The organism is Klebsiella sp. w6, from assembly GCF_033100215.1.
Taxonomy (GTDB): domain Bacteria; phylum Pseudomonadota; class Gammaproteobacteria; order Enterobacterales; family Enterobacteriaceae; genus Klebsiella; species Klebsiella variicola.
In genome coordinates this window covers 2171395-2226699 of the sequence record NZ_CP136907.1, presented here as the reverse complement: position 1 = coordinate 2226699, position 55305 = coordinate 2171395, and the positions used below count along the sequence as shown (strand labels likewise).

Genomic DNA, 55305 nt, shown 5'->3' with positions numbered 1-55305 from the left:
GGTATATTTTCTGGAACGTCTCCATCGTGCTGATGGTCGCGATCAGCTCCAGGCTGGTGTAATCGCTGAGCAGATCGCCGGTAAAATAAAAGGCTAACGGCGCGACACTGTGCTTCGGCATAAAATAGCGCACCTGCAGGCCCATTTTGCTGAAATAGCGCTCCGTCAGCGACACGCCATCCTGAGCATATTCAATGCCGAGGACCGGATGTTCATTACCGGTACGCCGGTAAACATCTTTGCTGGAGACGCTCAGGCAAATCACCGGCGCCTTGCTGAAGCTGGCCTTATAGGCGCTGGATTGCACGAAATCCTTAAAGATATTGCCATGCAGCTCGCCAAAGTTATCGGGCACGCTAAAGCTACCCCGGTTTTTATTATGTTCCAGCAGCAGAACGCTAAAATCATAATCCCGCACATAGGAGGAGAAGTTATTACCGGCGATACCGGCATGGCGCTCTCCGCTCTTTTTATCGACAATATGCGTTTGCAGGATCTCTATCACCGGGAAGCTGGCACCATCCTGAGCAATATTCATCTCGACAGAAATAATATCCAGTTCCACCGCATAGCGATCGTTATGAGGATTATCCCAGTGCGCCAGGGTATTAAACCGGTTATTCATCATGATTAACGTATTGCGCAGATTTTCCTGACGGTTCTCCCCTCTGGCTAAATTGGCAAAGTTGGTGGTAATACGCGTATTTTCCGCGGGGTTATAGTTTTCATCAAAACGACTGCGCTTAATCGTATAGGTAAATTCGTTAGTCATGGCGATTGTCCATTCTGGTGTTGGGTATGAAGCTGAATGAGCAGATTGCCATTCCACAAGCAACGCGGGGTCAGGCCTGGCGCGCTTCAACCGATAAATGTTGTTGATTCGTTAATGAGTCTATTTTTGCCAGAGTCGGCGGTGGAGGGAAAGCGACTTAAATTCATTGCAACATGAGCCATCCTCATGTTGCTCCGCTGAGCGCTGGTTGCAAGGTGTGGAACCGGTCGTGGTGATGGCGCTATGGTCAGGCGCGGGCAACTCAGGCAACGTCTGGCGAATAATCATTTGTCCAGTGAATATATGCCAGGGTACAATCTTTAACCACTATAATACGTGCTTTGACGTCGCCGCCGTGCCGTACCCGTTTGCTGGAGCTTTTGTCGTAAAGAATGATTGTTGATATCAGTATTATGTCGATGTGCATGGCCGTGCTGCTGATTATGAGCGTACTGCTGAACTAAAATGCTTCCCCAATGACACAAGCTCTCATCTGACCTTCACATTCGCGAAGAAAAAAGGAGATTCAGAGGATTCGCGTCGCATGGGATTGTCCCGCCTGCCGCCGCCCTCTACTCTTTTGATACTTGCTAATCGAGGAATACCAGATGAAAAAAGCTTTGACTGCCCTGTTCGCCATCGCCGCGGTTGCCGCCGCCAGCGCCTTTGCGGCCGATAAAACCGACGTCCCGGCGCCCGCCGTTGATAACGGGGCCCGCCCCCCGCTGGAGATGGGCCGTGGCCCCCTGCCGCCGTTCCCGCCGCAGCTTCCGCCGCACAGACCGGTGCTGTTTTCGGCCACAGTAGCGACCGATACGCCGGCAGAAACCATTAACAAACTGACCGCGCTGATCCCGGCCAGCCCGGCGAAGCACTACGAAGTTCACGTTGAGGTGGTGCCCGTTACCGGCGATGCCGACGGGCAATAGCCCTTGCGCGGGTCGCCTGACCTGGGCACTACAATAAAAAAAGCTGCCGCTTATCGCGGCAGCTTTGTTAACGAGAATGAAACAGAATGGCTGAGAATTAACTGCGCACTTTCCGGTAGATAAACAGCACGACCAGCGCGCCGATTACCGCAACCACAAAGCTGCCGAAATTAAACCCGTCGACCTTGCCAAAACCAAACAGGGTACTGATCCAGCCGCCGACCACGGCGCCGATGATCCCCAGAATAACGGTGACAATAAACCCGCCGCCGTCTTTCCCCGGCATAATCCACTTGGCTAAAATACCGGCAATAAGTCCAAAAATGATCCAGGAAAGAATACCCATGGTTAACCGTCCTCTTGTTACCTTTAAGCATTTAGTATTGAAAAGAGTAGCATATATAACGCGAGTGGATCGGCAATAATATATTTATTAGATAATTCCTTGCCGCTGCAGGGTGGTCCGTGCGACAAAATCTCTGGTCCTGACAAACCCGTTACCGTTTATTACCCTGAAAAAAGGGAGGCTATTCGCCTCCCGGTCACGGCTTATATTACTGCGGTGGTTAGCCGCGATGAACAGCATAATCGCGACTGTTCGTCGAAGATTTCGATTTGCCAGACCTGATGACGAGTGCCGACGTGCAGCGCTTTACAGACCCCCCGCACCCGGCCTCCGCGCGCCGAACGAATGTGGTTGGCGTTAACCTCCAGCCCCACCACCTTCTGTTCGCCTTCGCTGCACAGATAACCCGCTACCGACCCCAGGGTCTCCGCCAGCACCACCGAGGCCCCGCCGTGCAGCAGGCCAAACGGCTGCTGCGTACGGCTATCCACCGGCATCGTGGCCTCCAGCGTATCGTCGGTAAAGGTCTCAAAGCGAATATCGAGCAGCCCTACCATGTTTCCCTCACCGAGCCGGTTGAGCTGCTCCAGCGTGGCCTGACGTTTCCAAATCATCCTATTATCTCCAGTAACGCCTGCAGCGGATGGCGAACGCCGCTGCCTTCAATGCGCTTCACCTGACTGCGGCAGGAGTAGCCCGTCACCAGACAGCGGTTACGCGGCAGCCGCTGCATCGCCTGCTGCCAGGAGAGCGCGTAAATGGCCAGCGAGTTGGCATGGTTTTTCACTTCATGGCCATAGGTCCCTGCCATCCCGCAACACCCAACGCTGACGTTTTCCAGTTTCGCGCCAAAGTGGGCAAAAATCTCTGCCCACTGTTTTGTCGCCGCCGGTAGCGCGGTCACTTCCGTACAGTGACCGAACAGGTACCAGGGCTCGCCTCCCTGTTCGGGACGGGCGGCGGTCGTCAACGCCTTCGGCAACCACTCATGGACTAACAGCACCTGGAAATCGCCGCGCTTATCGCCAAGGGTTTGCTTATACTCATCGCGGTAGCAGAGCACCAGCGCCGGATCGACGCCGACCAGCGGCATGCCAAGCTGCGCCACGCGATTGAGGAAGTCAGCCGTCTTCTGCGCGGTGCGAGCAAAGCGGGTGAGGAACCCTTTGATATGCTGCGCTTTGCCGTTCGGCGAGAATGGCAGCAGCACCGGCTGATAGCCTAGCGCTTCGACGAGGCGAATAAAGTCAGCCACCACCTGGGCGTCGTAGTAGCTGGTGAACGGATCCTGCACCACCAGCACCATCTTCGCTTTCTGCTCAGCGCTCAGCGCTTCGAGCTGCTCCAGCGTCATGTTGGCAGAGCGGTGGCCGGCCATCTGCTGCTTCAGCGACGGCGCCGAAAGCAGCGGCAGATCGACCATCCCGATGTGCTTCTCCGACAGCTTTTTCAGCCACGGCTGGTTAATAAAAAAGTTAAAGGTCTTCGGCGCCTGCGCCATCAGCGGCGCATAGGATTCGACCGAGGCCACCAGATGGTCGCGTACCGGGCGCAGGTAGCGGCTGTGATACAGCTGCAGGAAGCGCGAACGGAACTCGGGCACATCGATTTTGATCGGGCACTGGGTCGAACAGGCTTTGCAGGCCAGACAGCCGGACATCGCCTCTTTGACCTCGTGCGAGAAGTCATATTCCCCTTTACGCGCATGCCAGCTGTTCCGCGTGCGCGCCACCAGCGAACGCAGGCTGACGCCCTGCTCCGGCAGCGCCTTCTCCAGCTGGTTGGGATCGACGCCGCGGTCGGCCAGCAGGCGCAGCCATTCACGCACCAGCGTCGCGCGCCCTTTCGGCGAGTGGATGCGCTGGTTGCTGACTTTCATCGACGGACACATCGGACTCTTGACGTCAAAGTTGAAGCACAACCCGTTGCCATTACACTCCATCGCCCCGCGCCAGCTGCTGCGCACCGCGATGGGGATCTGCCGATCCCAGGTGCCGCGCTTCACCGCATCGACTTTCATCATCGGCGCGTCGACCCCTTCCGGAGGACAGATTTTCCCTGGGTTCAGGCGGTTATCGGGATCGAAGACTGCTTTGATCTTCCTAAGTTCGCCGTACAGCGCCTCGCCAAAGAAGGCCGGGCTGTACTCCGCGCGGAAGCCTTTGCCGTGTTCGCCCCACAGCAGGCCGCCATACTTCGCCGTCAGCGCCACCACGTCATCGGAGATCTGCTTCATCAGCACCTCCTGCTGCGGATCGCACATATCCAGCGCCGGGCGCACGTGCAGCACCCCGGCATCAACGTGGCCAAACATGCCGTAGCTCAGGCCGTGGCTGTCGAGCAGCGCGCGGAACTCGACGATGTAATCCGCCAGATGCTCAGGCGGTACGCAAGTGTCTTCAGCGAAAGGAATAGGCTTGGCGGCGCCTTTGGCATTGCCCAACAGGCCGACGGCCTTCTTGCGCATGGCGTAGATCCGCTCTACGCCATCGAGATCGTGACAGACCTGCCAGCCGATGACGCCCGCCTCGCTGCCGGCCATCAGCTCATCCAGCCGCTGGCACAGGGTAGTGACCTGCTGGTCAATCAGCGTAGCGTCATCCCCGGCGAATTCGACGATATTGAGCCCGAGCATCTCTTTATCCGGCACGTCGGTGATCAGTTCGCTTACCGAGTGCCAGACGATATCCTCGCGCGCCAGATTCAGTACCTTGGAGTCGACAGTCTCCACCGACAGCGCTTTCGCCTGCACCATAAATGGCGCATTACGCAACGCGGAGTCAAAGGAGTCATATTTAACGTTGACCAGACGGCGCACCTTCGGCAGGCGGGTGATATCCAGCCGCGCTTCGGTAATAAACGCCAGCGTGCCTTCCGAACCGGTTAAAATACGGGTCAGATCGAACTCGCTCATCTCATCGTTAAAGACATGGCGCAGATCGTACCCGGTGAGGAAGCGGTTAAGTTTAGGAAACTTATCAATGATCAGTTCACGCTGCGTCTTGCAGCGCTGGTAGACCGTGTTATAGATCCGGCCAATCGTCGATGGGGTGTTGCCCAGCGTCTCCGCCAGCGCTACTGGCACCGCCTGGGTGTCGAGGATATCGCCGCCCATCAGCACCGCTCGCAGACCGAGCACGTGATCCGACGTTTTACCGTACACCAGCGATCCCTGTCCGGACGCGTCGGTGTTTATCATCCCGCCCAGCGTGGCGCGGTTGCTGGTGGAAAGCTCAGGTGCAAAGAAGTAACCATAGGGTTTAAGAAACTGGTTCAGCTGATCTTTGATGACCCCGGCTTCAACGCGCACCCAGCCCTCTTCGGGGTTAATCTCGATGATGCGATTCATATAGCGGGACATATCGACAATAATCCCGCCGTTCAGCGCCTGGCCGTTGGTGCCGGTGCCGCCGCCGCGCGGCGTGAAGACCAGCGATGTAAAGCGCGGTTCGGCGGCGACGCGCGCCAGCAAGGCCACGTCCGCCGTAGAACGCGGGAAAAGGACCGCATCCGGCAGCAGCTGATAGACGCTGTTGTCAGTGGCCATCGTCAGCCTGTCGGCATAGCTGGTGGCGGTATCGCCGGTAAAACCCTGTTGCTCCAGTACCTGCAAAAAATTCAGCACCAGCTGAACTACCCCTGGTGCCTGAGAAATTTGTGGGATCATCACACTTGACCCTGCCTGACTATGTTGTGTTTGAAAATATTGTGTTGGTGCTAACTAAACGTTTGCGTAGCGCATTCAACTTTTTATCACATTTTTTTCATATGCGCCCACGTGTTTTCTGTGCAAAATCAGCCCGGCAATATTATTGATATTATTATCAGTACATGGATTTACGCGGCGCCAGCTTTTGGCGCGACTGGAAAGGTAAAATTTCTCTATGATAAACCCCCATCAGCCTCGGGACATTCCGCAAATACTGCTGTCGGTGCTGTTCCTGGCCCTGATTATCATATCCTGCCTGTGGGTTGTGCAGCCGTTTATTCTGTCCTTCGCCTGGGCCGGTACGGTGGTGATCGCCACCTGGCCGGTGCTGCTGCGTCTGCAGCGCGTGCTGTTTGGCAAACGACTGCTGGCGGTGCTGGCGATGACCCTGCTGCTGTTTTTGTTATTCGTTATTCCTATTGCTCTGCTGGTCAACAGCCTGGTGGATAACAGCGTCCCGCTGATCAAACTTATCAGCAGTGGAAATGTGACGCTGCCGGATTTCGCCTGGCTGAACAGCGTGCCGCTGGTCGGCGATAAGCTGTATTCCGCCTGGCATGGCCTGCTGGATATGGGCGGCTCGGCGATTATGGCCAAGGTTCGCCCCTATATTGGCACTACCACCAGCTGGTTTGTCGGGCAAGCGGCGCACATCGGCAAGCTGCTGGTCTACTGCGGTCTGATGCTGTTGTTCAGCGCGCTGCTCTACTGGCGCGGCGAGCAGGTGGCCTATGGTTTCCGCTACTTCGCTACACGCCTCGCAGCCAAACGCGGCGATGCGGCGGTGCTGCTGGCCGGCCAGGCCGTGCGCGCCGTGGCGCTGGGCGTGGTGGTGACGGCCCTTACTCAGGCGGTGCTGGGCGGGATCGGCCTTGCCATCTCTGGCGTGCCCTACGCCGCTCTGCTGACCGTGGTGATGATCTTTACCTGTCTGGTCCAGCTCGGCCCTTTGCTGGTTCTGGTGCCGTCGATTATCTGGCTTTACTGGAGCGGGGACACCACCTGGGGCACCGTGCTGCTGGTGTGGAGCTGCGTGGTTGGCACCATGGACAACGTCATTCGTCCGGTGCTTATCCGTATGGGCGCCGACCTGCCGATGATCCTCATCCTTACCGGCGTCATTGGCGGACTGATCGCCTTCGGCATGATCGGTCTGTTTATCGGTCCAGTGCTGCTGGCCGTCTCCTGGCGTCTGTATGACGCCTGGGTACACGAAGTGCCGCCGCCGCCGAAAGACCCCGATGTCGTCCTCGAAGAGCTTAGCGAGCTGGAGGCTGGGCGCAAGTAATGCCCTGGCAGGCGGGGAGACCCGCCTGTTTCCTTGCCCGCCTATTGTTAAGCAAAATTTATTGATCGCCGGCAAAGCGCTGGCCCTGAGCGCCATTCCCCTCGCTTTCCTCCCCCGGTCCTTCACAACAATTTAACTATTGAGAGGAATCTGATCGACGGCAAAGGCCCCGCTGCCTACTATTAGCTCACGGTTATAAATCAACACCTTGATTTATAAGCATGGAAATCCCCTGAGTGAAACAACGAATTGCTGTGTGTAGTCTTTGCCCATCTCCCACGATGGGCTTTTTTTTGTCCTGCGCATCGCCACAGCGGACAGCCTGCAACAGGCAAAAAAAATCCCCGGCATCGCTGCCGGGGATCGGTGCTGTCAGGGCGAACTTATTTTTTCAGTTCCGCCAGACCTAACCAGGTTTGCACCACGGTATCCGGGTTGAGGGACAGACTGTCGATCCCTTCTTCCATCAGCCAGGCGGCAAAATCTTCATGGTCAGACGGCCCCTGGCCGCAGATGCCGACGTATTTGCCCTGTTTTTTCGCTGCGCGGATCGCCATCGACAGCAGGGCTTTCACCGCGTCGTTGCGCTCATCAAACAGCTCAGAGACCACGCCGGAGTCGCGATCCAGACCGAGCGCCAGCTGGGTCATGTCGTTCGAACCGATGGAGAAGCCGTCGAAGTACTCGAGGAACTGCTCGGCCAGCAAGGCGTTCGATGGGATCTCACACATCATAATGATCTTCAGCCCGTTCTCGCCGCGCTTCAGCCCCTGACGCTCCAGCTCTTCGACCACCGCTTTCGCCTGGGCGACGGTACGCACAAACGGCACCATCACTTCAACGTTGGTCAGCCCCATGTCGTTACGCACGCGCTTCATCGCTTCACACTCCAGCGCGAAGCAGTCGCGGAAGCTTTCGGAAACGTAGCGTCCGGCGCCACGGAAGCCGAGCATCGGGTTCTCTTCTTCCGGCTCATAACGCTCGCCGCCCACCAGGTTGGCATATTCGTTCGACTTGAAGTCCGACAAACGCACGATGACGCGTTTCGGGTAGAAGGCGGCGCCAAGGGTAGCGATCCCTTCGGTCAGACGGCCGACGTAGAACTCTCTCGGCGAATCGTAGCCTTTCATCAGCTCGCGGATTTCGTTCTGCAGGCCCGGCTCCTGGTCGTCAAACTCCAGCAGCGCGCGCGGGTGAACGCCAATCATGCGGTTGATGATAAATTCCAGCCGCGCCAGACCCACGCCTTCGTTCGGCAGGCAGGCAAAGTCAAACGCACGATCCGGGTTGCCGACGTTCATCATCACCTTCAGCGGCAGATCCGGCATCTCGCCAACGCTGGAGCTCTTGACGCTGAAGTCCAGCAGCTCGGCGTAAACGTAGCCGGTGTCGCCTTCGGCGCAGGAGACGGTCACGTTCTGGTTTTCCTGAATGCGATCGGTGGCATCGCCGCAGCCGACCACCGCCGGGATCCCCAGCTCACGGGCGATAATCGCCGCGTGGCAGGTACGTCCGCCGCGGTTGGTGACGATCGCCGAGGCTTTCTTCATGATCGGTTCCCAGTCCGGGTCGGTCATGTCGGTGACCAGCACGTCGCCAGGTTCGATGCGGTTCATCTCGCTGATATCGTGGATCACCTTCACCGGGCCGGCGCCAATGCGGTGGCCGATGGCGCGCCCTTCGGCGATGATCTGCCCCTGAGCGTGGAGGGTATAACGCTCCATCACCTGGCCGCGGGAACGCACGGTTTCCGGACGCGCCTGGACGATAAACAGCTTACCGGTGTGGCCATCTTTCGCCCACTCGATATCCATCGGACGGCCGTAGTGCTTCTCGATCTGCACCGCCTGCTTCGCCAGCTCCTGCACCTCCTCGTTAGTTAACGAGAAAACATCGCGCTGCGCCTGCGGCACATCTTCGATACGCACCTGCTTGCCGTGCTCCTGAGTCGGCGCGTATACCATGCGGATCTTTTTCGACCCCATGGTGCGGCGCACGATGGCCGGGCGGCCAGCGGCCAGCGTCGGCTTGTGGACGTAGAATTCATCCGGGTTCACCGCGCCCTGCACCACCATCTCGCCGAGGCCCCACGCCGAGGTGATAAACACCACCTGGTCAAAACCGGACTCGGTATCGATAGAGAACATGACGCCGGAGGAGGCCAGATCGGAGCGGACCATCCTCTGCACCCCGGCGGAAAGCGCCACGCCGCGGTGATCGTAACCCTGATGCACGCGATAGGAGATCGCGCGATCGTTAAACAGTGAGGCAAACACGTGCTTCACGGCAACGAGCACGGCGTCAAAGCCCTGCACGTTGAGGAATGTCTCTTGCTGCCCGGCGAAGGAGGCGTCCGGCATATCTTCCGCAGTAGCGGAAGAGCGCACGGCAAATGACGCCTCGGCGTCATCGGCGGACAGCAGGTCATAAGCATCGCGAATCGCGTTTTCCAGTTCGCTCTGGAAAGGGGTGTCGATGATCCACTGACGGATCTGCGCGCCCGCTTTCGCTAATGCGGAAACGTCGTCAATGTCGGTTTCATCCAGCAGTGCATAAATGCGCTGGTTAACACCGCTTTGGTCCAGGAACTGATCAAAAGCATCAGCGGTGGTGGCAAACCCGTTAGGCACGGAAACACCCATACCGGACAGGTTTGTAATCATTTCACCAAGGGAGGCATTTTTGCCCCCAACTCTGTCTACATCATTCATGCCGAGTTGGTTATACCAAAGCACCAGCGGTGACGAGCCATTGTTGGACATCGAGACAATCCTTTTGTGATTTAATACCAGTGAAAAAAATTTCACGATCGACTGCAGGATTATCCTGACATATTTATGGGGCTGAAAAAAACGGTGAATCGTTCAAGCAAATTATTTTTTCAATTTTCGGACTGTTCCCGCGATATAGTTAACTTAATGATTTTTAGGAATTATGCCGAAAAACGCTGGAAATAACGGCAAAAAGAAGAAAATGAACCACCCTTTTCATAAAAAACAAAAATAGCGTTTCAATTTTAACAAGAGACAAATCAAACAGGGATATGCTTAAATTTAATATCCGTATTCAGGCAATTAAACTCATTATACCGGATGGTCAAAATGGAAAGTGCTGTAGATCGCCACGTATTTTATATTTCTGACGGTACCGCCATTACGGCAGAAGTACTGGGGCATGCCGTGATGTCGCAATTCCCGGTTGCCATCAGCAGCGTGACTCTGCCGTTTGTCGAAAACATCAGCCGCGCGCGGGCGGTAAAGGAGCAGATCGACGCCATCTATCAGCAAACGGGTATTCGCCCGCTGGTGTTCTATTCCATCGTCATCCCGGAAATCCGCGACATTATTCTGCAAAGTGAAGGTTTTTGTCAGGACATCGTGCAGGCGCTGGTGGCCCCGCTGCAGCAGGAGCTCAACCTCGACCCGACGCCAGTGGCCCACCGTACTCACGGCCTGAACCCCGGGAACCTGATCAAATACGATGCGCGTATCGCCGCCATCGATTACACCCTCGCCCACGACGATGGCATCTCCCTGCGTAACCTCGATCAGGCCCAGGTGATCCTCCTCGGTGTGTCGCGCTGCGGCAAGACGCCCACCAGTCTGTACCTCGCCATGCAGTACGGCATTCGCGCCGCCAATTATCCGTTTATCGCCGACGATATGGACAATCTGGTGCTGCCGGCGTCGCTGAAGCCCCTGCAACATAAGATGTTCGGCCTGACCATCAACCCCGAACGGCTGGCGGCCATCCGCGAAGAGCGTCGGGAAAACAGCCGCTACGCCTCTCTGCGTCAGTGTCGGATGGAGGTGACCGAAGTGGAGGCCCTGTATCGCAAAAATAAAATCCCGTGCCTGAACAGTACCAATTATTCTGTTGAGGAAATTGCGACAAAAATCATGGACATCATGGGGCTGAATCGCAGAATGTACTAACACACTAGTACATTATTAAAAATTTGTTTATGCTATCACCCGTGGCCTATACAGGATCATGCCCTGCTCTTGCAATAAGCAGGGATTGGTTTATCGTGATGCGCATCACTTCCCGGCATTTTCGCCGCGGAAGAAACAGATTTTTGAGACCCCAATGAATAAAACAGACGAATTGCGTACCGCGCGCATTGAAAGCCTGGTAACGCCCGCGGAACTGGCCCAGCGCCATCCCGTCACGGCCGACGTGGCCGCCCACGTTTCGGCCTCCCGCCGCCGAATTGAAAAAATCCTCAACGGCGAAGACCGCCGCCTGCTGGTGATTATCGGCCCCTGCTCCATTCACGATACCGATGCGGCGCTGGAGTATGCCCGCCGCCTGCAGGGCATGCGCGAGCGCTACCAGCCGCAGCTGGAGATCGTGATGCGCACCTACTTTGAAAAACCGCGTACCGTGGTGGGCTGGAAAGGCTTAATCTCCGATCCGGACCTCAACGGCAGCTACCGGGTCAACCACGGAATCGAGCTGGCGCGGCGCCTGCTGCTGCAGGTAAATGAGCTGGGGGTACCGACGGCCACCGAGTTTCTCGATATGGTGACCGGTCAGTTTATCGCCGATCTCATCAGCTGGGGTGCCATCGGGGCGCGCACCACAGAAAGCCAGATCCACCGTGAGATGGCCTCAGCGCTCTCCTGCCCGGTTGGATTTAAAAACGGCACCGATGGCAATACGCGCATCGCGGTGGACGCCATCCGCGCCTCCCGCGCCAGCCATATGTTCCTCTCCCCGGACAAGCAGGGGCAGATGACGATTTACCAGACCAGCGGCAACCCGTACGGGCATATCATTATGCGCGGCGGCAAACAGCCAAACTATCATGCCGAGGATATCGCTGCCGCCGGCGAGGCGCTGCGTGAATTCGATCTGCCGGAACAGCTGGTCGTTGATTTCAGCCATGGCAACTGCCAGAAGCAGCACCGCCGTCAGCTGGAGGTGTGCGCCGATATCTGTCAGCAAATTCGCGCGGGCTCCACCGCCATCGCCGGGATTATGGCAGAGAGCTTCCTGCAGGAAGGCACCCAGAAAGTGGTCCCCGGCCAGCCGCTGACCTGGGGCCAGTCGATCACCGACCCCTGCCTGAGCTGGGATGACAGCGAAAGGTTATTGAGCGAGCTGGCCGCCGCCGCCGCTACCCGTCTGTAACCGCTCCGCCCGTCGCGCCTGCGGCGGGCAATTTCCTTCGGTGACTCCCCTACCAAATCCGGTAACACGATAAATAACGCTTGCCGTCAAAAACAACATTATTGATAATGATTATCATTGTTGCTTTGATTTTTATTTTGAGAGCTATGACGCGTATGGATAACACTGCCACAGCTGAAAAACCAAAAGACAATGCCCCCTATCCCGTGGCGACGGACAGGCAGATTAGCAGTCGGGTGCTGTTAGGTAGCGAAGGACGGGTAGTCATCGAACATGGCGGCCAGCGCTATCTGCTGCGCCAGACCAACGCCGGGAAGTTAATTCTGACCAAGTAAGCGCCCCGCTGAGCGCGGGGCGAGGCGAGTTAGCTCGAGCAGCTGACTTCCAGACGTTTCCCCCAGTCCGGTGGGCGGCGGACGTAGTCGTCCTCGCGATCGGTAAAGGGGTCTGCCAGCGCGGCATGCAGGCGCTCCAGCTCGCCCATATCGCCCGCCTCGGCCTGCTCTATCGCCCGCTGCGCCAGCCAGTTGCGTAACACCAGCGCCGGATTTACGCCCTGCATCCGCTGCTGGCGCTGCGCGTCATCCACCTGTTCATCACGCAGGCGCGCACGATACCCGGCAAACCAGATGTCGAAAGCCGCCCGATCGATAAACTCGTCGCGCAGCGGCGAGGCGGCGCTGAGCTGTTCGCTGTGGCTCAGCAGGCGGAACGTTCGGGTATAGTCGCTCTTCTCACGGATCATCAGGGCAAACAGCCCGTCCAGCAGGTCGTTATCCCCTTTCTGCTGGCTGAACAGGCCGAGTTTATCGCGCATCCGCTGGCCATAAGCGGTCAGCAAGGCGTGCTGATACTCATCCAGCGCCGCGTTTAACGCTTCAGCGCTGATAAACGGCGACAGCGATTGGGCGAGACGCTGCAGATTCCACAGCCCCACCGCCGGCTGGTTTTCAAAACTGTAGCGCCCCTGGTAATCGGAGTGGTTGCAGATGAAGTCCGGTTGAAAATCGTCAAGGAAGCCATACGGGCCGTAGTCGATGGTCAGACCGAGAATCGACATGTTGTCGGTATTCATCACCCCATGGGCAAAGCCCACGGTTTGCCAGCTGGCGATGGTCTGCGCGGTGCGCGTGACAACGTCACGGAACCATAACAGATACTTGTCTGCCTCATCCTGCAGCTGCGGCCAGTGGTGGCGAATAACATAGTCGGCCAATTGCTGGACCTTCTGCGGCTCACGGCGATAGTAAAAATGTTCGAAATGGCCGAAGCGGACATGACTCTCGGCCACCCGCATCAGCATCGCGCCAGGCTCCACGCGCTCGCGGTAGATCGGGGTATCGCTGGTCACCATCGCCAGGGCGCGCGTCGTCGGGATCCCCAGGGCGTGCATCGCCTCCGACGCCAGACTTTCCCGGATCGTCGAGCGCAGTACAGCGCGCCCGTCCCCCATCCGCGAATAGGGGGTCAGGCCGGCGCCTTTCAGATGCCAGTCGTAACGGCGACCATCCGCAAGCTGCTGCTCACCGAGCAGGATCCCGCGTCCGTCGCCCAGCTGGCCGGCCCAGGCGCCAAACTGATGGCCGCTGTATACTTGCGCCAGCGGCGACATGCCCGGAAGCAGCGCTTCGCCGCCCCAGACACCGGCTCCATTTTCAGGCGCGAACAGGGCGTCGGGCACCCCCAACTGTTGCGCCAGCGGGGCGTTACGCCAGATGAGTCGGGCGTTATCCAGCGGCGTCGGTAACAGGGAAGTGTAAAAATCCGGCAGTTCATCCCGCCAGTGGGTGGTAAAAGAAAGGGTCATGGTTCCTCCTTCCTTCAGTGTAGTGCCTCAAACAGCGGATTAACACGGGCGGAGTGCAGGGTTATCGGCATAAAAAAGGGAAGCGCTCGCTTCCCTCTTGCTTCTGAATGACGTCAGATACGCCGCGCCTGCCAGAACTTTTTGTTCCAGTAGACGTTATCCAGCGAGGAACGGGTGACGCCCTGGCTGGTGGAGGCATGGATAAACTGGTTGTCGGTATCGTAGATGCCAACGTGCAAACCGCTCTCCCCTGAGCCGGTTTTGAAGAACACCAGATCGCCGGGCAGCAGATCGCGCTTATCGATGCGGGTGCCGATTTCCGCCTGCTCGCGGGTTTCACGCGGCAGCTGGAGGGCAAATTTATCGCGAAACGTGCGCACCACGAAGCCGGAGCAGTCGACGCCGCGCGGCGTCATGCCGCCGTAGCGATACGGTGCGCCACGCCAGCTACGCAACTGCTCGTTCAGATTCGCCACCACCGTGATGGAGTCAGCCAGCCGTGGATTCGGCGGCGGTGCCCGATGGCTGCTGCAGCCGGCTAAAATTAACGCCGCCGCCAACATGAACCAGAAGCGCATTTCAGATGATCCCTCTGTCCCTAGTCTCTTTATCGCAATAATTTAGCTTGTTTATCAATATAGTGACAAGATAACTGCGTGCTACTGTGACGCGATGAGCATAATATGACCGGCCACCTCCACGCGCTGGAACGGGATCGCATAGGCAGCGGTTAAATTTTCCTCATTCAGCACCTCGGCGGTCTCTCCGCAGGCGATGGCTTCCCCCTGGCAGAGCAGCCAGCTTTGTCCGGCATGGCGCAGGGTATGGTTGAGATCGTGGCTGCTCATCACCACCGCAATCCCCGCCGCGCTCAGCTCACGTAACAGCCGATCCAGCGCCGCCTGCTGGGCCACATCCAGACTGTTCATCGGCTCATCCAGCAGCAGCAGTTGACCCGCGGGATGACTCAAGGGATCGATCTGCAGGATCACTGCCGCCAGCCGCACGCGCTGCCACTCACCGCCCGAAAGCTGATTAACCTGACGGTCCAGCTTATTGTCCAGACCAAGCCTGGCCGCGATATCGCTCAGACGGGCGCTATCGCCCTGCTGCTGCATATGCAGCGCCAGGTAGTGCCACACCGGCATGGCGAACGGCGGGGTCTGGTGTTGACATAGATATCCGCGACGGCGCGCCAGCTCCGTCGCCGGCCACTCGTCAAGCCGCCGTCCGTTAAAATGAACCGTGCCGGGGCCGTCGGACAGCCCCGCCATGCGGGTCAGCAGTGTGCTCTTCCCTGCGCCGTTCGGCCCCACCAGGTGGACGATCTCCCCGGCGCGAAAGGCCGCAGAAAACGGGGCCAGACGCCCCGCCGCTTCTACATCCTGTAGCTGCATCAGAAACGCCATTATTTCGCCAGCGCTCCTTTAATCGCCGCCACCAGCTGCGGATCGTCCGGCGTCATATCCGGAGAGAAGCGCTCAATGACGTTGCCCTGGCGATCGACGAGGAATTTTTCGAAATTCCACAGAATGTCGTCCACATACAGCGGCGCCCGGCCTTTGCTGGCCATCCGCTCATAAAAACCGCTGCCTTCCGGGGCCACCGCTTTCGGCGCGGCGGCAATCAGTTTTTGATACAGCGGCGCGCGATGTTCACCGTTGACGTCAATTTTGCTGAACAGCGGGAAGGTGACGCCGTAGGTGGTGCTGCAGAAGGTCTTAATCTCTTCTTCACTGCCCGGCTCCTGGCCGAGGAACTGGTTGCAGGGGAACCCCAGCACGCTAAAGCCCTCGCCGGCAAATTGCTTTTGCAGATCCTCGAGTTGCTCATACTGCGGCGTCAGGCCGCATTTCGAGGCCACATTGACGATCAACAGCACCTTGCCGGCAAAGGATGCCAGGGTGGTTTTCTCGCCATCAATGGTCGTCACTTCGGTATTCAGAATGTCATGTTGCATAGCCTGTCCTCAATGGATAAACCGGTTTCCGGTGAAGGTGATCCCTATCTACTGTAGCGGATTCAGCGGCCGCCATTCTACTGCCAATCCCCCCGAGTTGTCGCATGATGTAACAGCGCTTCGCTGGCCGTCGGCAACATGAAATCCTCTCAATTGGGCAGTCGACCATTTCCGTGTACAGTGTCCCGGTAATGTAATATGGTTTCGTTACTTGTTAATTTAAGAGAGTTTTATTGATGAAGAAGTTGTTTAGCCTGGCGTTAATCGCCACCTCTGTCGCCCTGCTGAGCGCCTGCTCTCCGGATGAAGATAATAAAGTGAAAGTCGCTATCAATACCGGGCCGGACGAAGCCATCTGGAAAGTGGTGGAGCAGGTGGCGAAGGATAAATATCATCTCGACGTCGAAGTGGTCTCCTTCAATGATTATGTGCTGCCCAACGAAGCACTGAACAACAAAGATGTGGATGCCAACGCCTTCCAGACCCTGCCGTACCTTGAGGCGCAGTCGAAAGAGCGCGGCTATAAATTTGCGGTGGTCGGTAAAACCTTTGTCTTCCCTATCGCCGCCTATTCTCACCGGATTAAAAACATCAGCGAACTGCCCGAAGGGGCGACGGTGACCATTTCTAATGAAACCACCACCCTGGGCCGCAGCCTGCTGCTGCTCCAGGCGCAGGGGTTACTCAAGCTGAAACCGGGCGTCGGCTATTTACCCACCACGCTGGATATCATCGACAACCCGAAACAGCTGAAAATTGTTGAAGTGGATACTCCACAGCTGACCCGTACCCTTGATGATCCGAACGTTAGCTTGTCAATCATTAACACCAACTTCTCCGCCCAGGCGGGCCTGTCGGCCGCCCGCGACGGTCTGTTTATGGAGGGGCCGGATTCCCCTTACGTGAATGCGATTGTCGCCCGCGAGGATAATAAGGACAGCAAGAAAATTCAGGAGCTGAAAGCCGCCTTCCAGACCAGCGAAGTCGCGGAAAAAGCGAAGGAAGTCTACAAAGGCGACGCGATCAAAGGCTGGTAAGCCTGAACCGGCGCCGTCCCTGCCGACGGCGCCGCGCTATCCCCGCACCCGCGAACGCAGCAGCAACCAGATAAAGACCGGCGCGCCCAGCGTCGCCGTCACCACGCCAATCGGCAGCTCTGCGGCGGAAAGCGCCAGTCGGGCAATGATATCCGCCCCCAGCAAGGCGCTCGCCCCGGCCAGCATGCAGGCCGGGAGCAACACCCGGTGATCGCTTAAACCGCATAGCCGCAGAATGTGCGGGATCACCAGGCCGATAAAGCCAATTGCCCCCGCCAGCGCGACGCTAACGCCGACCAACCAGCCGGTCGCCACCACCAGCAGCTTGCGCCATAGCCACAGCGGCAGCCCGAGCTGACGAGCGGAGATCTCACCCAGCGCCAGTAAATTCAGGGGTTGCGACTGCAGACAAACCCAGCAAAGCACCGGCAGGAGGGCTATCATCAGCCACAGCTGCTGCCAGTCGACGCCGCCAAACCCGCCCATCATCCAGTACATCAGCTGACGCAGGTCAAAAGAGGTGGAGAAGTAGACCGCCCAGGTCATCAGGGCGCTGCAGATGATCCCCAGCGCCACCCCCGCCAGCAGCAGACGGCTGGTAGAGAGATGGCGGCGGGCAAAACGCAGCAAAATAAAGGTGATCAGCAGCGCGCCGAGGATCGCGCACAGCCCGAGCGCCCAGCCGGGCAAGACTCCTTTGCCCAGCAGGACGGCGGCAATCAGCCCGACGCCCGCCCCGTTGGAGACGCCCAGCAGACCCGGCTCCGCCAGCGGATTTTCAAACAGCGCCTGCATAATCGCCCCGGAGAGCGCCAGCGCCGCCCCCACCAGCACCACCGCCAGGGTTCGCGGCAGGCGGATCTGCCAGATGAACAACTGGCCTTTCGCGCTCAGCCATTCCCCAGGCGGGATCCATTGATCGCCCGCGCACAGGCTGATCAGTAGCGTAACCAGGAGCAACAGCGTTAATCCAAAGAGCCAACGCCGGCTGCGGCGCTGTTGAAGATGGGCGAGAGTCAGCATAGATTCCATTACGCAGTGGGAACAAGAGGCTGATTTTACGGTGGGTGTCGCGGTGAGAAAAGGAAAACCTCGCGCCCGAATGTCGACGCGGAGGAGGCCTCCCCCGCGTCTGCGGTCATTCGTTACACCAGGATCTGAAACAGCAGCGCAAAGAGAATGATATTCGCCACCACGATTGCCCAGCCGTTATAGAGCATATATTTCAGATGCGTGGACTGCGCCAGCCCCATCTGGCCGAACATGTCCGATGAGGGAAACGGACCGAACCAGTCCACCTGAGACGAGGCGAGCAGCACCGCGGTGGTCCCCTGCGGCGGCACGCCGGCGGCCATCAGCATCGGGCCAAAGATTTTATGGGTAAACGTCATTTGCGCCACCGCCGCACCGGGCACATGGCCGATAATATTGAACGCAAAGATGCTAAAGCACAGCCAGGCCGGGGAGATCCCCTCGAGCAGCGGTTGGGTATACTCCAGCAGCCCCTGATAGGCATGCAGACCATCCATCAGTTCAAGGATTGGGTTATACAGCCAGTAGAGGATAAACATCCACACCAGACGGCCGCAGCCGTGATACAGCGCCTGCAGGATCTGCGTCGGTCGCAGGCCGCCTACCAGCCCGGTCATCAGCGCCACCAGCAGCATCACGATAATCGCAAAGCTGAAGCCAGCTTTGATCACCACGCCAACCACCGCCATCACAATGATCGTCGCGGCGAAGGCCAGCGCGCTTAATTTACGCCGACGCTGCTGCGCGGCGCTGAGATCCTCTTTTGGCTTCTCCGAAAGATCGACGTCATAGCGCAGTTTGCCTTCAGTCATCTTCTGGATCCGCCCCGCCATTATCCAGCCGGCCAGCAGCGTCACCGCACTCATCGGCAGACCGACGTACAGCAGATAATCCGGATAGCTCAACCCGCCGAGGCTGAGGATTGTCACGGTGCTGGGGGTGAAGGGCCCGGTAAAGAGCCCAACGGAGCCGGCGGTCATCATCAGCGCGGCGACCGTCGGCGGCGTTAAGCGTACCGCTGCCGCCACCGGAATGATCACGGCCACGATAATGGCGTTACCACCGGCCATGGTGCCCAGCGAACCACAAATTAAAATCGATGACACCACAATGCCGAACTTAACCCGCGTCTGGCTCGACAGCCCAATACGATGAACCACGAATTTCACCAGCTCAACCGCTGCGCCGGTGCGGGTGGCCACTTCCCCCACGCCGGCGCCGAGCATAATGATAAGCCCTACCGTGGCGATAAATGACCCGGTGGATTTCGCCAGCATCGTGCCCATTTCCGGCAGGCCGGTCGAGGTCATTATCATGGCGATAATAATCGAGGAGATCACCGCCAGCACAATATCAACGCCGATCAGCGATAATATCGCTAGTGCCACCAGCGGCGTAAATCCCAGCAGGCCAAGCTCACTGCCCGGTCGACCGTGGCACCACAGCGCGATCAACACGAACAGCAGCAATAACAGACCAGTAATAACGTTTTTCCGCGTGATATTTCGTCTGACAGGCGCATTGCCTGTGAGCGTTGAGTCACTCATAACACTCCTTAATGCCAATCAATCCGACCGTAAGGGTCAGGAGGTGTATTGGGACCTGCTCAGAAAACATCCCCCCTCTTTTTCATTATTGGCCGCGAGCCTGAGGGTGCGTTTGGGTACAAAGGAATAGATTCTGAGAGCGTAATATTCCGCCATCAGGCGGGGTCAACAGCACAATATGTAACCGGAGCGCTGATTGGAGATTAAATTTATGTTAACTTTGTGTTAGTGGATAATGACTTTTTATCGGTAGGCTATAACCCTGAGTTAACTGTTCATGAAACTGCGTCATCTGGAAATCTTTCACGCCGTAATGACCTGCGGCTCGCTGTCACGGGCGGCGGAAGCGCTCAATATCTCTCAGCCAGCGGCCAGCAAAGCGCTAAAAAGCGCCGAGATGAAACTGGGTTTTACCCTCTTTCAGCGGGTGCGCGGCAAGCTGCTGCCGACCAGCGAGGCGATCACACTTTTCGAAAAAGCACAGAGCATTTATCAGGACCTCGATAACCTGCGCCTGTTGGCCGACAATCTGGCCCGCGATCCGCGCGCCAAAATCACCTTAGGCTGCCTGCCGAGTCTGGGATTAAGCCTGGTGCCAGAGCTGGTGACCGACTTTTATCAGCAAAACAGCAACCTGGTGATGACGCTCACCACCGAGCACACCGAGACGCTGGTCAAAAAACTGGATTTGCGCGAGATAGATTTGGCGCTGACGCTACAGCCGGTGCAGCAGGGAGAGATCCTGACCACCCTGATTGCCGAAGTACCGCTGGTGTACATCGACCGTCATTATCGTCAGGGGGCGGTGGACATCAGCCAGATCGACCAGCAGCGCTGGATCTCGCCAGGGCCGCACTCGCTCTCTGCGGCCATCGCCACCCGTCGCGACTTTTCCACCACCCGGCTTAACGTTCAGACCTACTATATGGCTACCGAGTTCGTGAAGCGCGGCATGGGCTGCAGCATCACAGATATCTTTTCCGCCCAGCACAACCTGGCTCCAGAGATGATCCACCCCATTACGCCGCCGATTGCCATCAACCTCTGCCTGCTGCGCCGGGCCGATGTTTCGCTGAGTCCAATGGCGCAAAAGTTCGTCGATTTTCTCTGCCAGCGTCTGCGCCAGCAACTCAAGGAGATTAACCTGCGGTTATACCCTGACCATAAAAAGTCAATTGCGCCGCTGGGGTAAATGCTTTGACATAACCCGATAAATTGATTAGCGGTGGATATATCGGGTTATGAACAAACGCATTGTCATTATCGGCGGCGGCGTGGTCGGTCTGGCCACGGCCTGGGAACTGATTAAGCGCGGCCATCAGGTGCAATTACTGGAGCGCAATGCTGAACCGGGCAGTGCCACCAGTTTTGCTAACGGCGGACAATTAAGTTATCGCTACGTTGCCCCCCTTGCCGATAGCGGCGTTCCCCTGCAGGGGATTAAATGGATGGGCAAAGCCGATTCGCCGCTGAATATGCGTCTTAAGATGTCTTTCCAGCAGTGGCGCTGGCTGCTGCAGTTCCTGCGTGCCTGTAATAGCCAGACCAATAAAATGAACGGCGATCATATTTTGCGCCTGTCGTTGCTCAGCCGTCAGGTCATGCAGTCATGGCTGGATGAGGATAATCTTGCCGATTTTCACTGGCGGCGCAGCGGTAAATTAATTATCCATCGCCGCGAATATGATTTTAATAAAGCGGCAAAAGGGATAGATCCTCAGTATCAACAAGCGCTGAATGCTGACGCCTGTCTGCAGCTGGAGCCGGCACTCAGACATATCAGCCCTTCGCTGCAGGGCGGAATTTATTCGCCGGGCGATGAAACGGCAGATTGCCATCAGTTCTGCCTTGCCCTGCTCGACAAGCTCAATGCCAGCAACGACTTTAGCCTGCTGACCCACTGTGAGGTGCAGCGGCTCAATAAGCGCGGCGGACGCATCATCGCCCTGGAGACCAACCGGGGAACCATCACCGGCGATGATTATGTCGTTGCCGCCGGTAACGGCAGTGGTCCTCTGCTTGGGCATCTGGGAGTTCGCGTGCCGCTGTGCGCCCTGAAGGGGTACAGCCTGACCCTGCCCTATCCTGAAAAAGCAGGTATTGCCCCTGACATCAGCGTCACCGACTACGGGCACAAAATCGTTTATGCCCGCCTTGGCCAACAACTGCGCATCGCGGCGATGGTGGACATCGGCTATGACGGCGACCAACTGCGCGAGAGCCGCATTCAGGCGCTGAAAAACATCGTCGCCCGTAGCTTTCCCGAACTCGAAGGGCTGGACAAGGCCGAAGCCTGGACCGGCATGCGCCCGTCAACACCAGCAGGCCCGCCGATGCTGGGTCGCGCCGGATACCCCAATCTATGGATGAACCTCGGCCAGGGTAGTCTCGGCTTTACCCTCGCCGCCGGCAGCGCGGTGGTGCTGGGCGCGTTAATCGACAATCAGGCACCCACTATTTCTTTAGAAGGTCTCACATGGAAACAAACCGCATGACCATTATTCGCAATAATCCACAACCTCGCCTTTCCGCCAGCGTTGCGTATGGCAATCTGTTGTTCCTCTCCGGGCAGACGCCAAAAAGCAGCGAAGACGATATCGTTTTACAAACCCGTGAAGTGCTGGAGAAGATCGATGCCCTGTTGGCGGCTGCCGGGAGCGATAAGCGGCAAATTCTCTCCGCGCAGATCTGGCTGAAAGATATCGAACGTGATTTTGTCGCATTCAATGACGTGTGGGTACAGTGGATGCCGGAAGGCCAGAGCCCGGCGCGAGCAACCGTTCAGGCAGAGATGGCGCGACCGGATATCCTGGTGGAGATCATGCTCACCGCCGTCAAAGCGTAAGGACGTATAGAAAAGAAAAAGGCCGCAATGCGGCCTTTTTAATTAGTTCAGATTATTTGTCTTTCGGCGACGCGTTTTCGACACGGCTTTTCAGCTTCTGACCGGGTCTGAAGGTCACCACGCGCCGGGCTGTAATGGGAATATCCTCCCCCGTCTTCGGGTTACGTCCCGGGCGTTGGTTTTTATCCCGCAAATCGAAGTTGCCGAACCCGGAGAGTTTGACCTGTTCTCCGTTTTCCAGAGCACGACGGATCTCTTCGAAAAACAACTCGACCAGTTCTTTGGCATCCCGCTTGCTAAGCCCAAGCTTATCAAACAGATATTCTGACATTTCAGCTTTTGTAAGCGCCATAGGTTCAATCCCTCAATGATGCCTGGAATCGCTCTTTTAATGCCTCTACACATCTGGCAACGGTAGCGGCAATCTCCTCTTCTTCGAGTGTACGGCTGGTATCCTGCAGGATCAGGCTAATCGCAAGGCTCTTATACCCTTCCGCCACACCTTTACCACGGTACACGTCAAATAAGTTTACGCCAACTACCTGATTTACGCCAACTTTCTTACATTCGGCTAAAACATCGGCAGCAGCCACGTTTTCCGCGACCAGCACCGCGATGTCACGACGGTTCGCCGGGAAGCGGGAAATATCGCGCGCCTGAGGCACCACGCGGTCTGCGAGCTTGTTCCACTCCAGTTCGAACACCAGAGTGCGACCGTTCAGATCCAGTTTACGTTCCAGTTCCGGATGAACAACCCCAATGAAACCAATGCGTTCACCTTTAAGATAAATCGCTGCGGATTGGCCTGGATGCAGCGCGGCGATCGCTTCGCCACGGAACTCGATGTCGGCCAATTTACCGGTTAAATCCAGTACGGATTCCAGATCGCCCTTCAGATCATAGAAATCGACCGTCTCTTTCGCCAGCGTCCAGTGCTCTTCGTAGCGGTTACCGCAGATCGCCCCGGCCAGCATCACATCCTGACGAATGCCCAGCGGCGCCTGAGTATCCGGCACGAAGCGCAGGCCACTCTCAAAGATGCGCACGCGGCTCTGCTGACGGTTCTGGTTGTAGACCACGGTACCCAGCAGGCCGGTCCACAGCGACAGACGCATCGCCGACATTTCGCTGGAGATCGGGCTTGGCAGGATCAGCGCCTCTTCCCCGGCGTGGATCAGCTGCTGGATTTTCGGGTCAACAAAGCTGTAGGTGATCACTTCCTGATAGCCTTTGTCGTTCAGCAGCGTTTTTACGCGCTTCAGCGACAGGTCGGCTTCACGATGGGTACCCATGATCAGACCCGCCTGTACTGGCGCATCAGGAATGTTGTTGTAGCCATAAACGCGAGCCACTTCTTCGACCAGATCTTCTTCGATCTCCATGTCGAAACGCCAGCTCGGGGCGACTGCCTGCCATTCGTCCTGACCCACCGTCACTTCGCAGCCGAGGCGCTGCAGAATGTCGGTGACCTGCGCGTCATCAATATGGTGGCCAATCAGGCGATCCAGTTTGCTACGACGCAGGGTAATGGTGGCGCGTTTTGGCAAGGTCTCTTCGTTTGTCACGTCGATCACCGGGCCGGCTTCACCGCCGCAGAGGTCGATCAGCAGACGCGTGGCACGCTCCAGCGCTTTATACTGCAGCGCCGGATCGACGCCGCGCTCATAGCGATGAGAGGCATCGGTGTGCAGGCCATGACGGCGCGCGCGGCCGGTAATGGACAGCGGGCTGAAGAACGCGCATTCCAGCAGCACGTTCTGGGTTTCGTCGTTAACGCCGGAGTGTTCCCCGCCGAAGATCCCGCCCATCGCCAGCGCTTTGTTATGGTCAGCAATAACCAGGGTGTCGCTGTCGAGCTTCGCTTCAGAGCCATCGAGCAGCACCAGGGTTTCACCCTCTTTCGCCATGCGCACCACGATCCCGCCTTCGATACGGTCGCGGTCAAAGGCGTGCATCGGCTGGCCCAGCTCAAGCAGGACATAGTTAGTCACGTCAACCACCGCGTCGATGGAGCGGATCCCGCAGCGGCGCAGCTTCTCTTTCATCCACAGCGGGGTCGGCGCTTTGACGTTGATGCCTTTCACCACGCGGCCCAGATAGCGCGGGCACGCCTGCGGCGCGTCAACCTGAATCGGCAGCACGTCGTCAATGGTCGCGGCAACCGGCGTAATTTCCGGCGCGTTCAGCGGCGCTTTGTTCAGCACAGCGACATCGCGCGCCACACCGATGATACCCAGGCAGTCGGCACGGTTTGGCGTGACGCTGATTTCGATAGTGTTATCGTCAAGCTTGAGGTATTCACGAATATCAGTGCCGATCGGCGCATCCGCCGGCAGTTCGATGATACCGCTATGGTCGTCGGAAATACCCAGCTCGGAGAAAGAGCACAGCATCCCTTCTGACGGTTCGCCGCGCAGCTTCGCCGCTTTAATTTTAAAATCGCCCGGCAGCACGGCGCCGATGGTCGCCACGGCGACTTTCAGCCCCTGACGGCAGTTTGGCGCGCCGCAGACGATGTCCAGCAGGCGTTCACCGCCCACGTTGACTTTGGTGACGCGCAGTTTGTCAGCATTTGGATGCTGGCCGCACTCCACCACTTCACCGACCACTACGCCGTTGAAGCTGCCGGCAACCGGCTCAACGCCGTCGACCTCGAGGCCCGCCATGGTGATCTGATCGGAAAGCGCTTCGCTGTCGATCGCCGGGTTAACCCACTCGCGTAACCACAGTTCACTGAATTTCATTGTTCTGTCCTGCCCTTATTTAAACTGTTTGAGGAAACGCAGATCGTTTTCGAAGAACGCGCGCAGATCGGTCACGCCATAACGCAGCATGGTCAGACGCTCCATCCCCATACCGAAGGCGAAGCCGGAGTAAACTTCCGGATCGATACCGACGTTACGCAGCACGTTCGGGTGTACCATCCCGCAGCCGAGCACTTCCAGCCATTTGCCGTTTTTACCCATCACGTCAACTTCTGCGGACGGCTCGGTGAACGGGAAGTAGGACGGACGGAAGCGCACCTGCAGGTCTTCTTCAAAGAAGTTGTTCAGGAAGTCGTGCAGCGTCCCTTTCAGGTTGGTGAAGCTGATGTTTTTATCAACAATCAGACCTTCCATCTGGTGGAACATCGGGGTATGGGTCTGGTCGTAGTCGTTACGATAGACGCGGCCCGGCGCGATAATACGGATAGGCGGCTGCTGGTTTTCCATGGTGCGGATCTGCACGCCGGAGGTCTGCGTACGCAGCAGGCGAGTGGCATCGAACCAGAAAGTGTCGTGGTCAGCGCGCGCCGGATGATGACCCGGAATATTCAGCGCATCGAAGTTGTGGTAATCATCTTCGATTTCCGGGCCAGTCGCCACGGTAAAGCCGAGCTCACCGAAGAAACTTTCAATACGGTCGATGGTGCGAGTGACCGGATGCAGGCCGCCATTTTCAATGCGGCGTCCCGGCAGCGAGACGTCAATGGTCTCTGCGGCCAGACGCGCATTCAGCGCTGCGCCTTCCAGATCAGCTTTGCGCGCGTTCAGCGCCTGCTGCACCTGCTCTTTCGCTTCGTTGATGACCGCGCCGGCTGCCGGACGCTCTTCCGGCGGTAACTCGCGCAGGGTGGTCATTTGCAGGGTCAGATGCCCTTTTTTACCCAGGTATTCCACGCGGACGTTGTCCAGCGCAGCAACATCTGATGCCTCGTTAATGGCTGCCTTGGCACTGGCAACCAGCTCTGCGAGATGTGACATGGTTTTCCTCATTATGTCGGTGCAGACACCGGTTATAGTGAAATTAATATCCCGAATCCATATACGAAAAAAGCCTCCACAGGGGAGGCTTTCTGGCGCTGTTTTCCGTTTCTTCTTTCACGCGCTAGCCTCCTGAGTTCAGGTGCTAAAGTAAAAAAAGAAGCGGAAAATAGCAGCATTCATGCTTGCATTACCTTGTCTGGTAAGAAACGTCAGACCTGTATTGAAAAGCCTGCGCCAATAAAAGTCAATGTATTGATGGTGTTGAAACGAAAAGAGGGAGACAAGCTCCCTCTTTCAACTGGCTTATGCCAGAGCTGCTTTCGCTTTTTCGACCAGAGCGGTGAACGCTACTTTGTCGAATACGGCGATGTCAGCCAGGATCTTACGGTCGATTTCAACAGAGGCTTTTTTCAGGCCATTGATGAATTTGCTGTAAGAAATACCGTTCTGACGTGCTGCTGCGTTGATACGTGCAATCCACAGTTGACGGAACTGACGTTTACGTTGACGACGGTCACGGTAAGCGTACTGACCAGCTTTGATAACAGCCTGGAAGGCAACGCGGTATACGCGAGAACGCGCACCGTAGTAGCCTTTAGCTTGTTTCAAAATTTTCTTGTGACGTGCACGTGCAATTACACCACGTTTTACGCGAGCCATGTGTGCTCTCCTGTATCTATTCTAAGTTAAAAAAGTTAAACGTTAACGACTTATGCGTACGGCAGGCACGCGATAACCAGGCCCAGATCGCCTTTGGAAACCATGGCTTTCGGACGCAGGTGACGTTTACGCTTGGTAGCTTTTTTAGTCAGAATGTGACGCAGGTTAGCGTGCTTGTGCTTAAAACCACCTTTACCGGTTTTTTTGAAGCGCTTAGCAGCACCGCGTACGGTCTTAATTTTTGGCATCTTAATAACTTCCACTTCGCATTGTTAATAAACGAAACATAGGCGAACAACATCAGTGAAGCCCTAAGGCTCCACTGACATCGCTACTTGAAGGCCTTACTGTTTCTTCTTAGGAGCGAGCACCATGATCATCTGGCGGCCTTCGATCTTCGTAGGGAAGGATTCGACTACTGCCAGTTCACTCAGATCGTCACGGACGCGCGTAAGCACTTCCATACCGATCTGCTGGTGGGCCATCTCACGACCGCGGAAACGCAGTGTGATCTTAGCCTTATCGCCATCTTCGAGAAAGCGAACCAGGCTGCGGAGTTTTACCTGGTAATCACCATCATCGGTCCCAGGACGGAATTTAATTTCCTTAACCTGGATAACTTTTTGCTTTTTCTTCTGTTCCTTAGAAGACTTACTCTTTTCATAAAGGAACTTGCCGTAGTCCATGATACGACAAACTGGCGGTTCGGCGTTAGGGCTGATTTCAACTAAATCTACTCCGGCCTCTTCAGCCTTTTCGAGAGCTTCTCTCAGACTCACAATACCCAAAGCTTCGCCTTCCAGACCTGTCAAGCGAACTTCCAGGGCGCGAATCTCGCCATTGATACGATTCGGACGTGCCGTTTGAACTCGTTTTCCGCCTTTAATACCTTATTCCTCCAGTTGTTGAAGACTGCGGCTGCGAATCTCTTGTTGCAGCTTCTCAATCACTTCACTTACGTCCATGCTGCCGAGGTCTTTCCCGCGACGGGTGCGCACGGCCACTTTGCCGGCTTCGACTTCTTTGTCGCCACAGACCAACATATACGGGACACGACGTAAAGTGTGCTCGCGGATTTTAAAGCCAATCTTCTCATTTCTCAAGTCTGCTTTTACACGAATGCCCGCATTTTGTAGTTTACGCGTCAATTCGTTAACGTATTCAGCCTGAGAATCGGTAATATTCATGACCACTACCTGCACTGGTGCAATCCAGGTTGGGAAGAAGCCAGCGAACTCTTCGGTCAGGATGCCAATGAAGCGCTCCAGGGAACCGAGAATCGCACGGTGAATCATGACCGGTACCTGACGCTCGTTATTTTCGCCCACATAAGAGGCGCTTAAACGCTGCGGCAGAGAGAAGTCCAGCTGTACCGTTCCGCACTGCCATGCGCGATCGAGGCAGTCATACAGGGTAAATTCAATTTTCGGGCCGTAGAACGCCCCTTCTCCCAGTTGATACTCAAATGGGATGTTATTTTCTTCCAGCGCCACCGCCAGATCCGCTTCCGCGCGATCCCAGGTCTCATCGCTACCGATACGTTTTTCCGGGCGAGTTGACAGTTTGACGACGATCTTCTCGAAGCCAAAGGTGCTGTACATATCGTAGACCATACGAATACAGGCGTTCACTTCATCGCGAACCTGATCTTCAGTACAGAAGATATGCGCATCATCCTGGGTAAAGCCGCGAACGCGCATCAGACCGTGCAGCGCGCCAGACGGTTCGTTACGGTGACAGCTGCCGAATTCCGCCATACGCAGCGGCAGATCGCGGTAGGATTTCAATCCCTGGTTGAAGATCTGCACGTGACCCGGGCAGTTCATCGGCTTGATGCAGTATTCACGGTTCTCAGAAGAGGTGGTGAACATCGCATCTTTGTAGTTGTCCCAGTGGCCGGTTTTTTCCCACAGCACACGGTCCATCATGAACGGACCTTTGACTTCCTGATACTGGTACTCTTTCAGTTTAGAACGAACAAAGGTTTCCAGTTCACGGAAGATAGTCCAGCCGTCGTTGTGCCAGAACACCATACCCGGCGCTTCTTCCTGCATATGATACAGGTCAAGCTGCTTGCCAATTTTACGGTGGTCACGCTTGGCGGCTTCTTCAAGACGCTGCAGATAGGCATTCAGCGCTTTTTTATCTGCCCACGCGGTACCGTAGATACGCTGCAACATTTTATTGTTGCTGTCGCCGCGCCAGTAGGCACCGGCGGTTTTCATCAGCTTGAAGTGATGACAGAAGCGCATATTCGGTACGTGCGGGCCGCGGCACATATCGATATATTCTTCATGATGATACAGACCCGGCTTATCATCATGAGCAATGTTTTCGTCAAGAATAGAAACTTTATAGGTTTCGCCGCGCTTCACGAAGGTTTCACGCGCTTCGTGCCAGCTGACTTTCTTCTTGATAACATCGTAGTTTTTCTCGGCGAGCTCATGCATACGTTTTTCGAGCGCGTCGATATCTTCCTGAGTCAGGGTGTGGTCGAGGTCTACGTCATAGTAGAAGCCATTATCAACAACCGGACCGATAGCCATTTTGGTGTTGGGCCACAGCTGTTTAATGGCATGGCCTAACAGGTGCGCACAGGAGTGACGAATGATCTCCAGCCCTTCTTCATCTTTCGCAGTGATAATAGAGAGAGTGGAATCCGTTTCGATCGGGTCGCAGGCGTCTACCAGTTCACCGTTTACCCGCCCGGCAATGGTGGCTTTCGCCAGGCCTGGACCGATATCCAGCGCAACATCCATGGGGCTAACAGCGTGGTCAAAATGGCGTTGACTGCCATCAGGAAGCGTAATTACAGGCATTTTATGTCCTTATTTGCAGTGGTGCCCCGCACGAAAGAGCACATACAAAACTATATAATCATAATTATCATCAGGTTAAGGCGCAGTTCCCGCTTCACTCTGCGAAAATAGGAGGACGACCGGATAGACCGTTCCCGCCTGCCACCGCCTGCTGATAACACCGGGGAGTAGTTTACACATCATTGGTACGTGATTAAAGCCGCAAGCGTATAAATGATGGCGGAATGTGGAGAAAACAAGAGAGATTGAGATAAAAAGACGAATATCCTGCTACTGCAGGCAAGAATAATCCCCGGCAAAGCCGGATAATATTATTCGGACGTGATAGAAGAGACGCAATGATATTGCATACTTAATCTTTAACGCAGCGCGTTAAACCGGTACCGCTTCACCCGGCTTAATTGACGTACGGCGAAATAAAGGTCTGGTATATTATGACCACTCGCCGGCCACCAGCGTATGCACATTAAAGGCATCGCTCATGGACTGTCCGGTGGTCCGGGAACCGGGGGCGATATACGAGCCAGCCTCAACGTCAGTCGCTTTGGCGATGCCAACCTGAGTATGGTCCTGGTTGCCTGATGGCGGAACGGGCGTGGCAGCGGATGCGCCAAAAGAAAGCACGCACAGCGCCAGGGCTGCGATGGTAAATGAAGTGTTTTTCATGATATTCATTCTCTTATTACGGAAGACAGACCGCGCGATTTCTCCGCCCGGACAGTGCATATCATTATAGATCCAGATCACATATTTGTCCGTCGAATATTTAGCTTTTCGTGTCAAATAGAATGAATATTTGTCAACAAACCGGGAATAATGGAGAAAAGATGGAGGGCTATTTCTTTTTATAAAAACTAAAACGAAAGGCCAGAAAAAATAATGGCACTCATTGCTAAATTTAAAACGAACAGGCCGGGGAAACCCGGCCTGAAAATATTACATTTTATACCCAAGGGACAGCGACGTCCGGCGATCGGTATGCTCCGGCGCAGAGGAAGGCGGTGCCGAGTTCCAGGTCACGTTGTAGGCGACCTTCAGCGCGAAATGGGCGTTAATCGCCACGTTTAACGCGCTCTCAGAGTTGACGGTGGTGTCCTCAGCGCCAAACACCGAGACCCCTTGCGTAAATTTGGCGTTATCGGTCATCTGCCAGGCCCAGGTGCCGGAGGCGTAACCCAGCGGCTGAGTATCGGTTTCTCCATCGGTAAACTCGTCATAGCGAACGCCAGGACCGAATTCAAACCGCAGGCTGTGCACCGGACCGTTGAGGATCTGACGACCATAACCCGCCGTCAGGACATCACGCTGCTGATAGCCATTATAGCGGTCGGTCAGCCAGCTGCCCTGACCAAAAATATAGTTCATATCGGTCAGGTTGTAGCGGCTACGCCCACCGACTGCATATTTTTCTGAGGATCGCTCATCGTTGGAAGAGGTGTTGCTGGCATTCCCCCACAGCGACCAGGCGGTGGTATTACCATACCAGGTCAAGGTGGAATCTGCCGTCATCGAGGAGTTTTTGGTGTTGCCGGACTGCGCCAGGTAGCCTGCGTTAACCACACCTTCGAAAGGTTTTTTAGCAGCGGAAGGGTCATCCATGACGGTAAATACAGAATCATCGGCCATTGCGCCAACAGACGCAAAAAGCCCCCCCGCCAGCATAACCGCTGCGGGTACTGTCTTTAAAAGCTTCATTATAACTCTCTAAAATACATTTTTTAGGACAGTACAAATGATGAACAGACACAACCTGCCCGCTCATTGAATTTAGCGTCCGTACAACATAAAAGAGACCTGAGGGTCCCGGAAACTTTCGCGAGGATCGCGGTGTGCAGGTCCTAAGAAAGGTAGCAAATTATAAAAAAGCACGAATAACATAGCAATCACTTACTCTTTCGTTTTTTGAATAAGACAGCTCCGGAAACAATCTTTATTTCATAATGAAAATACAGGCTTCTTTGCAAATCTCTCAGGAACATCACTTTCCCTCCCGGAGCCATCGTGCCATGCTTAAATAAAGCACAGTCGCCGTATTAAGGAGGAGAAGGAATGACCAAAATTTATACGTTAACGCTGGCCCCCTCGCTGGATAGCGCCACGCAGACCCCACAGATTTATCCCGAAGGTAAACTCCGCTGCAGCGCGCCAGTATTTGAGCCCGGCGGCGGCGGGATCAACGTTGCCCGTGCCGTGACCTTTCTTGGCGGCAAAGCCACCGCCATTTTCCCGGTTGGCGGCGCCACCGGCGAGCACTTAGCAGCCCTGCTGGCCGATGAGCAGGTGCCGGTCGAGACCGTCGAAACCCGCGACTGGACGCGGCAAAACCTGCACGTTCACGTGGCCGCCAGCGGCGAACAATATCGTTTTGTCATGCCCGGCGCAGCGTTGACGGATGATGAGTTCCGTCGGCTGGAAGAGAAAGTCCTGACTATCGAACCCGGCTCACTGCTGGTGGTAAGCGGCAGCCTGCCGCCAGGTATCAGCGTCGAAAACCTGATGCAACTGGTGAAAAATGCGCAACAGCAGGGACTGCGCTGCATTATCGACAGTTCCGGCGACGCGCTGGCTGCGGCGCTGGACGTCGGCAATATTGAGCTGGTGAAGCCGAACCAGAAAGAGCTCAGCGCCCTCGTACAGCGCGATCTGAGCCAACCCGATGACGTACGCCTTGCCGCCCAGTCGTTGATCCAGTCCGGTAAAGTACGCCGGGTGGTGGTTTCGCTCGGGCCGCAGGGGGCGTTAGGCGTTGACGCCAGCGGCAGCGTTCAGGTGGTGCCGCCTCCGATGAAAAGCCAGAGCACCGTCGGCGCCGGCGACAGCATGGTGGGCGCCATGACCCTGCGTCTGGCGGAAAACGCCGGGCTGGAAGATATGGTTCGCTTTGGCGTCGCTGCCGGTAGCGCCGCGACAATCAATCAGGGCACCCGTCTCTGCTCGCAGGCCAATACGCAAAAAATCTACGATTATCTCTGCGGTCGCTGATCTTCCCTGCCCCTCCGCACTGGCGGAGGGAGCCACGATATTGGCTGGATGGTCTATGCTGGAAAGGCTATGGATAACAATGGGGTGTAGAGATGAGCAATGAGATAACCGCCTGGGTCGTCAGCGTCACCTTTCACGAACAGGCGCTGACGGAGATCAACGAGGTCAGCAACCACTTTACCCGCGCCGGGTTCGTACTGACGCTCAATGATGAAGACGGCAATCCCCATGAGCTGGGGACCAACACTTTTGGCCTGCTCAGCGCCCAGGATGCTGATGAAGTTAAGGCCCTCAGCGCAGGGCTGGCGGAATCGGCTCTGGGCCGCCCGGCAGAGATTACGGTCAGCACATTCGCCGAGTGGTTAAAAGCTCAATAAGTGCGTTTAACGCAACGGAAAGCGTCAGTTGTGCGTCAGTTCCAGGTTTACCCGGTAGCAGTGCGCTAACCTTATGATATGGTGGAAAACATGGGGAGAGACAGCATGTGGCAAGCAATCAGTACACTTTTACGCGATTGGCATTCCGAAAACGCTGAAATCGAACTGAAAACCGAGCTGCCCGGTGGGGAAATCCATTCGGCCTGGCATTTACGCTTCGGCGGGAAAGATTACTTCGTGAAATGCGACGAACGTGAGCTTCTGCCCATCTTCACCGCCGAGGCCGATCAGCTGGAACTGCTGTCGCGAAGCAAAACCGTTCGCGTGCCGCAGGTCTATGCGGTCGGCAGCGACCGTGACTACAGTTTTGTGGTCATGGAATACCTCCCTCCCCGTCCGCTGGATGCGCATAATGCCTTCCTGCTCGGCCAGCAGTTAGCGCATCTGCATCAGTGGAGCGATCAGCCGCAGTTTGGTCTGGATTTCGACAACGATCTTTCCACCACGCCGCAGCCCAACGCCTGGCAGCGTCGCTGGTCGGTGTTCTTTGCCGAGCAGCGTATCGGCTGGCAACTGGAGCTGGCGGCGGAGAAAGGGCTGCACTTTGGCGATATCGATACCTTAGTCGATGTGGTTCAGCAGCGGCTGGCCAACCATCAGCCGCAACCTTCACTGCTCCATGGTGACCTGTGGTCCGGTAACTGCGCCTTAGGACCAGATGGCCCCTATATCTTCGATCCGGCCTGCTACTGGGGCGATCGCGAGTGCGATTTAGCCATGCTGCCGATGCACCCGGAACAACCGCCGCAGATCTATGACGGCTACCAGTCCGTTTCACCGCTGCCAGCAGGTTTTCTCGATCGCCAGCCCATCTATCAGCTGTACACCCTGCTGAACCGGGCGATTTTGTTTGGTGGCCAGCACCTGGTGACGGTCCAGCAGGCGCTGGACGATGTATTGACGGAAAAAACGCGTTAGACAAGACTCACGGCGGACCAGGGGGTCCGCCGCAACGCATTATCAGTTGATCTCGACCCCACTCAGACGGAATTTGATAGTCATCGTCACGCCGGTTCCCGGTCTTGCCTGCTCGTAACGCCATCTGCGCATCGCGCTTTTCACTTCGCGCTCAAACATATTGGCCGGCTGGGCAGAGAGGATCTGTAGGTTGTCGATTCGGCCATCTGGCGTCACGTCAAACTTCACCCGTACCGTCCCTTCGATGCGCAGCGCCTGGGCGCGGGCCGGATAGGTCGGCTGGACACGGCTGATCGCCCGCGGGCCGCTCGGGGCAGTAACGGTGGGTTTGGCGGCCGCGGTCGAGGTGCTTGGCGCGGTGCGCGCTGGCGTCGTGTTGTTGTTTTCAAACGGCGAGGCCGGACGCGGCTCTGCTGCCGGCTTCACGTCCCGCTTCGGCTGCTCAACCTTTTTCTCCGGCTTGGGTTTCGGTTTGGGTTTAGGCTTCGGCTTCGGTTCCGGTTTATGGATCACCACCGGCGCCTCTTTCGGCGGTTCAGGCACCACCTCGGGTTCCGGCTCAGGATCAGGTTCGACAACGGGCTCCACGACTGGCTGTGCCGCCGGGGGCGGTTCAAGATCGGCCGGCGCGACCATCGTAATCTCAATCGGCTGCGTCGGAGAAGGCTGTTCAATAACCTGATGTACCGAGGTATAAAGCAGCCCCGCCACAACGGCACCGTGGATAGCCACGGACAGCAGCGTTGGCCACGGGAAGCGGCGAGGTAAATCAAGGGTCATTGCGCTCATAGTCGTTTCTGTTGAAAAATGATGCTCCGATTTTAAATGCAAATAGCAATCATATTCAATAAGGCGTCTTAACCTGAGTCAATTTTTGCCACCATTTGCAGAAAAAAGCCGCGTCGGCAGCGCATTCGACACCGGTATGCATCTTTGCATTGCAGTCCAGGGCGGTTTAACTTAACGTAATTCGCCTGATTATTGATAAGGAGCTTTGCCGTGCTTTACGTTATCTACGCTGAAGATATCGCCGATTCTCTGGAAAAGCGGCTCTCGGTTCGCCCTGCGCATCTCGCGCGTCTGCAACTCTTACACGATGAAGGCCGGCTGCTTACCGCCGGGCCAATGCCGGCCGTTGACAGCAACGAACCGGGCGCAGCAGGGTTCAGCGGCTCAACGGTGATTGCCGAGTTTGAGTCGCTGGAAGCGGCGCAGTCCTGGGCCAATGATGATCCGTATATTGCGGCTGGCGTCTACCGCCAGGTCTCTGTTAAGCCTTATAAGAAAGTATTTTAGCCTTAAGTATTTAATCAATAAATACAGATGGTTAATGGTTGTTATAATAGGCGATCATTCAAAAAAGGACACATATAAGTACACATTGTTCAGAATGGTCGCCCTTAAACGATCCTATTTCTATTTTTTGCGAGCAGCTATCCAGAAATGAACACTGGCCGTTTACTCAATGGGCAAGGTATCGCACCATAACCGCGGACATACTTGTTGTAGTTACGGTGCGCACCACTCTTTCATTGTTAAACCGCCAGGCTATCGCTTCGCACATCACAAATGATATGCGTCACGACGCCGGCGACAGCAACATCATCCAGAGCCTCACCTTCGATAGCTTCGCCGTCTTCAGTGATCAGCGATCGCCCCATCAGCTTTGCAAGCTCAGATCTGCCATCGTGTAGAATAATGAGTTGGCTTCCCTGCCTGGGTTTAAGCCCAATATCTACGACAACATAACCGCCATCCCTTTCGAAAACGCGGGTGTTAGGCCCGACATTGCAGATCGAGTTAACGGACAGGCGCTGTTCTACGTAGTCCGTCGCGGGTGAAGGGAATCCCATTAGATCACCCTCCCCATGTTGGCCATCATCCACAGCCTGTTTTCACTATGGTCCGGCGTCTTATCGACGAAATACGTCTGCTCGCGTGCGATCCAGGAGTTCGCCTCCACCTCGGAAAAGTGGATGCCACGCCGGCGCAGTGCGGTAACGAAGTCTCGGGTGTGAAGGTACTGGAACCCCTTGGAACTGCGCAAAATGGACTCGCGGAAAGCCGCGGCGATGTCTGACTGTCGAAGCATGATCTGCCCTCCGATAAATACTGTTTTTATATACAGTAGTTTTTATGTGAAAACAGATCAATTCTTTTGGTCGGTATTTTAAAAATTACATAAATTACATGGCATTATGACAATGTTATCCCCCTGTCTGCCATCCGTCTCTTTGCGCGGTTATACATCTGAATGAGATCAGAGGGAGATTTCGCCGTATCAAAAATGGCATACTCTGCCACATCCATGTTAATTGTTGGCCGTTCTGCTGGCGTGACATAGTTTACATGGCCAACACCGATACCAGTTGATGCCAGAACTTTCGCAATAGCATCTGTACGCTCTACCGAGTATGGCGAAGTTGTTCCGTTTGAGCAGAACAGAGTGCTATCCATATGAGAGCCATCACCATTCTCTGACAATGCCACAAATATCCATTTGTTAGCCAGGGATGCATACGGTTGCTCTGATGCAGTTATTGATGGCCTGAACTGCCGCCGCAATGATAATGAAGAGCCTGGATCAAGATACAGTCCTGAACCCGCGCTGTTATTCATGGCGCCAGCAATGAACGGAATTTGTAAGGAGTTGGTCGGCAGCGAAGGGAAACGGATGACTAATGCCTGGGTTTGTATGCGGCTATCCGCAAATGTGCTAACAAGAGCATTTTTAACATTGCTCCCAATAGCAAGAGTAAAGAAATTATCACCTGATGTAACTGTGTTTTGCTTGGTTAAGGCGCGATTATTTAAAGTTCCTATCAATGATGAGTCAGTGCCATCCAGAGCAAAAAACTCCCACGCATCACTTTCAACAGGTGGCAATTGATTAAATGATAAGTCAGATTCATTAATAATTGGCATAGATGTATCACTACTAAATGCATTTATCCGCAATACAAAACTAGACATTATTCACCAACCTTAATAACTTGAAGTTCGAAGTGAGGAGCCACCTGAAACATAGGGTAATTGACATTGTTGATAGTGATAAAAGAAGTATCACTGTCACGAAGGTTGCCTGATGCACCGTTTACTATATTCAAACCTTCCCCCAGATAGTCAAGAGCATACCTGACAACAGTATTCCCGACTGGTATGGTTGCTAACTCAAAAACTATGGTATCATCGGCACCCCTTGATGACATTATATTAACTTTTCCATTTGAGTCGTTAACACGAAATCCATAATCTGTTGTTGCTGCCAGATTTTCGTTATCTAGCCTCAAGGGAAGAACCCTTATGCGATCAAACTTCAACGTTAAAACGTTACCCCTGAGCGTAGCAGAGACTGGGTTGATATATAAAGACTCAATACCATCAAACATTAACTCCTTGTAATCTCTTCCTCTATATGCCCCATCCCATTTATAGCCAACGCTAGTAAGATGTGTACCATCTGCTGCCCGAGGCAGATGGTACTGCGGAGTAGCAAGCCTGAATTTTTTATTTTTTTGAACCAAATCCAGTTGAGACAGGCAGATATTTGGACTAAGTGCGGCCTTGTATGAACACTGGCTAAATTGAACAAAAACCGGACTTGTCTGCCCATTAACAGCCTTAATATCTGACTCAGCATCAATCTGGAATTGCTCAGCCATAGCGCGCCATGCGGCAGCAGTCGTAGGCGGCGACTGGTCAAGATCGGTCTCCCCCTGAGCAATCGGAATGATATGCACCGCAGAGTCATGGTTCAAGGCATACTGACCAGTCACATGCAGCAGGAAGTGATCATTATACCAGGCTGTACCTTTAATCAGGTTTGCAAGTTTAGTCCCCCCCTTACCTGCGGTGCTGGCAAAAATAACGTGTGTAGATGGAATGATTCCATTATCAATGGCTGCTAGCGTTAGGGCGTAGTTAGCCATTCCCGAGCAGAATGTTTCTCCGCGATTAGTGCCGCCGTCAGGTGCAGGGCTGGTATTATCTTCCACAAGAGGTTTTTGCGATGAAACATCGTTATTTGCTGCCCGAGGACCGGTTGAAAAAGTAATATTTGAATACGGCTGCGAACTAGAAATAATTGTTGTTGCAGTGGCTCCAATAGAAAGTGATTGACCATACCCTAATGTATGGTTAACAGCCTTTGCTATTGGTCTTAATTCTAATGGAAGCGGTTTCCTCTCTGGGGTAATTGTGGACTGGTTCAATCCCGCGCCAACAACAGAGTCTTTTTCTGCATCATAGCCAAGTATTAGTCTATTGTTGCCATCAATCATTAAAGGAATGATAGTGCCTGAACCAACATACAAACCAGTATTTCCATTTGCCTCTCGCTCATCAATTGCGCTATCGCTGATTGATTTCGCCCTTTCGCTGGTGATCATACCAGCCCCAATAACCTCGTCTTTATGAGAGTCATAGCCGAGTATTAGTCTATTACTACTGTCTATAACTAAAGGTATTGTTTCATTATTACCAAAATATAACCCGGTCTGAGCAGTAGCCAGAAAATCACTCGAATCATTTGCAGTTTCCGATACGGCATCCAACATTTGCTGTGATGGCATTTTTCGACCAGTCGCAGTCAATATACCGGAGTTGTTAATGTATTCATCCGCCAAAGATGTGCCATCAGCATTACGAACATATATAGCTGAATTGACTGGTATATTAGCAATGTCTGCCTGCGCTGCCGCAAGTGTCATATACTGCCGGCTAAGAGGGATCAGGTTCTGCCGCGTTTCTTCAACGACTTTATCCCCTTCCGCCTTGATACCATCTACGGTGTAGTGCTCACCGCCCAGGCGATCGGTGTATTTCAGGTCGGTACTGGTGACAACCTTATCCAGCATGGCGCCAGCATAAACTGTGTCCCGAATATCAGTGCTTGGTACCTGGTTGTCGGTGGGAGTTGGTAACGGTACTTCTGCCATTGTGCATGTCGCCCTATAAAAGGCGCACGAAACCCTCAGAAGTGAATCTGATGGTGTGCGCGAAGGTTGGTAATTACTGCTGTGTGTTACAGATAAATCGAGTCTGAATACTCAGTCAGGGATAGCGTTTGAGTATCGTCACCGTTAGGTTTGGCGCTATCGACGCGCCAGATTGTGGAGTTCAGCTCCGAGTCGGTAGCGATGAAATACCGGCTGGGGTTTTGCACCGTGCTGCGGTCATAAATGTTCAAATCGAAGGTATCGGCTGCAGCCTGAAATGCCTGGGCTTTGCCGCTTACCGGATAGGCTCGCCAGCGCCCGCGGTAATTACCGAGGCTGTCGGTCATCACCACCCACATATCTCCGAGAGAAAAGTCGATGCGCTCTGACGTCGAGAACACATCCCCGGAGCGCCCGGTGATATAGCCTGTTTGCTGGGTGTTGTCGTACATGTCAGGACACTGAACCACCGTACCGCGAACAACCTGCGTCGACTCCAGCACTTTCACCGTCATGGTCAGGCGTGAGTAAAGGATTTTCCTCGACTCAAGCCAGGCCCGATCGGTTGCCTGAATGGCGTTGCGGCAGCCGTCCAGGCTGATCTGCATCGCGTTAACAGTGGCATCCTCAACCTCGGTAATGCCGCTGCTGTCGATCTGCAGGTAGATGTACGCCTTCTTGTTCGTCAGCGGGTCGACGTAATCCAGCGCCACGCCGTCATAACCACCGGGTAGAGACATTTTCCACGAAAGTTTATATTCATCCCAGAACATGTTTGAGCGCGCAAATACCGCATCGGGATTTGTCACTTTCTCATCACGCCAGAATGTCAGCACATCGCCGATATTGTTACCGTCAACGCGGGCCACATTGGCGATCGTCGCTATGCGCTCACCCAACGGCTGTTTCTCATCCGAGAAGGTGTAATCGAAATACCCAAGCTGAGCATCTGGCAGTGAGTCTGCAATGGCATAAAGAGCCGCGACGTCAATACTGGCCACGGCCTGTTTACCGACAACCACCCACTCATGCAGGATTGCATCAGCAAACGAGCGACTCGGCCGCAGCGTGTAATCAACCGCGCCGGTTGTCCGGTCGTAGCTGATGGTATGCCGCTGCGCCAGCATATTGTACTTCTGCTCGCGGTTGCTGTTGCTGTCGTTCGAGCCTTTGATCGTGATGCGGGCAATCGTGTCTTCCGGATACACGACGTTTTCGCGTACGTTCACCGCGTGGATCGCCATCAGAGTCACGACGTTGGCGTCATTGCTGTTGTCGAGGCGCTCGATAGTGACCGCATAGCGCCCCGCCCCGGCAGCCGGGACGAACTTGTGCGTTGTGCGGAAATACCGGATCGTCACCTGGAAGTTGTTATCGAAGAAGTAATCGTGCTGCTCGGATGTACCCGGCACCTGATTGTTGTCGTCATCGACCTGCCAGAACTTGATCCGGTATTGCGTTGTGCCGGCCGTCGCACCGAGCTGAACCAACACATGCACCCAGACCTGAGTGGACACGATCGGCGACACTGACGGCCCGATAACAAGTGGCGTCTGATCGTTCAGTGTGAACAACGTCGCGTTGATAACCGCATTGCCCGGCAGAGACGTAATCTCTCCGGAGAGCTCACCAATATAGAACGTCGTGTACGACAGCGTATCGTCGCCGATAAAGCTCTCCGAGGAGATGATATTACCAGCGCCAGTGACGTTCCTTGTGACGCTTGCGCCACCGTCGTTCCAGGTGGCGTTGATGACGAATGACACAGGATGCGGCACCGCCAGCGCAGCGAAGTAGGCAAAGTTGTCATCGTTCGACAGAACGACAGCCTTTAGCTGATTACTCTCGATCGCCACCGATGTCGGCGCCGTCGTAGTTGCAGTCTGGGCCGGGAAATCCTCGCTTTCATTCAGTCCCGGCACGGTCTCGTTATCGACGTCATCGAACTGATACCCCACCTCAATCGTGCCGATCACGTCACCCGGGTTATAAATCGCAGAGCTGGCTCCCGCCAGGCTGCCTAGGTTCGATTCCGAGTAGCGGATCGAAGAAATGGTGTACCGGCCGTAACCGACTTCAAACCACTCCGTGAGTTGTTTGTTATTGTCGACGAACTCGAACAGCGCCTCCTGAATCAGGTCAGGAAAGACGCGGCACTGGCCGTAAATGTTCGGACGCCCCTTGTAGAGTCGCGCGCGGTTTGTCTGGCCGGTCAGGTCGTTATTGGGGGATTCGCCCGTCGCCACCGATACTGACGCGCTGGGCTTATTTGACAGGCCGAACACCTTCAGCGCGCCGGAGAGGATTTTCGTGACCGGACGCAATATCGTGGTGATTAGCTTTCCCACCCCGCCCTCTGGCTGGTCGAAGACAGCCACCACGTCGCCAGATCGCAGTGGCCGGCTTATGTCGTAATCGTCAGGCAGCGCTCGGCCATTCAGTTTCACGATAACATCGCGGTGTAACTGCAGAGAATCCAGAAGGCTCTCCAGTGCGGTTCCAGTCTCTACCGTTCCTGATTGCTTCGGCGCGCCGGGCAGTCGCTGCAATTCATATCGAACCATGCACCATGTACTCCACTTTGCTGTAAACCCTCAGTAAGGCCAGCGGGCTGTCGCAGCGTACGAAACCGAATTCGCCGCGGGAATGCAGGCATTTCACCGGGCTAATCATTACCCCGATGTGCGCCGGCACTTCGCCGCGGTAAAAAATGGCGATGCATCCGGTGGCCGCCACCGGCACACGCCGCCAGTGGGCGCGCTCCTGTTCGTAGCAGGTGATGAAATCCGCGCCCGATTCGTAGCCAGCGATGTGATGCAGCTCCAGGCCGAGCACATGCCGGTAATAGAGAACCACCAGGCCCCAGCAGTCCATCTGCTCAAAACTGCAGGCGCGATTAGCCCAGGGCTTGCCGTTAACAAGCCCGATAAAGTCGCTCTGTGTCATACGGTGATTAGCCCGGGATAGTCTTTCGTGGTGTAAATGATGGAGTTGGCCAGCGTCAGCGGGTTAGTCTTTCCGGCGGTCACGGTGACGTTGCTGGCATCGGCTGAAATGTCGTTCACGTAAAGCGTCCAGTCTTTCAGGGATGTAGTGTCACCGATCGCATTCCACTGCTGATACAGGCACTTTATCGGCGTCATGCGCGCCGCCCCGCGCCAGCTTTTCAGTGTCTGCCGGACATGCTCCGTCGCGGCGACAAAAGTGATCGTCATGGATATGACCGCCGTTCCGTCCTGCGCCGGCTCGGTCACGCTGAACCGCGCAGGCTCGAATGAGTTTCCGCCAAAAGTCGCCGGACGGAACAGGTTATTGACCACACGGTAATAACCAAACGCAGGGTGATAAAACTCCACCGTCTGTTTGATATCGCTTGCCGGCCGCCGCTCTTTCCATTCTCTTAATGTTGGCATCAGTCAGCCCTCGGCATCACTTCGGTGATCAGATAATCCAGCCAGTATCCGTAGCCCGGCTGCGCCTCGACAATCCAGTCGTCGTAATCTTCAGTAATGTCCTCGATACCGTTACTGATAACCGTTGCGGTCCAGGTGACGACGCTGCCGTTCTTGCTGGTCTGCACTGGCATGTCGACGAAATGCAGCGTCTGCTGCTGAACGCCCTGCGTATCACCCAGGTCGATCGGCATCTGGAACCAGTTGCGCCCGCGGTCGCAGTAGGTCGGCGATCGCAGCCATGACTTAAACCGCTCGGCTTGAGCAAGCGTGAATATCCACTGCAGCGTCCAGGTTGCTTTCAGGTCCGTGGTAATCGGCGTGATTATCAATGGACCGACCGCCGTCTGCGTCGTCTGCCAGGCTGTATCCTGCGTCATGTTCTGATCGGCGCGCTGGGGAAGCGGCAGGAACGGAGGGTATTGAACTGTTGCCACGTTTCCTCCGGGCATAAAAAAACCCGCCGAAGCGGGTTGGGTTTAGTAAGCACCTTGCGCTTTGCGGCTTAGTCCAAATGTCTGCTGCATCTGAGAGGATACCGGGCCGCCTCTTTCCATGTCGGTGATCAGCAAGTCCACAACTGCGCTACCGTCCTGCATGTAGCCGTTGGCACTCTGAACGGTGGCACCGGTAGACTGGTTGATGACGTTCACCTGCACGCTGATCCCTCTTCCTGACTGCATATCCTTATTGCTGATGACCTTCCCGTTATCGCCAGGGATCATGTACTGCTTGCCGGTGCTGGCCTGGTAAATCTCTGGCTTACCTTTCTCGCCGACCTGATACAGGCCGCCAGCTGATACCGGGCCGCCGTTGTAGCGAGCGCCGGCAAGCGCAAGCCCGCTGGCAAGCCCAACTGTCGAACTGATACCAGCTGCAGCCGGGCCAGCGTTAGCACCGAATGAGGCGAGCGATGCCATCGCGGCCGCAGGAGCCCAGGCGGAAGCGGTAGTTGCCGCCAGTCCGACGGATGTCGCCACCGATGCGGCACCGAGCGTCTGACCGAGGATGTAGTTTTTCAGCGCTTCGACGCCAACCTGAACAATGCTGTTGATCACGCTGTTCAGGATGGTGTTACCTAGCGACCGCATCGCCTCCTGTGCTGACATTGTGCCGGTTAGCAGACCGGTGATTGCATTGGAGGCATTCCCGCTAAACGCATCCACCGCACTCGTCAGCATGTTATAGCCGAGACTCTGCTGGCTGAGCTCCTGCCACATGGCCTCCTGCCGCTTCTGGCGGTACTGCTCCTCAATCTGGGCGCGAGTCGCTTCGACCTCAGCAATTTTCTGCGGGTAAAGCGTGGCATAGGCATTCAGGGAAGCGATTTGCTTCTGAAACTGGTCATCCACTGCGACCACAGGTGATGCCGCCTGTCTTACCTGGGCATAAGCGCTTTCAGTATCCTGCTTGTCCTTCTCTGCTTTTTGCTGAGCCTTAATGGCGGCGGCAACATCGTATGCCTGAGCGGCATATTTCCCGGCCAGAGCAATTTGCTCCTGCGTGGCGCCCTTGCCCAGAGACTGCTGAGCGGAGAGTATGGACTGTTCTCGCGATAGTTCTTGAGAAGAATCAGCTGCGAGCATGGCTTTCTGCCGAAGCTGTTCAAGTTTTTGTGATACCGATTCTGCGGCTGAGGCTGAACGTTTATCTTGCTGTTCTCCCTTTCTCTGAGCCTCCTGGCGGGCTTCTTCTGCTTTCTGAAGGTCGTAGTTTTCTCCAGCCAGATCGCCAGCTTTTGATATCTGATTTGGGTTGTCAGTAACCTTCGCCGCCTGCATCCTGGCTTTAGTCACTGCTCTTTGACGTTCATCCTGAATTTTCAGTAACTCGTTCTGCTCTTCGAGGTTAAGAATTACTTTGTCGCCATCAGCTGTAGGAGGAGAAACCTGCAGCGCTTTGGGGTTGAAGTTTTGTCCTGCCTGATTTGCTCGGTTTATTTCATCAGCAGTGTTGCCGAAAGCCTTCGCAACCGCGATCTGCACCTGCTCAAGTGACCAACCCTTTTGGATCAGCCCATCATGCACACCCATTGAAGTGAGCATGTTGTTTGTTAATGTTCTGTTGGCTTCAGCCGCAGTTTCCTGAGTTTGCGCCAACTTATCTTGAGCGTTGGCAAGATTCCTTGATTTCTTGGCTAACTGGTCAGAAACCTCAGCCTGCTGACGGGCAAAATCAGCTCCTTGGCCCAATGATTCAGCTACAGCTTGAGCTTCTGGGGTGAAATTACGATATCTAGAACTTAAAGAGTCAACCTCTGCCTGCAGATCAGAAATTTCATCTTTTTGCGCTCTAATAGACTCGTTAGCATCGGCGATGGTGCCCCTGAGCTGGGTATTATTCATCGCCTTCATTGAGGCGTTTACTTTGCCCAGACTATCGGCAAAGCGGAGCGCCTCCTCTCTGGCTTGTTGAGCTTTCTGCCAGAAGTAGAAAATGGCTGATGCTGCCAGCATGGCAGCGCCACCGGGCCCGCCAATCAAAGAAAGAGCTCCACGAGCAAGGCCTATACTTACCGAGGCAGCACTTGCTGCAGCCGCCGCTCGTGCAGATGCCGCGGCTTGTGCAGTTTCTGCCTGCGCTAAAGACAATGATGCTGCACTTGCTCTTGATTTAGCTGCAACTAACGCATCCAGCGCAAGCATTTCAGCTGCGCTACCCTTGGCCACATTATATTCTGCCTGCGCTAAGGCAAGGGAAGACAAAGCCGCCTCTTTGTTTGCAACCGCTTTTCTCTTCACTGACGTAGCAGCAATTAGCGCAGACTGAGCGGCTTGGGCATTGGCAGTGGCCTGACGCTGGGCTGCCAAGGCAGACTGGATCTGAGAGGCGGCAGACATTGTCAATGCGCCGAAATACCGGCTTCCCATAATTGCTGCTGCAGCAGTTAATGCAGCGCTCAGAACGCCAATGTTTTCACTGGCAGTCACAACTGCATCATTAAAAATAGCGGTACCAGTTTTAACGGTAGAGTTTTCGCCAAAGAATTTAGTTACGTTGTTACCAGCCACCTGCAGTGCCTGACTGATCGTCGTCGTTGTATTGGCGAACTCTTTTCCGATCACTGCTCCTTGGGATAGAAGCCCATTAACAACCACGTCGGTTGTTAACTTGCCCTGCGCAGCCATGTTCCGCATTTCGCCGATGCTAACTCCCATGGAGTCAGCAAGAGCGACAATAAGACGGTTACCCTGTTCGTTTACAGAGTTGAATTCCTCGCCGCGTAAAGCTCCAGAAGCAAGGCCCTGCGACAACTGAATAATCGCGTTCTCGGCCTCTTGCGCCGTGGCACCTGATACAACGAACCCTTGGTTTATGATTGTGGTTAACTTCGCCAGATCATCTGCGCTGGTCCCATACTGCCTGGTTGCCCTTTCCAGTCTTGCGTAGAGGGATGCCGTTGCATCTAAACTACTGCGAGTTTGCTGAGTAATGTTGAATACGCGTTCTGTTACATCAGCAAGTTGCTCGTTAGGCCGCAGTGAGTTAGCCAGCTTGTTATTTACAGTTGCCCAGGCATCTGCATATTCGGAAACTTGCTTTACAGAAAGAGCTGCGGCCAAAGCAACGGCTACGCCTGACAGGCTGGACATAGAGCGCTCAGTGTTATTGACGGCGCGTGTTGTGCTGTCGAAACCGCGCTCAATCAGGTCCAGGCGCTGATTAACGCGTTGTTGAGCTACGAGAAGCCCCTGCACATCCATTTCAATATCGTAATAAATGCTGCCAGCGTTCTCAGCCATTTGCTTTTCTCCAGGCAATAAAAAACCTCGCCGGAGCGAGGTTATGTTTTCGTCTTGTTACTACTTCTTCCTTAATCGTAATTATGGTCTACCATTGATGGCCCACAACCATAAAACTTATCACCGGCTTGCATGACGAATTTATGTATCGGCTCAGATGGTACAAACCTTGCTACCATCGATCCGTTATTGAAGGAGAATGAGTATTCTCTTCCATCCCAGCGAGGATTTTTACCCATCATAACACTTCCTGCGATTACCATGGCGGGATAGCGGCCAGTGATCATTGTAACATCCTCCCATACCAAGCAATTGGTAGTGAAGGCATGTTTTTCTTTCATAAAGAAATCTTTGGCTTTGGTTCCAGAAAGGCTTTCGACTACCCTAATTTCATCTTCTGCTTGTTTTTGCTGAGCTGACGCCTTATCTACTTCGCATTTAGACCATTGCTCTATGGTTTTTTTTATCCTATCTGATACTGCAAAGTTAGATTTGTCCTGGCTAGCGGCAAATACCTTTGTTTTATCATCAACGAAAATCATACCGTCTTTCTTTTCAGTCAGCGGTGGGCTTACTATATAAGAACCGTCTGTTCTATATGCTGTAAAAGATTTTCCGTCGAACATCACATTAGCATTGCCTTTAATGAGAAGAGCTGGCGATGAGGACAGCTCCCCAACTGCAAACTCACAAAAAAGCTTTTCATTCGCCACAACCACGCCAGATGCCATTAAAAAAATAAGCGCAACAAAACACCTCATATCCCTATCCCCATCAGTAAAAGTAAGAAAATCGTAGCAAACCAAACATCTTTAGTCTGCCCATCCTTCCGCCTTTTTCTTTTTAAGGAGAGCATCCAGGCCGGCTGCGTCCTTCTGCTTCTTGAGGATCGTCGCGTATTGTCTGTAACCATGATGTCCAGGAGCAAAGAATTGCCCATTATCGTACATGCCAGGATTTTTCTTCATGGCAGACATAGCTAATGGGGCAAGGGCTATTTGCTGTTGGCAGTAATGAATTGCCTTCTCGAGGTTCTTGCCAGAATCGCGCAGTTTATAGTGCTTCTTAATTTTCTCTTGAAGGTCAAAGTGGATCTTTAAAATCACATCATCAGGCAGCCCACGAAGACCTTCGAGCCACTCTTCTTCTGTCATATCCCTATCCCCACTGGTTAGTTTTGGACAGATTAGCAGGGATAGGAGGGAACGACAAAAGCCTGATCGTTTATCAGGATGTTCGGCGGCGCGCTTTCAGAGTAGGTTGTAGCGTAAACCCGAAACAAGGAATCAACATGGATAAGTTTGACCGCACCATCCAGCGAGAGCTACTCCAACGCCTCTGCGACATTTACCCAGAATCTGCCGACAGTAGCTTCTCAAAGGAGTTTTCAGAAAAATTTGGAGGCATTAATATCTTTACTGCCAACTTACTTTATCTTGCTGGTCACGGACTCATTGAGATAAGACTTAGCAATGAAATAGGTCGACGACTGCCATCTGTAATGGACTCTTTCACGAAAATCACCAGCAAAGGCATAGATTTCATTCGCGATGACGGCGGTTTGGGCGCAATTCTGAACGTACAAACCATTAAGTTCCACCAGGATGCGGTCATCATCCTCGAAGACCTGATCGCCATTTCAAACATGAACGACGAACAGAAGGAAAAAGCCAAGTCGACTCTCGGCGAAATGTCGACGGAAGCCATTAAAACTGTGGTGCAAGCCGTGACGACTGCCGGGTTATCAAAGCTACTCGGGCAATGAAGTTGTACCAAATAGCAAAAACCCGCTAAACGGCGGGTTTAGTATATTGCTTTAGGTCAGCGGAATTGAGCCGCTTACTGTATTGACTACAAGCCCCATCATTGCTGCTGATGCTGCGTCAAAAAATGATAAAACCCAAACTGAAGTATTTTTTTTCATAAGCTTCTCCTTTTCCTCATTACTAACCGTTGCTAGACAATTCTTTGTAACAAAAAATATGAATAGAACCACGAGGACGAGTAGCCAAAATAGCTGCGCACTTAAAACTCCACCGAGCCCCAGTATCGCTGGCCTAAAGCTAGGGTTAATATAACCAATGATGCCATGAATATCAACTTTAAGAATCGTTTTCACGAGGGGATGTTAACGCAGACAATCATCATTTGGTATCTTTGGCAGACAGGTGTACGCCAAAACCACCTGATCGTTTATCAGGATGTTTTCTTTCACTTGATACACTAATCTGAAAAGCCTACACACTAAAACTAAGGATACAGCATGCCGCACCCTCAATTATTGACTACCATTGCAACCACTGGCGTACATATCGATATATCTAATGATTCATATCACCCTGATCTGCTTGAGGAGTTAATGTCTATTGTAGTGAAGTCAGGTGGGCATCTAACAGTAAAGGGTATGCACCCTGAGCTAATGTTAAAACTTGCTCAATTAGGTGGAAAGCATCTGACCGTGAAATGGTAATCAGATATTCAAGGCCCGTTCATTAACGGGCCTGTTTTATTCAATAAATTCCAGGCAAATACAACTGCATTTCATCGGCGGCCCGATCCCGCGCTGCATGCAGTAGCTGCTTACGTCCGCCGACTCCCCATTTCGCCATCTGGCTAGCACACTGGCTAATCGCTTTGGTTTCAGTGTTGATGATATGATCGATTTTGTTCAGGCGGGACATTGCTCCAATGCCCATACGAACAACCGTCCGAAATACCTCATACACCTCAATTTCGAACTCGGGCTTAATCCATGCTGCATAGCGAATGGCAAGCAGCTCCACTCCCCAGACACCAGGCTCATCCCCACCTTTAACTACCTTAAGTGGTTGAATTTGTTCCAAAGCACTTTTTTGGGCTTTGGACTGCAATGCTTTGATGAATCTTTTAACCTGAGCGCTGCGGAGGAATTTACTGGGCCTCTGCGACTCAGTTGCCTCCCCTTTTGCTACTGCCGCAGCATGAAGATCGTTGAAGTTATAGCGACCATCGCCATCGACACGAACGGAGACGCCGTTCACTGATACGGTTGGATATTTCATCGTATTTACCTTTCTGTGGTGCGAGCCTGTTCGCGTAGACATGGGCAGCCAAGAGCGGAACGATGAAATCCACCGCCCAGTCTCAGACTCACACTACGGAAAGCTCTTGCTGAAAGAAGCGCACGCGAATGCGCGATTTGTTGAGGGTATAAAAAAGCCCCGGACTATGCCGAGGCTGGTTTATTTGGTTTTACGGGCTTGTTCCTGCTCCATCATCGCCTGCCAGCGGCGATCGTCTTCGTCCATGACCGTGTCGTACTCTTCGCGCGTGAAGCCGTTCTGATTTGGGTATCTGGCGTTAATCATCATGGCGAACTCTGTCATCGTGAGGCTCTCAGCCTCTTCCCGGCTTATGCCGAAATGGTTACGGGCCGCCATGATGTAGTCGGCTGCGCGGAATTCTGCAGTTGTCTCATTCGTTTCGTAACGCTGCAGCTTGCGCACCTTCGCTTTGCCGATGATGCCGTGCATCATCAGGTTTTGCGCGACGATGACCATGCTTTCCGGCGGCATGCTGCCCGGGCGCCAGACGAAGCCACGCTTGCGTGATTTCCCCGGCTTCATCCATCCAACCAAATCGCCGATATCATCGTCACAACATGCTGTCAGTACCGTGTGAGCAGCCATGATCGCTTTGCGTGACAGGAGCCCGCTTTGCATAAACCGCAGGACGCAATCAGGAAGTCGGCTGTACTCATCGCGGATATAGGCCTCAGCTGCGCGCTGTGCGAATGGTGTCGCCTCGTCATTGCACAGGTCATAGAACGCCTGGACAATTTCCTCTGGATCACCGATTCGCGCCATGTTGCGAAACGACGGCCGGAAAAAGAATTCCCGGTCACCGGTACCGATAACGCATTCGCCTAATTCTTTAATCGGGGTCATAGTCGCTCCATAAACAGTATCAAGGGCGCAGAACGCCCTTTGTACTATTCACGAAATAGTCTGGCAGTTAACTGATAGTGACCGCACAGGATGCAGAAGTGATCGTGACTGGTGTCGCGGAAGAATCGGTAACTTCACAGGTATAGGCCCCGGCATCACCGGAAACAGCGCTGGCCTTGTTGAAGGTCGCCGTTGTTTGCCCGCTGACAACCGTGCCGTCTTTCTTCCAGACGTAAGTGTAAGGCGCTGTACCACCCTCAACCACTACCGACATATTCAGCGCCGACCCGGCCGTCACGCTCTTGGTCGTCGGCAGGTTGGTGGTGAACGCCAGCGCCGGGCCGGCAACTTCAAAGACGACAGTATCGGCATCGTAGACTTTCCATTCCCCAGAGAAGGTCGAAATATCCGTGGTGCCGAAATCACCAGACCAGGATGTGGTGTTAAAGTAGCCCCTGATATAAGTGCCAGCGTCTTCACCAGTGAAGTCGAAGCGGACCCAGACTGTCGGCTGACGACCAGCCTGTACCTCATCGAAAATATATTTCGAGATGGCAATAGCGCCAACTTCAGTCGTCTTGTCTTTTTTACGGAACTCTCCTTCTCCGGAGATGGTGACGTCCATATTGTTGACCAGGTTCTCAACCATACCTTTCGTATCGTCAGCCTCAGAGGTGACGGTATTCATGGAGTAGTCGAAGCCCTTGGTGGTCATGGCGCCGAGTCGCTTCCATTCGGAAAGCGCAGGAACCGTATCAGCACAGCCAAAAGCCATGCGGAGCACGGCCACCTTACCAATCAGCTTGCCGGTGTCATTAGCGCAGCCTTGCATGTATGCCTCTCAATTAAAAAAGGCCGCCATATGGCAGCCTGATGGGTGATTCTGACGATTATTCGCCGTATGTGCAGGAGACGAGTAGCCGGGTTACTAATCTGCCCTCTTCGGTGGGGATCGGAGCCGGGACATTGCCGACAAGCCGTAGCGCGCCTACGCAATCATCGGCGCCGGATTGCGCGCTGATATACTCGACAATGGCGTTTACCGCGGCGTCAGCAGCATCGGGATTGGCCTTCGAGGAGATCACATCAACCATCACATACCAGTCTCCGCCGCGGTCGTACTCAATATTGGTACCGCCGGAAGGCCGGAACACGATGAACTGGTCCGTGTCTTTCCCGTTGTCGCGCCATTGCCGCCACTGGACCTTAAACCCCGCGGTAAGCCCCTCAGCCACAAACAGGTCTTTGAGGCGCATATACATCGGAGGGGTCATAGCGAAAGCTCCTTCTTCATCACCGCGTCAATCTGGCTGCGGGTGTCCTCGAAGCCCTTCGTTAAGAACTCCTTGCGGGCCGTTGCTCGCCGGAAGTCCTGTTTCACTGCCGGGTCGTGAACATACACCGCATAGTTGGCGGAGTAACCAACGCGCCCGGTTACCCTGGTGCCGTTAGCCATGATTTCGCGGAACTGGCTGTTGATGAGCGTCGACGTATCGATCGGGGTGTAAAGTGCTGCCTGCGCGCTGCCGATAAGCATCGCAGACTGGATTGCCCGCACGACTTTACGCCCCTGGACGTCTTTGATAATGCGATCGAGGTTGGCCTTGGCCTGGCGGATGCCGCGAACTTTAGCGCCCATAATCAGACTCCCGTTATAAGTGCGAAATCGTCCGCCAGTCGCTCGAAAGTATCTGCGAACTGGACGATCTGCCGAATCTCATCGGCCTCATCCGGCGGTTCAGCATCGGTCGAAGCGCCAATCAGGATGTAATCTCCCTCCCGCGACGTTGCGTACTCGGTCCATATCGTGTTTTTAACAACGAGCTCCCGGCCAAGGTCACCGATTTTTGCAGAGAGACCGCCCTGGTAGTCGCAGAGGATAGCGATAGGCGGTTCCCATCCATACGGCTGACCTCCGCCGTCGGTATCACTACCGTCAGCATCGCGTATACGCCGCCAGATTGTCGCCGTCGCGGTGTATGACCAATTAGCTACCGAAGACATCAGTCATCCCTCCATCGCAACACAACAGAGCCTGTGGTGCGTATGCGGTCGCAGTTAATGAACCACTCGCCGTCGCTTTTCACGTACGCCGTCGTTTGCTCGCCGGTATCGGTGATCACCCACACCCGGGTAAACGTCCGCGGCAGCCGTTGCTGAACTGAAACCCACGCCATTAGCAGCCCCCGACCACCAGAAACAGGCCCACACTGTTGCCGGCGCTGATCGGAAGTTCACTGGTGCAGCCACTGGTATCAAGTTTCGCCAGCGAGTCGCGCAGCCAGGTAATGCCGTCATCTCCGTAGTCGAACGAGCGCGACGCCCCTGATGGCGCCCCCTGCGATTTTATTCGCCTGGCGCCGGAAGACGTCGCCATGAGCGCAGAGGCATACATCAGGATGAGCTTTGCCGTGCATTCGTCATACCCCGCACCATCAAGGCACGGGATAATCTTGTTCACCACGCAGAGAATCGGATCGAGCAGCGCGGCGGGGATGGCGTAACCCAACTCACCGAGGAACGCCTGCACGTCTGCCGCTGTGATTGGGTCAGCCATGGTTATTTCGCCTTCTTCGATTTGCTGGCAGATTCTTCCTGCTGCTCTGCCTGCTCTTCAGAATCATTGCCAGGTGTGGCCACTTCCAGCACCTGATCGTCATCACTAATGATTTCAACCAGACCAGCGGCTACCCAACGCTTAGCGACATCGCCGCTTACCGAAACCTGAGCACCAACCTCCAGTTTCTGGAGATTGGCACCGGAGAAAAGGTTATCGCTAATCACTTTTACCAGTGCCATTTACCGCCCCTTAGCTGTGTGCGTAGATGACTGATTTTTTGCTGTTGATGTCGGTCTTAACCATCAGCCCAGCTGCGCCCCAGGTACGCCAGATGTAATCGCTGTTGTAGAACGGACGCGGATCGGCAACGGTGCCGAAAGCCTGGCCTACAATCGGAGCAATCACGCCAGCGGTAAGCGGGACAATCAGGATCTGGTTACCGGTCAGCTGAGCGTCTTCTTTAATCGCGGCAATGCCGGACAACTTCAGAAGCTCTTGCAGGATGGTGTCAGACTGATAGTTGTCGCTGAAGTAGCGCTCCAGGTTGGAAATGATGGTGCTCGACACGTACCAGGTCTGCTCGGCGTACTGATTATTGGTCAGTTTGAGCGTGTCGCGCAGCTTAATTGCTGCGTTACGGATCTGCTCAGCAGTGGCTGATGCACTGGTGAAGTCGATATTCAGGCCAGATGCGCCCAGGTCAACCATCGCCACACGCTCGTCGTTCTTCAGACCCTTCCAGGTCTTATCGTCGAACTTGATGTAGTTACCTTCCGCGTCGCGATAGCCGTTGTAGATGTAATCCACATACTGGCGGCGCACTTCGTTGGTTGACTCAAACTGAGCGTCAGAGATGATGTCGAACGCATCCGGGTTGTTCAGGCGAGGCTCACGCCAGTGGAACTTGAAGCCTGTATCGTGCACCGGAACCATAGTACCGTCGTACTGGTACTGCACAGCATCCAGCGCAGCGCCGATCTGGCCTGACATGGAGGTATGAGCCCACATGCGGCCGCCAGACTTGGCGTATTCATACACCGTCTGATTGATGCGCACCGAACGTGACAGCGGCATCAGGTCGTTAAACAGTGTGAACTCAGTGTTCGGCTGGAATTGACGCAGCACGGTCTGGTCAAAGGCCTTGTACAGGTCAGCAGGTGAGCGAACAGCGTTGATGCCGTTGAGATGGTTAACAGCATTAAGGCGGTCGGCGATCTCCTGCATAACGTTGACACCCTGATGGTTCAGCGCGGCATTACGCTCCATACTCAGCATACCAAACTGGTATTGGTTCACGGCCAGGTTGCCGGTCTTTTCGCCCAGCGATTTAGAATAAACAAGCATTCAGTGACTCCTTACTTGATCACTACGCGAATGAGATCGCCAGCAGCGGCGGTAATTGAGCGCTCTTCGTCGCAATAGCAGCGATCGTTTTCACCGGTGGCCCACTTCTTAACCTGGCCGTTTACGATTGAAAGAGCGTCGCCTTTTTTGTAAGTACCGGCGGCTGCGCGCACGTTCAGGAACATGCCAGGCAGCGGATGGATGCCAACCAGCAGATCATCTACAGCAAAAGTGTCATCCACTGTTTTGCAGCGCAGATAATCGAAGTCAGCGACATAGATAATTGCTGTCTCGCTACCATCAACCGACACCTTGAAGACGCCAGCATCGAAGAAGCCCAGGGTGCCGGGCTTGACCGCGGTGGCGCGGCCTTCACGGTTGAGCAGCGGATTAGGGAATACGCCACCGGCGTGAATTACATGTTTTCCGTCTTTAGCCATTTTTTACTCCGGCATTTCGCTGACTGATTGGGTGTTGGTAGCCTGGCGGAAAGCGCCATTCAGGCCGGTTGAAGTCTGGCATTGAGCAAACAGTTCTTTCAGGGGCTCGCCGTCCAGAGAGTTGACAGCGATATCGGTCATGCCAAATTTGGCTTTTACCGCTGCGCGCATGTTGCTCTTCTCGCTTTCCGAGCTCGCGTTGATCTTGCTGTTAAGCGCCATAACCTGATCGGTCAGAGCTTTTGCCCAGGCGGGCATATCTTCATTGTTGGCGGCCTGCTCCGTCTTTTTGGGCGCGCCGGTAGCCGGGTCGATTTCTTCATCGCCCTTTTTCTTGGCGGTGACCTCTTCGGCCTTCATCTGGTTGTAAGCGTCCATCAGTTCGGCATCGGACTTGCCTTCAGTCGGCTTACCCGCGGCTTGGAGCGCATTGATAATCAGTTCTTTCATCGGATCGTTCTCTCCGTTGGTTTTAATCTCGTACTCAATGGGTTTGCGCACGACTTCTACAGGTTCGCCGACGAACACGGCTTTGCCGTCATCATCGATGAGGTACTTCTGCTTTAGGTATCTGGTGTCATCGCGGTAGATGAAGCTGTCTGGCCACACCGTTTCTGGCCATAGCCACTTATCTTCTGTGTCACCCTCACGCAGCTTGTCGCTGATGGCGCGTGAAATGTCGTCAAAAGAGAAGTTGGAGGCGTTGGTGAAGAAGAATTTTGTCTTGTTGAGCAGACCTTCGCGGGTGCAGTCGATACCATCAGCAAGGCGAGCAACTTCGATCTGCTGCTCATGACCTTCTGAGTTGACGAAGATGCCCACGCCTTCTTCCGGAGTTCCGGCGCCAGGCTCATCGAGCAGCACCGCCACATGGTCAAACATCATGTTGGTGGCGATCTCGTTGTACTTCTTGCCCTTCGACTCGCCATTAGC

60 protein-coding genes, 1 other RNA gene and 1 other annotated feature (2 of these 62 cut by a window edge) are annotated in these 55305 nt (G+C 54.7%); of the genes, 17 read left to right on the top strand and 44 right to left on the bottom strand.

Annotated features, from left to right (window positions below):
- On the bottom strand, nt 1-772 hold the 5' portion of the coding sequence (locus tag R0140_RS10935) for a DUF1852 domain-containing protein (RefSeq protein WP_032730651.1). It extends 209 nt beyond the left edge of the window; 772 of the gene's 981 nt are visible here — the first part of the coding sequence; its start codon is at nt 770-772; the stop codon falls past the left edge of the window.
- A 608-nt stretch (nt 773-1380) separates the two neighbouring features.
- On the opposite strand from R0140_RS10935, the gene R0140_RS10930 reads away from it, so the two are divergent.
- Nucleotides 1381-1701, top strand: a complete 321-nt coding sequence (locus tag R0140_RS10930; RefSeq protein WP_012967847.1) for a hypothetical protein — start codon at nt 1381-1383, stop codon at nt 1699-1701.
- Between the two features lie 97 nt (nt 1702-1798).
- On the opposite strand, the gene R0140_RS10925 is transcribed toward R0140_RS10930, so the two are convergent.
- The 3 genes from R0140_RS10925 to R0140_RS10915 form a co-directional block, all read right to left on the bottom strand.
- Nucleotides 1799-2047 carry a GlsB/YeaQ/YmgE family stress response membrane protein gene (locus tag R0140_RS10925; RefSeq protein ID WP_002909014.1) on the bottom strand — a complete coding sequence of 83 codons (249 nt, stop codon included), beginning with the start codon at nt 2045-2047 and terminating at the stop codon, nt 1799-1801.
- 203 nt (nt 2048-2250) lie between these two features.
- On the bottom strand, nt 2251-2661 hold the full coding sequence (gene menI / locus R0140_RS10920; protein ID WP_008804450.1) for a 1,4-dihydroxy-2-naphthoyl-CoA hydrolase: 411 nt from the start codon (nt 2659-2661) through the stop codon (nt 2251-2253).
- Nucleotides 2658-5714 carry a D-2-hydroxyglutarate dehydrogenase YdiJ gene (locus R0140_RS10915; protein WP_012541378.1) on the bottom strand — a complete coding sequence of 1019 codons (3057 nt, stop codon included), beginning with the start codon at nt 5712-5714 and terminating at the stop codon, nt 2658-2660. Before R0140_RS10915 ends, menI begins: the two co-directional genes overlap by 4 nt.
- A 217-nt stretch (nt 5715-5931) precedes the next feature.
- Between R0140_RS10915 and ydiK the strand changes: the two genes are divergently transcribed.
- Entirely contained in the window at nt 5932-7044 is a 1113-nt protein-coding gene (gene ydiK / locus R0140_RS10910) for an AI-2E family transporter YdiK (RefSeq protein ID WP_023322844.1), read from the top strand.
- Nucleotides 7045-7233: 189 nt separating this feature from the next.
- An RNA gene (rprA, locus tag R0140_RS10905) (antisense sRNA RprA) lies at nt 7234-7341 on the top strand.
- Nucleotides 7342-7427: 86 nt separating this feature from the next.
- On the opposite strand, the gene ppsA is transcribed toward rprA, so the two are convergent.
- Nucleotides 7428-9806, bottom strand: coding sequence for a phosphoenolpyruvate synthase (ppsA, locus tag R0140_RS10900; RefSeq protein ID WP_012541376.1), 2379 nt, complete (start codon nt 9804-9806; stop codon nt 7428-7430).
- 75 nt (nt 9807-9881) lie between these two features.
- Between ppsA and R0140_RS10895 the strand changes: the two genes are divergently transcribed.
- The 4 genes from R0140_RS10895 to hemP all read left to right on the top strand — a co-directional run bounded on the left by R0140_RS10895 (nt 9882) and on the right by hemP (nt 12515).
- Nucleotides 9882-10001, top strand: a complete 120-nt coding sequence (locus R0140_RS10895) for a hypothetical protein (protein WP_046878723.1) — start codon at nt 9882-9884, stop codon at nt 9999-10001.
- A 144-nt stretch (nt 10002-10145) separates the two neighbouring features.
- Nucleotides 10146-10979 carry a posphoenolpyruvate synthetase regulatory kinase/phosphorylase PpsR gene (locus R0140_RS10890; RefSeq protein WP_002909061.1) on the top strand — a complete coding sequence of 278 codons (834 nt, stop codon included), beginning with the start codon at nt 10146-10148 and terminating at the stop codon, nt 10977-10979.
- Nucleotides 10980-11133: 154 nt separating this feature from the next.
- The gene (gene aroH, locus R0140_RS10885; RefSeq protein ID WP_012967844.1) at nt 11134-12180 is read left to right on the top strand and encodes a 3-deoxy-7-phosphoheptulonate synthase AroH; all 1047 of its coding nucleotides are present in this window, start codon (nt 11134-11136) and stop codon (nt 12178-12180) included.
- A 155-nt stretch (nt 12181-12335) separates the two neighbouring features.
- The gene (gene hemP, locus R0140_RS10880; RefSeq protein WP_012967843.1) at nt 12336-12515 is read left to right on the top strand and encodes a hemin uptake protein HemP; all 180 of its coding nucleotides are present in this window, start codon (nt 12336-12338) and stop codon (nt 12513-12515) included.
- A 29-nt stretch (nt 12516-12544) separates the two neighbouring features.
- On the opposite strand, the gene selO is transcribed toward hemP, so the two are convergent.
- From selO to R0140_RS10860, 4 genes are all read right to left on the bottom strand, one after another.
- Nucleotides 12545-13987, bottom strand: a complete 1443-nt coding sequence (gene selO, locus R0140_RS10875; RefSeq protein ID WP_023322846.1) for a protein adenylyltransferase SelO — start codon at nt 13985-13987, stop codon at nt 12545-12547.
- A gap of 113 nt (nt 13988-14100) precedes the next feature.
- Nucleotides 14101-14565, bottom strand: a complete 465-nt coding sequence (locus R0140_RS10870) for an NlpC/P60 family protein (protein ID WP_002909082.1) — start codon at nt 14563-14565, stop codon at nt 14101-14103.
- Nucleotides 14566-14646: 81 nt separating this feature from the next.
- On the bottom strand, nt 14647-15396 hold the full coding sequence (gene btuD, locus R0140_RS10865) for a vitamin B12 ABC transporter ATP-binding protein BtuD (protein WP_023297831.1): 750 nt from the start codon (nt 15394-15396) through the stop codon (nt 14647-14649).
- Nucleotides 15396-15947 carry a glutathione peroxidase gene (locus R0140_RS10860; RefSeq protein WP_008804442.1) on the bottom strand — a complete coding sequence of 184 codons (552 nt, stop codon included), beginning with the start codon at nt 15945-15947 and terminating at the stop codon, nt 15396-15398. Before R0140_RS10860 ends, btuD begins: the two co-directional genes overlap by 1 nt.
- Nucleotides 15948-16183: 236 nt before the next feature.
- On the opposite strand from R0140_RS10860, the gene R0140_RS10855 reads away from it, so the two are divergent.
- Entirely contained in the window at nt 16184-16984 is an 801-nt protein-coding gene (locus tag R0140_RS10855) for a MetQ/NlpA family ABC transporter substrate-binding protein (protein WP_002909085.1), read from the top strand.
- A gap of 36 nt (nt 16985-17020) precedes the next feature.
- Here R0140_RS10855 and btuC read toward each other — a convergent pair whose 3' ends face one another.
- Together btuC and R0140_RS10845 are read right to left on the bottom strand one after the other, a co-directional pair.
- Nucleotides 17021-18007 carry a vitamin B12 ABC transporter permease BtuC gene (gene btuC / locus R0140_RS10850; protein ID WP_032735934.1) on the bottom strand — a complete coding sequence of 329 codons (987 nt, stop codon included), beginning with the start codon at nt 18005-18007 and terminating at the stop codon, nt 17021-17023.
- 122 nt (nt 18008-18129) lie between these two features.
- A complete protein-coding gene (locus R0140_RS10845; protein ID WP_022065337.1) occupies nt 18130-19563 on the bottom strand; it encodes a citrate transporter family protein in 1434 nt (477 codons plus the stop codon).
- A gap of 277 nt (nt 19564-19840) precedes the next feature.
- Between R0140_RS10845 and R0140_RS10840 the strand changes: the two genes are divergently transcribed.
- Genes R0140_RS10840 through R0140_RS10830 form a run of 3 tightly spaced genes read left to right on the top strand, consistent with a single transcriptional unit; the run spans nt 19841 to nt 22408 of the window.
- A complete protein-coding gene (locus tag R0140_RS10840) occupies nt 19841-20755 on the top strand; it encodes an HTH-type transcriptional regulator AdmX (protein ID WP_008804439.1) in 915 nt (304 codons plus the stop codon).
- A 49-nt stretch (nt 20756-20804) separates the two neighbouring features.
- Nucleotides 20805-22058: a D-amino acid dehydrogenase gene (locus R0140_RS10835; RefSeq protein ID WP_012541370.1), complete on the top strand. Its 1254-nt coding sequence runs from the start codon at nt 20805-20807 to the stop codon at nt 22056-22058.
- Entirely contained in the window at nt 22055-22408 is a 354-nt protein-coding gene (locus R0140_RS10830; RefSeq protein WP_074182489.1) for a RidA family protein, read from the top strand. Before R0140_RS10835 ends, R0140_RS10830 begins: the two co-directional genes overlap by 4 nt.
- A gap of 52 nt (nt 22409-22460) precedes the next feature.
- Here the strand turns inward: R0140_RS10830 and ihfA are convergent, their stop codons facing one another.
- The 10 genes from ihfA to R0140_RS10780 form a co-directional block, all read right to left on the bottom strand.
- Nucleotides 22461-22760, bottom strand: coding sequence for an integration host factor subunit alpha (gene ihfA / locus R0140_RS10825; RefSeq protein ID WP_002909098.1), 300 nt, complete (start codon nt 22758-22760; stop codon nt 22461-22463).
- A 4-nt stretch (nt 22761-22764) separates the two neighbouring features.
- Nucleotides 22765-25152: a phenylalanine--tRNA ligase subunit beta gene (gene pheT / locus R0140_RS10820; RefSeq protein ID WP_012967834.1), complete on the bottom strand. Its 2388-nt coding sequence runs from the start codon at nt 25150-25152 to the stop codon at nt 22765-22767.
- Nucleotides 25153-25167: 15 nt separating this feature from the next.
- Nucleotides 25168-26151, bottom strand: a complete 984-nt coding sequence (pheS, locus tag R0140_RS10815) for a phenylalanine--tRNA ligase subunit alpha (protein ID WP_008804435.1) — start codon at nt 26149-26151, stop codon at nt 25168-25170.
- 63 nt (nt 26152-26214) lie between these two features.
- Nucleotides 26215-26339, bottom strand: a sequence feature (Phe leader region).
- Nucleotides 26290-26334, bottom strand: a complete 45-nt coding sequence (gene pheM, locus R0140_RS10810; protein WP_001386830.1) for a pheST operon leader peptide PheM — start codon at nt 26332-26334, stop codon at nt 26290-26292. (Overlaps the previous feature by 45 nt.)
- A gap of 118 nt (nt 26340-26457) precedes the next feature.
- Nucleotides 26458-26814 (bottom strand): 50S ribosomal protein L20, encoded by a 357-nt coding sequence (rplT, locus tag R0140_RS10805; RefSeq protein ID WP_000124850.1) that lies wholly within the window; start codon nt 26812-26814, stop codon nt 26458-26460.
- Between the two features lie 50 nt (nt 26815-26864).
- Complete coding sequence (gene rpmI / locus R0140_RS10800) at nt 26865-27062, bottom strand: 50S ribosomal protein L35 (RefSeq protein ID WP_001124225.1); 198 nt, start codon at nt 27060-27062, stop codon at nt 26865-26867.
- Nucleotides 27063-27158: 96 nt separating this feature from the next.
- Nucleotides 27159-27701: a translation initiation factor IF-3 gene (gene infC / locus R0140_RS10795; protein WP_012967832.1), complete on the bottom strand. Its 543-nt coding sequence runs from the start codon at nt 27699-27701 to the stop codon at nt 27159-27161.
- A gap of 3 nt (nt 27702-27704) precedes the next feature.
- A complete protein-coding gene (gene thrS / locus R0140_RS10790; RefSeq protein ID WP_008804433.1) occupies nt 27705-29633 on the bottom strand; it encodes a threonine--tRNA ligase in 1929 nt (642 codons plus the stop codon).
- A 432-nt stretch (nt 29634-30065) separates the two neighbouring features.
- Nucleotides 30066-30299: a YdgH/BhsA/McbA family protein gene (locus R0140_RS10785; RefSeq protein WP_047667494.1), complete on the bottom strand. Its 234-nt coding sequence runs from the start codon at nt 30297-30299 to the stop codon at nt 30066-30068.
- Between the two features lie 270 nt (nt 30300-30569).
- Entirely contained in the window at nt 30570-31328 is a 759-nt protein-coding gene (locus R0140_RS10780; RefSeq protein WP_008804431.1) for a DUF481 domain-containing protein, read from the bottom strand.
- Between the two features lie 354 nt (nt 31329-31682).
- Between R0140_RS10780 and pfkB the strand changes: the two genes are divergently transcribed.
- The 3 genes from pfkB (at nt 31683) to R0140_RS10765 (ending at nt 33970) form a co-directional block, all read left to right on the top strand.
- A complete protein-coding gene (pfkB, locus tag R0140_RS10775; protein WP_008804430.1) occupies nt 31683-32615 on the top strand; it encodes a 6-phosphofructokinase II in 933 nt (310 codons plus the stop codon).
- A gap of 92 nt (nt 32616-32707) precedes the next feature.
- Nucleotides 32708-32992 carry a type V toxin-antitoxin system endoribonuclease antitoxin GhoS gene (ghoS, locus tag R0140_RS10770; RefSeq protein WP_008804429.1) on the top strand — a complete coding sequence of 95 codons (285 nt, stop codon included), beginning with the start codon at nt 32708-32710 and terminating at the stop codon, nt 32990-32992.
- A gap of 105 nt (nt 32993-33097) precedes the next feature.
- Nucleotides 33098-33970 (top strand): fructosamine kinase family protein, encoded by an 873-nt coding sequence (locus R0140_RS10765; protein ID WP_012541366.1) that lies wholly within the window; start codon nt 33098-33100, stop codon nt 33968-33970.
- A 42-nt stretch (nt 33971-34012) separates the two neighbouring features.
- Here the strand turns inward: R0140_RS10765 and tonB are convergent, their stop codons facing one another.
- Nucleotides 34013-34759: a TonB system transport protein TonB gene (tonB, locus tag R0140_RS10760; RefSeq protein WP_022065331.1), complete on the bottom strand. Its 747-nt coding sequence runs from the start codon at nt 34757-34759 to the stop codon at nt 34013-34015.
- 210 nt (nt 34760-34969) lie between these two features.
- Here tonB and R0140_RS10755 point away from each other — a divergent pair, with 210 nt between their 5' ends.
- On the top strand, nt 34970-35266 hold the full coding sequence (locus R0140_RS10755) for a YciI family protein (protein ID WP_008804420.1): 297 nt from the start codon (nt 34970-34972) through the stop codon (nt 35264-35266).
- Nucleotides 35267-35505: 239 nt separating this feature from the next.
- Here the strand turns inward: R0140_RS10755 and R0140_RS10750 are convergent, their stop codons facing one another.
- The 11 genes from R0140_RS10750 to R0140_RS10700 form a co-directional block, all read right to left on the bottom strand.
- A complete protein-coding gene (locus R0140_RS10750; protein ID WP_049124925.1) occupies nt 35506-35823 on the bottom strand; it encodes a S24/S26 family peptidase in 318 nt (105 codons plus the stop codon).
- Nucleotides 35823-36062, bottom strand: a complete 240-nt coding sequence (locus tag R0140_RS10745) for a hypothetical protein (protein ID WP_021518677.1) — start codon at nt 36060-36062, stop codon at nt 35823-35825. Before R0140_RS10745 ends, R0140_RS10750 begins: the two co-directional genes overlap by 1 nt.
- A 104-nt stretch (nt 36063-36166) precedes the next feature.
- Nucleotides 36167-36943, bottom strand: coding sequence for a hypothetical protein (locus tag R0140_RS10740; RefSeq protein ID WP_129059566.1), 777 nt, complete (start codon nt 36941-36943; stop codon nt 36167-36169).
- Complete coding sequence (locus R0140_RS10735; RefSeq protein WP_317704029.1) at nt 36943-38907, bottom strand: hypothetical protein; 1965 nt, start codon at nt 38905-38907, stop codon at nt 36943-36945. The genes R0140_RS10740 and R0140_RS10735 overlap by 1 nt, the downstream gene beginning before the upstream one ends.
- An 86-nt stretch (nt 38908-38993) precedes the next feature.
- Nucleotides 38994-41471, bottom strand: a complete 2478-nt coding sequence (locus R0140_RS10730) for a MoaD/ThiS family protein (protein WP_317704028.1) — start codon at nt 41469-41471, stop codon at nt 38994-38996.
- Nucleotides 41458-41853 (bottom strand): NlpC/P60 family protein, encoded by a 396-nt coding sequence (locus R0140_RS10725; protein WP_317704027.1) that lies wholly within the window; start codon nt 41851-41853, stop codon nt 41458-41460. The genes R0140_RS10730 and R0140_RS10725 overlap by 14 nt, the downstream gene beginning before the upstream one ends.
- A complete protein-coding gene (locus tag R0140_RS10720) occupies nt 41850-42320 on the bottom strand; it encodes a hypothetical protein (protein WP_004178860.1) in 471 nt (156 codons plus the stop codon). Before R0140_RS10720 ends, R0140_RS10725 begins: the two co-directional genes overlap by 4 nt.
- The gene (locus R0140_RS10715) at nt 42320-42796 is read right to left on the bottom strand and encodes a hypothetical protein (RefSeq protein WP_031590297.1); all 477 of its coding nucleotides are present in this window, start codon (nt 42794-42796) and stop codon (nt 42320-42322) included. Before R0140_RS10715 ends, R0140_RS10720 begins: the two co-directional genes overlap by 1 nt.
- 42 nt (nt 42797-42838) lie before the next feature.
- The gene (locus R0140_RS10710) at nt 42839-46102 is read right to left on the bottom strand and encodes a tape measure protein (RefSeq protein ID WP_317704026.1); all 3264 of its coding nucleotides are present in this window, start codon (nt 46100-46102) and stop codon (nt 42839-42841) included.
- Nucleotides 46103-46173: 71 nt separating this feature from the next.
- The gene (locus R0140_RS10705; RefSeq protein ID WP_317704055.1) at nt 46174-46644 is read right to left on the bottom strand and encodes a hypothetical protein; all 471 of its coding nucleotides are present in this window, start codon (nt 46642-46644) and stop codon (nt 46174-46176) included.
- Between the two features lie 270 nt (nt 46645-46914).
- The gene (locus R0140_RS10700) at nt 46915-47256 is read right to left on the bottom strand and encodes a hypothetical protein (protein ID WP_087833409.1); all 342 of its coding nucleotides are present in this window, start codon (nt 47254-47256) and stop codon (nt 46915-46917) included.
- A 137-nt stretch (nt 47257-47393) separates the two neighbouring features.
- Between R0140_RS10700 and R0140_RS10695 the strand changes: the two genes are divergently transcribed.
- Complete coding sequence (locus R0140_RS10695; protein WP_279841199.1) at nt 47394-47867, top strand: hypothetical protein; 474 nt, start codon at nt 47394-47396, stop codon at nt 47865-47867.
- A gap of 498 nt (nt 47868-48365) precedes the next feature.
- Nucleotides 48366-48572 carry a hypothetical protein gene (locus R0140_RS10690; protein ID WP_080899557.1) on the top strand — a complete coding sequence of 69 codons (207 nt, stop codon included), beginning with the start codon at nt 48366-48368 and terminating at the stop codon, nt 48570-48572.
- 40 nt (nt 48573-48612) lie between these two features.
- On the opposite strand, the gene R0140_RS10685 is transcribed toward R0140_RS10690, so the two are convergent.
- From R0140_RS10685 to R0140_RS10635, 11 genes are all read right to left on the bottom strand, one after another.
- Nucleotides 48613-49143, bottom strand: a complete 531-nt coding sequence (locus R0140_RS10685; protein ID WP_317704025.1) for a KilA-N domain-containing protein — start codon at nt 49141-49143, stop codon at nt 48613-48615.
- A 180-nt stretch (nt 49144-49323) separates the two neighbouring features.
- Nucleotides 49324-50028 (bottom strand): DUF6246 family protein, encoded by a 705-nt coding sequence (locus R0140_RS10680; RefSeq protein ID WP_317704024.1) that lies wholly within the window; start codon nt 50026-50028, stop codon nt 49324-49326.
- A 67-nt stretch (nt 50029-50095) separates the two neighbouring features.
- Nucleotides 50096-50860 carry an immunoglobulin domain-containing protein gene (locus R0140_RS10675; RefSeq protein ID WP_317704023.1) on the bottom strand — a complete coding sequence of 255 codons (765 nt, stop codon included), beginning with the start codon at nt 50858-50860 and terminating at the stop codon, nt 50096-50098.
- Between the two features lie 58 nt (nt 50861-50918).
- Entirely contained in the window at nt 50919-51302 is a 384-nt protein-coding gene (locus R0140_RS10670; RefSeq protein WP_023342739.1) for a phage tail termination protein, read from the bottom strand.
- Entirely contained in the window at nt 51299-51667 is a 369-nt protein-coding gene (locus R0140_RS10665) for a hypothetical protein (RefSeq protein ID WP_057216421.1), read from the bottom strand. The genes R0140_RS10670 and R0140_RS10665 overlap by 4 nt, the downstream gene beginning before the upstream one ends.
- A gap of 2 nt (nt 51668-51669) precedes the next feature.
- The gene (locus tag R0140_RS10660) at nt 51670-52032 is read right to left on the bottom strand and encodes a hypothetical protein (protein WP_317704022.1); all 363 of its coding nucleotides are present in this window, start codon (nt 52030-52032) and stop codon (nt 51670-51672) included.
- A gap of 172 nt (nt 52033-52204) precedes the next feature.
- Nucleotides 52205-52585: a DUF7370 family protein gene (locus tag R0140_RS10655; protein ID WP_080935598.1), complete on the bottom strand. Its 381-nt coding sequence runs from the start codon at nt 52583-52585 to the stop codon at nt 52205-52207.
- Between the two features lie 2 nt (nt 52586-52587).
- Nucleotides 52588-52827: a hypothetical protein gene (locus tag R0140_RS10650; RefSeq protein WP_317704021.1), complete on the bottom strand. Its 240-nt coding sequence runs from the start codon at nt 52825-52827 to the stop codon at nt 52588-52590.
- A gap of 10 nt (nt 52828-52837) precedes the next feature.
- Nucleotides 52838-53932: a major capsid protein gene (locus R0140_RS10645; protein WP_080935597.1), complete on the bottom strand. Its 1095-nt coding sequence runs from the start codon at nt 53930-53932 to the stop codon at nt 52838-52840.
- Nucleotides 53933-53943: 11 nt separating this feature from the next.
- Complete coding sequence (locus R0140_RS10640; RefSeq protein WP_004151271.1) at nt 53944-54372, bottom strand: hypothetical protein; 429 nt, start codon at nt 54370-54372, stop codon at nt 53944-53946.
- 3 nt (nt 54373-54375) lie between these two features.
- On the bottom strand, nt 54376-55305 hold the 3' portion of the coding sequence (locus tag R0140_RS10635; RefSeq protein WP_048291439.1) for a DUF2213 domain-containing protein. 456 nt of this gene lie beyond the right edge of the window; 930 of the gene's 1386 nt are visible here — the last part of the coding sequence; its start codon lies off the right edge, out of view; the stop codon is at nt 54376-54378.

What these genes read in the sequence shown, in the direction of transcription:
- R0140_RS10930 (WP_012967847.1), top strand. Translation starts at nt 1,381, where the DNA reads ATGAAAAAAGCTTTGACTGCCCTGTTCGCCATCGCCGCGGTTGCCGCC.
- R0140_RS10685 (WP_317704025.1), bottom strand. Translation starts at nt 49,143, where the DNA reads ATGAAATATCCAACCGTATCAGTGAACGGCGTCTCCGTTCGTGTCGAT.
- R0140_RS10700 (WP_087833409.1), bottom strand. Translation starts at nt 47,256, where the DNA reads ATGACAGAAGAAGAGTGGCTCGAAGGTCTTCGTGGGCTGCCTGATGAT.
- pheT (WP_012967834.1), bottom strand. Translation starts at nt 25,152, where the DNA reads ATGAAATTCAGTGAACTGTGGTTACGCGAGTGGGTTAACCCGGCGATC.
- R0140_RS10915 (WP_012541378.1), bottom strand. Translation starts at nt 5,714, where the DNA reads ATGATCCCACAAATTTCTCAGGCACCAGGGGTAGTTCAGCTGGTGCTG.
- selO (WP_023322846.1), bottom strand. Translation starts at nt 13,987, where the DNA reads ATGACCCTTTCTTTTACCACCCACTGGCGGGATGAACTGCCGGATTTT.
- btuD (WP_023297831.1), bottom strand. Translation starts at nt 15,396, where the DNA reads ATGGCGTTTCTGATGCAGCTACAGGATGTAGAAGCGGCGGGGCGTCTG.
- R0140_RS10680 (WP_317704024.1), bottom strand. Translation starts at nt 50,028, where the DNA reads ATGACCCCGATTAAAGAATTAGGCGAATGCGTTATCGGTACCGGTGAC.
- R0140_RS10765 (WP_012541366.1), top strand. Translation starts at nt 33,098, where the DNA reads ATGTGGCAAGCAATCAGTACACTTTTACGCGATTGGCATTCCGAAAAC.
- R0140_RS10720 (WP_004178860.1), bottom strand. Translation starts at nt 42,320, where the DNA reads ATGCCAACATTAAGAGAATGGAAAGAGCGGCGGCCGGCAAGCGATATC.
- ihfA (WP_002909098.1), bottom strand. Translation starts at nt 22,760, where the DNA reads ATGGCGCTTACAAAAGCTGAAATGTCAGAATATCTGTTTGATAAGCTT.
- R0140_RS10655 (WP_080935598.1), bottom strand. Translation starts at nt 52,585, where the DNA reads ATGGCTGACCCAATCACAGCGGCAGACGTGCAGGCGTTCCTCGGTGAG.
- rpmI (WP_001124225.1), bottom strand. Translation starts at nt 27,062, where the DNA reads ATGCCAAAAATTAAGACCGTACGCGGTGCTGCTAAGCGCTTCAAAAAA.
- R0140_RS10710 (WP_317704026.1), bottom strand. Translation starts at nt 46,102, where the DNA reads ATGGCTGAGAACGCTGGCAGCATTTATTACGATATTGAAATGGATGTG.
- hemP (WP_012967843.1), top strand. Translation starts at nt 12,336, where the DNA reads ATGGATAACACTGCCACAGCTGAAAAACCAAAAGACAATGCCCCCTAT.
- R0140_RS10835 (WP_012541370.1), top strand. Translation starts at nt 20,805, where the DNA reads ATGAACAAACGCATTGTCATTATCGGCGGCGGCGTGGTCGGTCTGGCC.
- R0140_RS10895 (WP_046878723.1), top strand. Translation starts at nt 9,882, where the DNA reads ATGGGGCTGAAAAAAACGGTGAATCGTTCAAGCAAATTATTTTTTCAA.
- R0140_RS10860 (WP_008804442.1), bottom strand. Translation starts at nt 15,947, where the DNA reads ATGCAACATGACATTCTGAATACCGAAGTGACGACCATTGATGGCGAG.
- R0140_RS10645 (WP_080935597.1), bottom strand. Translation starts at nt 53,932, where the DNA reads ATGCTTGTTTATTCTAAATCGCTGGGCGAAAAGACCGGCAACCTGGCC.
- R0140_RS10670 (WP_023342739.1), bottom strand. Translation starts at nt 51,302, where the DNA reads ATGACCCCTCCGATGTATATGCGCCTCAAAGACCTGTTTGTGGCTGAG.
- aroH (WP_012967844.1), top strand. Translation starts at nt 11,134, where the DNA reads ATGAATAAAACAGACGAATTGCGTACCGCGCGCATTGAAAGCCTGGTA.
- R0140_RS10730 (WP_317704028.1), bottom strand. Translation starts at nt 41,471, where the DNA reads ATGGTTCGATATGAATTGCAGCGACTGCCCGGCGCGCCGAAGCAATCA.
- R0140_RS10650 (WP_317704021.1), bottom strand. Translation starts at nt 52,827, where the DNA reads ATGGCACTGGTAAAAGTGATTAGCGATAACCTTTTCTCCGGTGCCAAT.
- ghoS (WP_008804429.1), top strand. Translation starts at nt 32,708, where the DNA reads ATGAGCAATGAGATAACCGCCTGGGTCGTCAGCGTCACCTTTCACGAA.
- R0140_RS10665 (WP_057216421.1), bottom strand. Translation starts at nt 51,667, where the DNA reads ATGGGCGCTAAAGTTCGCGGCATCCGCCAGGCCAAGGCCAACCTCGAT.
- btuC (WP_032735934.1), bottom strand. Translation starts at nt 18,007, where the DNA reads ATGCTGACTCTCGCCCATCTTCAACAGCGCCGCAGCCGGCGTTGGCTC.
- menI (WP_008804450.1), bottom strand. Translation starts at nt 2,661, where the DNA reads ATGATTTGGAAACGTCAGGCCACGCTGGAGCAGCTCAACCGGCTCGGT.
- R0140_RS10855 (WP_002909085.1), top strand. Translation starts at nt 16,184, where the DNA reads ATGAAGAAGTTGTTTAGCCTGGCGTTAATCGCCACCTCTGTCGCCCTG.
- thrS (WP_008804433.1), bottom strand. Translation starts at nt 29,633, where the DNA reads ATGCCTGTAATTACGCTTCCTGATGGCAGTCAACGCCATTTTGACCAC.
- R0140_RS10660 (WP_317704022.1), bottom strand. Translation starts at nt 52,032, where the DNA reads ATGTCTTCGGTAGCTAATTGGTCATACACCGCGACGGCGACAATCTGG.
- R0140_RS10870 (WP_002909082.1), bottom strand. Translation starts at nt 14,565, where the DNA reads ATGCGCTTCTGGTTCATGTTGGCGGCGGCGTTAATTTTAGCCGGCTGC.
- R0140_RS10695 (WP_279841199.1), top strand. Translation starts at nt 47,394, where the DNA reads ATGGATAAGTTTGACCGCACCATCCAGCGAGAGCTACTCCAACGCCTC.
- R0140_RS10640 (WP_004151271.1), bottom strand. Translation starts at nt 54,372, where the DNA reads ATGGCTAAAGACGGAAAACATGTAATTCACGCCGGTGGCGTATTCCCT.
- R0140_RS10725 (WP_317704027.1), bottom strand. Translation starts at nt 41,853, where the DNA reads ATGACACAGAGCGACTTTATCGGGCTTGTTAACGGCAAGCCCTGGGCT.
- R0140_RS10690 (WP_080899557.1), top strand. Translation starts at nt 48,366, where the DNA reads ATGCCGCACCCTCAATTATTGACTACCATTGCAACCACTGGCGTACAT.
- R0140_RS10740 (WP_129059566.1), bottom strand. Translation starts at nt 36,943, where the DNA reads ATGTCTAGTTTTGTATTGCGGATAAATGCATTTAGTAGTGATACATCT.
- R0140_RS10785 (WP_047667494.1), bottom strand. Translation starts at nt 30,299, where the DNA reads ATGAAAAACACTTCATTTACCATCGCAGCCCTGGCGCTGTGCGTGCTT.
- R0140_RS10750 (WP_049124925.1), bottom strand. Translation starts at nt 35,823, where the DNA reads ATGGGATTCCCTTCACCCGCGACGGACTACGTAGAACAGCGCCTGTCC.
- R0140_RS10845 (WP_022065337.1), bottom strand. Translation starts at nt 19,563, where the DNA reads ATGAGTGACTCAACGCTCACAGGCAATGCGCCTGTCAGACGAAATATC.
- R0140_RS10735 (WP_317704029.1), bottom strand. Translation starts at nt 38,907, where the DNA reads ATGGCAGAAGTACCGTTACCAACTCCCACCGACAACCAGGTACCAAGC.
- R0140_RS10890 (WP_002909061.1), top strand. Translation starts at nt 10,146, where the DNA reads ATGGAAAGTGCTGTAGATCGCCACGTATTTTATATTTCTGACGGTACC.
- R0140_RS10780 (WP_008804431.1), bottom strand. Translation starts at nt 31,328, where the DNA reads ATGAAGCTTTTAAAGACAGTACCCGCAGCGGTTATGCTGGCGGGGGGG.
- pheS (WP_008804435.1), bottom strand. Translation starts at nt 26,151, where the DNA reads ATGTCACATCTCGCAGAGCTGGTTGCCAGTGCCAAGGCAGCCATTAAC.
- R0140_RS10705 (WP_317704055.1), bottom strand. Translation starts at nt 46,644, where the DNA reads ATGATTTTCGTTGATGATAAAACAAAGGTATTTGCCGCTAGCCAGGAC.
- R0140_RS10925 (WP_002909014.1), bottom strand. Translation starts at nt 2,047, where the DNA reads ATGGGTATTCTTTCCTGGATCATTTTTGGACTTATTGCCGGTATTTTA.
- rplT (WP_000124850.1), bottom strand. Translation starts at nt 26,814, where the DNA reads ATGGCTCGCGTAAAACGTGGTGTAATTGCACGTGCACGTCACAAGAAA.
- tonB (WP_022065331.1), bottom strand. Translation starts at nt 34,759, where the DNA reads ATGAGCGCAATGACCCTTGATTTACCTCGCCGCTTCCCGTGGCCAACG.
- ydiK (WP_023322844.1), top strand. Translation starts at nt 5,932, where the DNA reads ATGATAAACCCCCATCAGCCTCGGGACATTCCGCAAATACTGCTGTCG.
- ppsA (WP_012541376.1), bottom strand. Translation starts at nt 9,806, where the DNA reads ATGTCCAACAATGGCTCGTCACCGCTGGTGCTTTGGTATAACCAACTC.
- pfkB (WP_008804430.1), top strand. Translation starts at nt 31,683, where the DNA reads ATGACCAAAATTTATACGTTAACGCTGGCCCCCTCGCTGGATAGCGCC.
- R0140_RS10745 (WP_021518677.1), bottom strand. Translation starts at nt 36,062, where the DNA reads ATGCTTCGACAGTCAGACATCGCCGCGGCTTTCCGCGAGTCCATTTTG.
- R0140_RS10675 (WP_317704023.1), bottom strand. Translation starts at nt 50,860, where the DNA reads ATGCAAGGCTGCGCTAATGACACCGGCAAGCTGATTGGTAAGGTGGCC.
- R0140_RS10840 (WP_008804439.1), top strand. Translation starts at nt 19,841, where the DNA reads ATGAAACTGCGTCATCTGGAAATCTTTCACGCCGTAATGACCTGCGGC.
- R0140_RS10830 (WP_074182489.1), top strand. Translation starts at nt 22,055, where the DNA reads ATGACCATTATTCGCAATAATCCACAACCTCGCCTTTCCGCCAGCGTT.